44 protein-coding genes (2 of these 44 only partly in view) are annotated in these 57671 nt (G+C 56.2%); 24 read left to right on the top strand and 20 right to left on the bottom strand.

Features of this window, described 5'->3' with window-relative positions:
- The 5 genes from OSO_RS0113555 to OSO_RS0113530 form a co-directional block, all read left to right on the top strand.
- Positions 1–1868 carry the 3' portion of a M56 family metallopeptidase gene (locus OSO_RS0113555; RefSeq protein WP_010583823.1) on the top strand. 805 nt of this gene lie to the left of the window's left edge, so only the last 1868 of its 2673 coding nucleotides appear in the window; the start codon falls outside the window, past its left edge; the stop codon is at positions 1866–1868.
- Positions 1869–2160: 292 nt separating this feature from the next.
- Complete coding sequence (locus tag OSO_RS47925; protein WP_010583822.1) at positions 2161–3927, top strand: sigma-70 family RNA polymerase sigma factor; 1767 nt, start codon at positions 2161–2163, stop codon at positions 3925–3927.
- Positions 3924–5780 (top strand): trypsin-like peptidase domain-containing protein, encoded by a 1857-nt coding sequence (locus tag OSO_RS47920; RefSeq protein ID WP_010583821.1) that lies wholly within the window; start codon positions 3924–3926, stop codon positions 5778–5780. The genes OSO_RS47925 and OSO_RS47920 overlap by 4 nt, the downstream gene beginning before the upstream one ends.
- A 187-nt stretch (positions 5781–5967) precedes the next feature.
- A complete protein-coding gene (locus tag OSO_RS0113535; RefSeq protein ID WP_010583819.1) occupies positions 5968–6678 on the top strand; it encodes a tol-pal system YbgF family protein in 711 nt (236 codons plus the stop codon).
- Positions 6668–7600, top strand: a complete 933-nt coding sequence (locus OSO_RS0113530; protein WP_010583818.1) for a hypothetical protein — start codon at positions 6668–6670, stop codon at positions 7598–7600. The genes OSO_RS0113535 and OSO_RS0113530 overlap by 11 nt, the downstream gene beginning before the upstream one ends.
- Positions 7601–7655: 55 nt before the next feature.
- Here OSO_RS0113530 and OSO_RS0113525 read toward each other — a convergent pair whose 3' ends face one another.
- Together OSO_RS0113525 and OSO_RS0113520 are read right to left on the bottom strand one after the other, a co-directional pair.
- Positions 7656–9017, bottom strand: coding sequence for a carboxypeptidase-like regulatory domain-containing protein (locus OSO_RS0113525; protein WP_162130540.1), 1362 nt, complete (start codon positions 9015–9017; stop codon positions 7656–7658).
- Positions 9018–9456: 439 nt separating this feature from the next.
- Positions 9457–10209, bottom strand: a complete 753-nt coding sequence (locus OSO_RS0113520) for a flagellar hook-basal body protein (protein ID WP_010583816.1) — start codon at positions 10207–10209, stop codon at positions 9457–9459.
- Between the two features lie 444 nt (positions 10210–10653).
- Between OSO_RS0113520 and OSO_RS0113515 the strand changes: the two genes are divergently transcribed.
- The 13 genes from OSO_RS0113515 (at position 10654) to OSO_RS0113450 (ending at position 22301) form a co-directional block, all read left to right on the top strand.
- On the top strand, positions 10654–11346 hold the full coding sequence (locus OSO_RS0113515; RefSeq protein ID WP_010583815.1) for a flagellar hook-basal body protein: 693 nt from the start codon (positions 10654–10656) through the stop codon (positions 11344–11346).
- A gap of 15 nt (positions 11347–11361) precedes the next feature.
- Positions 11362–12153, top strand: coding sequence for a flagellar basal-body rod protein FlgG (flgG, locus tag OSO_RS0113510; protein WP_010583814.1), 792 nt, complete (start codon positions 11362–11364; stop codon positions 12151–12153).
- 6 nt (positions 12154–12159) lie between these two features.
- Positions 12160–13302 (top strand): flagellar basal body P-ring formation chaperone FlgA, encoded by a 1143-nt coding sequence (gene flgA / locus OSO_RS47915; protein ID WP_010583813.1) that lies wholly within the window; start codon positions 12160–12162, stop codon positions 13300–13302.
- A gap of 77 nt (positions 13303–13379) precedes the next feature.
- Positions 13380–14006, top strand: a complete 627-nt coding sequence (locus OSO_RS43390) for a flagellar basal body L-ring protein FlgH (protein WP_010583812.1) — start codon at positions 13380–13382, stop codon at positions 14004–14006.
- Between the two features lie 138 nt (positions 14007–14144).
- Entirely contained in the window at positions 14145–15320 is a 1176-nt protein-coding gene (locus OSO_RS0113495) for a flagellar basal body P-ring protein FlgI (RefSeq protein WP_010583811.1), read from the top strand.
- A gap of 23 nt (positions 15321–15343) precedes the next feature.
- Positions 15344–15730: a rod-binding protein gene (locus tag OSO_RS0113490; RefSeq protein ID WP_010583810.1), complete on the top strand. Its 387-nt coding sequence runs from the start codon at positions 15344–15346 to the stop codon at positions 15728–15730.
- Positions 15731–15854: 124 nt separating this feature from the next.
- Positions 15855–16400: a flagellar export chaperone FlgN gene (gene flgN / locus OSO_RS0113480; protein WP_010583809.1), complete on the top strand. Its 546-nt coding sequence runs from the start codon at positions 15855–15857 to the stop codon at positions 16398–16400.
- Between the two features lie 3 nt (positions 16401–16403).
- Positions 16404–18383: a flagellar hook-associated protein FlgK gene (gene flgK, locus OSO_RS0113475; protein ID WP_010583808.1), complete on the top strand. Its 1980-nt coding sequence runs from the start codon at positions 16404–16406 to the stop codon at positions 18381–18383.
- Between the two features lie 275 nt (positions 18384–18658).
- Positions 18659–20113, top strand: coding sequence for a flagellar hook-associated protein FlgL (flgL, locus tag OSO_RS0113470; protein WP_010583807.1), 1455 nt, complete (start codon positions 18659–18661; stop codon positions 20111–20113).
- Between the two features lie 251 nt (positions 20114–20364).
- Positions 20365–20724, top strand: coding sequence for a flagellar basal body rod protein FlgB (flgB, locus tag OSO_RS0113465; protein WP_010583806.1), 360 nt, complete (start codon positions 20365–20367; stop codon positions 20722–20724).
- Positions 20725–20756: 32 nt separating this feature from the next.
- Entirely contained in the window at positions 20757–21203 is a 447-nt protein-coding gene (gene flgC / locus OSO_RS0113460) for a flagellar basal body rod protein FlgC (protein ID WP_010583805.1), read from the top strand.
- A gap of 2 nt (positions 21204–21205) precedes the next feature.
- Positions 21206–21505 (top strand): flagellar hook-basal body complex protein FliE, encoded by a 300-nt coding sequence (gene fliE, locus OSO_RS0113455; RefSeq protein ID WP_010583804.1) that lies wholly within the window; start codon positions 21206–21208, stop codon positions 21503–21505.
- A 37-nt stretch (positions 21506–21542) separates the two neighbouring features.
- Entirely contained in the window at positions 21543–22301 is a 759-nt protein-coding gene (locus OSO_RS0113450; protein WP_010583803.1) for a hypothetical protein, read from the top strand.
- A 43-nt stretch (positions 22302–22344) separates the two neighbouring features.
- Here OSO_RS0113450 and OSO_RS0113445 read toward each other — a convergent pair whose 3' ends face one another.
- The 4 genes from OSO_RS0113445 to OSO_RS0113425 all read right to left on the bottom strand — a co-directional run bounded on the left by OSO_RS0113445 (position 22345) and on the right by OSO_RS0113425 (position 27061).
- Positions 22345–22764 (bottom strand): flagellar protein FliS, encoded by a 420-nt coding sequence (locus OSO_RS0113445; protein ID WP_010583802.1) that lies wholly within the window; start codon positions 22762–22764, stop codon positions 22345–22347.
- 90 nt (positions 22765–22854) lie between these two features.
- Positions 22855–25221 carry a flagellar filament capping protein FliD gene (fliD, locus tag OSO_RS0113435; protein ID WP_010583801.1) on the bottom strand — a complete coding sequence of 789 codons (2367 nt, stop codon included), beginning with the start codon at positions 25219–25221 and terminating at the stop codon, positions 22855–22857.
- A 106-nt stretch (positions 25222–25327) separates the two neighbouring features.
- On the bottom strand, positions 25328–26158 hold the full coding sequence (locus tag OSO_RS0113430; protein WP_010583800.1) for a flagellin N-terminal helical domain-containing protein: 831 nt from the start codon (positions 26156–26158) through the stop codon (positions 25328–25330).
- Positions 26159–26761: 603 nt separating this feature from the next.
- Positions 26762–27061, bottom strand: coding sequence for a flagellar biosynthesis anti-sigma factor FlgM (locus OSO_RS0113425; RefSeq protein WP_010583799.1), 300 nt, complete (start codon positions 27059–27061; stop codon positions 26762–26764).
- Between the two features lie 116 nt (positions 27062–27177).
- On the opposite strand from OSO_RS0113425, the gene OSO_RS0113420 reads away from it, so the two are divergent.
- Positions 27178–29352 (top strand): tetratricopeptide repeat protein, encoded by a 2175-nt coding sequence (locus OSO_RS0113420; RefSeq protein WP_010583798.1) that lies wholly within the window; start codon positions 27178–27180, stop codon positions 29350–29352.
- A gap of 303 nt (positions 29353–29655) precedes the next feature.
- Here the strand turns inward: OSO_RS0113420 and OSO_RS0113415 are convergent, their stop codons facing one another.
- The 7 genes from OSO_RS0113415 to OSO_RS0113365 all read right to left on the bottom strand — a co-directional run bounded on the left by OSO_RS0113415 (position 29656) and on the right by OSO_RS0113365 (position 39760).
- Positions 29656–34401, bottom strand: coding sequence for a BamB-related PQQ repeat family beta-propellar protein (locus OSO_RS0113415; RefSeq protein WP_010583797.1), 4746 nt, complete (start codon positions 34399–34401; stop codon positions 29656–29658).
- A 301-nt stretch (positions 34402–34702) separates the two neighbouring features.
- Positions 34703–35257 (bottom strand): hypothetical protein, encoded by a 555-nt coding sequence (locus tag OSO_RS0113405; RefSeq protein ID WP_157605177.1) that lies wholly within the window; start codon positions 35255–35257, stop codon positions 34703–34705.
- A 183-nt stretch (positions 35258–35440) separates the two neighbouring features.
- Positions 35441–36484 (bottom strand): DUF1559 domain-containing protein, encoded by a 1044-nt coding sequence (locus OSO_RS0113395; protein WP_010583795.1) that lies wholly within the window; start codon positions 36482–36484, stop codon positions 35441–35443.
- A 338-nt stretch (positions 36485–36822) separates the two neighbouring features.
- The gene (locus OSO_RS0113385; RefSeq protein WP_010583794.1) at positions 36823–37026 is read right to left on the bottom strand and encodes a hypothetical protein; all 204 of its coding nucleotides are present in this window, start codon (positions 37024–37026) and stop codon (positions 36823–36825) included.
- A gap of 18 nt (positions 37027–37044) precedes the next feature.
- Positions 37045–37239, bottom strand: a complete 195-nt coding sequence (locus OSO_RS0113380; RefSeq protein ID WP_010583793.1) for a hypothetical protein — start codon at positions 37237–37239, stop codon at positions 37045–37047.
- A 109-nt stretch (positions 37240–37348) separates the two neighbouring features.
- On the bottom strand, positions 37349–38167 hold the full coding sequence (locus OSO_RS0113375; protein WP_010583792.1) for an MBOAT family protein: 819 nt from the start codon (positions 38165–38167) through the stop codon (positions 37349–37351).
- 351 nt (positions 38168–38518) lie between these two features.
- The gene (locus OSO_RS0113365) at positions 38519–39760 is read right to left on the bottom strand and encodes an acyltransferase family protein (RefSeq protein ID WP_010583790.1); all 1242 of its coding nucleotides are present in this window, start codon (positions 39758–39760) and stop codon (positions 38519–38521) included.
- A 202-nt stretch (positions 39761–39962) separates the two neighbouring features.
- Between OSO_RS0113365 and OSO_RS0113360 the strand changes: the two genes are divergently transcribed.
- Both OSO_RS0113360 and OSO_RS50795 read left to right on the top strand, forming a co-directional pair.
- On the top strand, positions 39963–40400 hold the full coding sequence (locus OSO_RS0113360) for a MerR family transcriptional regulator (RefSeq protein WP_010583789.1): 438 nt from the start codon (positions 39963–39965) through the stop codon (positions 40398–40400).
- A 492-nt stretch (positions 40401–40892) separates the two neighbouring features.
- Positions 40893–41282, top strand: a complete 390-nt coding sequence (locus OSO_RS50795) for a hypothetical protein (RefSeq protein ID WP_157605176.1) — start codon at positions 40893–40895, stop codon at positions 41280–41282.
- A gap of 246 nt (positions 41283–41528) precedes the next feature.
- On the opposite strand, the gene OSO_RS47910 is transcribed toward OSO_RS50795, so the two are convergent.
- The 6 genes from OSO_RS47910 to OSO_RS47905 all read right to left on the bottom strand — a co-directional run bounded on the left by OSO_RS47910 (position 41529) and on the right by OSO_RS47905 (position 48299).
- The gene (locus tag OSO_RS47910) at positions 41529–43025 is read right to left on the bottom strand and encodes an SMP-30/gluconolactonase/LRE family protein (RefSeq protein ID WP_010583786.1); all 1497 of its coding nucleotides are present in this window, start codon (positions 43023–43025) and stop codon (positions 41529–41531) included.
- A gap of 276 nt (positions 43026–43301) precedes the next feature.
- Positions 43302–43685, bottom strand: a complete 384-nt coding sequence (locus OSO_RS0113340) for a GlsB/YeaQ/YmgE family stress response membrane protein (protein ID WP_010583785.1) — start codon at positions 43683–43685, stop codon at positions 43302–43304.
- A gap of 191 nt (positions 43686–43876) precedes the next feature.
- Positions 43877–45265 carry a (Fe-S)-binding protein gene (locus OSO_RS0113335; protein ID WP_010583784.1) on the bottom strand — a complete coding sequence of 463 codons (1389 nt, stop codon included), beginning with the start codon at positions 45263–45265 and terminating at the stop codon, positions 43877–43879.
- A gap of 222 nt (positions 45266–45487) precedes the next feature.
- Entirely contained in the window at positions 45488–46585 is a 1098-nt protein-coding gene (locus OSO_RS0113325; RefSeq protein WP_010583783.1) for a pyridoxal-phosphate dependent enzyme, read from the bottom strand.
- Positions 46582–47625 (bottom strand): type II secretion system F family protein, encoded by a 1044-nt coding sequence (locus OSO_RS0113320; RefSeq protein ID WP_010583782.1) that lies wholly within the window; start codon positions 47623–47625, stop codon positions 46582–46584. Before OSO_RS0113320 ends, OSO_RS0113325 begins: the two co-directional genes overlap by 4 nt.
- 182 nt (positions 47626–47807) lie before the next feature.
- The gene (locus OSO_RS47905) at positions 47808–48299 is read right to left on the bottom strand and encodes a TFIIB-type zinc ribbon-containing protein (RefSeq protein ID WP_010583781.1); all 492 of its coding nucleotides are present in this window, start codon (positions 48297–48299) and stop codon (positions 47808–47810) included.
- 464 nt (positions 48300–48763) lie between these two features.
- Here OSO_RS47905 and aroA point away from each other — a divergent pair, with 464 nt between their 5' ends.
- The gene (aroA, locus tag OSO_RS0113300) at positions 48764–50047 is read left to right on the top strand and encodes a 3-phosphoshikimate 1-carboxyvinyltransferase (RefSeq protein ID WP_010583780.1); all 1284 of its coding nucleotides are present in this window, start codon (positions 48764–48766) and stop codon (positions 50045–50047) included.
- A 770-nt stretch (positions 50048–50817) separates the two neighbouring features.
- Here the strand turns inward: aroA and OSO_RS0113285 are convergent.
- Positions 50818–52026: a 2,3-bisphosphoglycerate-independent phosphoglycerate mutase gene (locus OSO_RS0113285; protein ID WP_029246968.1), complete on the bottom strand. Its 1209-nt coding sequence runs from the start codon at positions 52024–52026 to the stop codon at positions 50818–50820.
- A 397-nt stretch (positions 52027–52423) separates the two neighbouring features.
- Between OSO_RS0113285 and dnaE the strand changes: the two genes are divergently transcribed.
- Both dnaE and lpxB read left to right on the top strand, forming a co-directional pair.
- Complete coding sequence (dnaE, locus tag OSO_RS0113275; RefSeq protein ID WP_050986147.1) at positions 52424–55981, top strand: DNA polymerase III subunit alpha; 3558 nt, start codon at positions 52424–52426, stop codon at positions 55979–55981.
- A gap of 632 nt (positions 55982–56613) precedes the next feature.
- Positions 56614–57671: the 5' portion of a lipid-A-disaccharide synthase gene (gene lpxB / locus OSO_RS0113255; RefSeq protein WP_237729279.1), read on the top strand. 121 nt of this gene lie beyond the right edge of the window; only the first 1058 of its 1179 coding nucleotides appear in the window; its start codon is at positions 56614–56616; its stop codon lies beyond the right edge, outside the window.

Raw genomic sequence — 57671 nt, 5'->3', positions numbered from 1 at the left:
TGACGGAAATCGTCTTGTGGTGGAATCTGTTCGTTCGAAGGCTCAACGGGCGAATCCACGTTCTGCGGGAGCAGATCTGCGATGACCATGTCGTGAAGCACTGGGGCGACGGGCGGCCGTTGGCGCATGCCATTGTGAAAGTCGCCGAGTGGTCAAGCGTCCGTGCTGTGCGTCTTCCTTTGGTGGCGCCACTCTTCGATGATTTTGACGCCATCGAACAACGGATCACACGTTTGACCGATTCCGATCGTGCGATCACGCTGCGGCTGAACGTGGCAACGGCGATGATGGTGACTGCAATCGGCATGAGCCTGGCAGGAATTCCATTCGTCCCGCTCATGCGGACTGAGCGTATTGCGGCGGCGGCCGATGACATTGTTGATGATGGGAAATCGAACTGGGAAGTACGAGTTCAGATCATTGATGAAGACGGTCAGCCCATTGCGAGTCCCCGGATTGGGATGGCTCGGACAGGAGACCTGGCGGACGCGGAATGGCATGTCGGTGACGCGGACGGCCAGTACACGCTGACGTTTCCGAATCGACATCCCAGGTATCTCTATCTGTATGCTCGCGCGCCTGGCTATGCCCCCATGCGAGCGTTCTGGGGACGCCGAGGACAGGATTCAGAAGATCCCCTGCCCGAAGAATTCACCTTTCAGATGTCAAAGAGTACATCGGTGGGTGGCGTCGTGCTTAACCCAAATGGTCAGCCACTCGAAGGAGCGACGGTACGTTTCTCGGCCGGTGATCATCGAGCAGGGTTGCTGCGTCGTGCAGAGTCGAGCTTCAACGGAGAGACGTACGTCACTGACAAAGACGGAAAATGGCGGTGTGACTTGGTTCCACCTGGAACGACAAGCACTACTTTCAGTGTGACTCATCCCGATTTCGCAACGAATGCAAATAACTACAGTGTTGACCACCAGATGGATCAGTTGCGGCAGTTCAAACATACATGGAAGTTAAGGCCTATCTTTGACATCAGCGGTCGAGTGGTTGATGAAGACGGGAAGCCGGTGGCGGGTGCGGCGCTGGTGCTCTGTGAATTGAATGGGCATCACAGTCACCCGATTCAGATCACAGATCAGGATGGCCAGTATCGATTTCGAGCGGTCTCGCAATCACAATATATTCGGGACACACAAAGTGAAATCGCACTGACGATCTCGATTGTGAAACCTGGATATCAACCCGTCTTCGAAAAAGTTCCAGGGTTCGGCCGACGGCCACTCGCGAATTCCACTGAGAAACAACGGATCGTCGACTTCACGCTAAGTCCAGGTGTCACGCTGTCATTCCGAGTCGTCGACGGAGAGGGCCGGCCAGTACAGAATGCCTGGATCAATTACAAAAGTTGGCGCAACACGGATGCTCTTTCAACGTTACAAAGTCACGGACTCCCTGAGCGAACCGACGAGAATGGGCTTTACCAGTGGACCGATGCGCCGCCAGGGGATGTCATCGAATTTGATGTCGAGGCGAAAGGATTCGCCAGGGTTATCAATCGGAAGATCAAATTCGATCTCAATGGAAACGATGAAACGATTGTCATGACGCGACCACAGGTCCTCGTTGGCTCTGTCATTGATGCAGTGACGAAACAGCCGATCGAGAATTTTGTCTTTGAAAAGGCGTTCGAAAACGTGGGTGGGTACGCGGATGGGCTTTATTGGGCTCCGTCTGAGGGCACCATCGGCAAAGCGGGAAGGTATCGAGCCACGATCACAATGACGCCAAGCCAAGGACGTTATACCTATCGAGTTCGTGCCGATGGCTATGAAGCCGCCGTAAGCAAGTCGACGCCATTTCAAGAAGGCGAAACGGAGATCAACTTTGAACTGAAGCGATCCGATGAGGCCGAGTGACCGCATGTACTTGGGGGCAACGCATTGGGCGGCATCTCTGAAATGTTGCTGTCCGATGCGTGACAGTTTTTGTCTTGGAGACCTCCCAGAACGACCTGGTGGATGTCATTTCATCGCAGAATTGTCGAGTTTCACCTCGCTTTCATTGTTGTTGAAAGAAAAACCGTGCCGTTGATCCGGGTGAACGCACTATGACTTTGTCGGCCATCGTGACACGATCAGGCTCTTGCCGGTGTGCCGACGAGATCGAGCGACAAAAAGTGCCCTTTATGCCACCTTGGTGAAACAGGATATGAGTCCGGAGAATCAAGACGTCCGAAGTGATGAGGATCTGGTTCGCACGTTCATCCATCAACGGGATCATCGCGCGATGAATGCCATCATCGTGCGACACGGTCCGATGGTGATGGGAGTCTGCCGGAGCATTCTGCGAAATCCGCACGCCGCGGACGATGCCTTTCAGGCAACGTTTCTGGTGCTGCTGAACAAGGCGCGATCGATTGGCAAGCCCGCATCGCTTGGTGCATGGCTGCATGGAATCGCCTGCCGCATCGCGAAGCGAGCCAGAGCGCAGTCACTGCGAACCTTGCGACAAGAATCGAGGCCACTCGAGATGATTTCGACCGATCCGGGAGCGACGGATCCCGCCGTCATGCTGCCCAACGAGGAAACACTGAGTCTGATTCATGACGAGATCGCACAAATGCCGGAACGGTTTCGTGTCCCGCTCATCCTGTGTGCGGTTGAAGGCGAGCTGAAAGAAGACGTGGCCCGGCGGCTTGGCTGGTCTGTTGGATCGGTCAAGGGGCGACTCGAACGTGCACGCGACATGCTGCAGCTTCGACTCAAAAAGCGGGGTGTGATCCTGCCAGCGGCTGCCCTGACGACCCTGTTGGCGCAACAGGCGACGGCGCAGGTTCCCGCCGCGCTCGCCGCCGCAACGATGACTGCCGGAATGCAGTTCGTCTCTGGAACCTTGATTTCAGGGACCGAATTGACTGCGAATGCCATTCAACTGTCCCAAGGAGCGATCCACGCCATGCTGCTTGAAAAACTGAAGATGGTGGTTGTCTTGGCGTGTACGGCAGGTTTCGTGGTGGGAGGATCGGCCGTGATGGTGCGTGCGATGTTTGCCGCCCCGCCGGCCGACACGGTGGTGGCTCAAGTCGCTCAAGCGGGGCCCAAACCGTCGGAAGCAAACTCCCGCCTGCCTCAAAAATCACCGTCGAATGCCGCGCATGACAACGCCCCCCATTGGGCGGGTCTTGACGAGGCCGAGATTGACGAAATCTCGCTACGTCATCTGCGTGCGGTCATCTTTGCCGTTCACGCGTATCTCGATGCAAAAAAGACGTTCCCGCCGGCGAGTGTTCCCAATCCGAAACTGGCTGCGGAAAAACGTCTGAGTGGACTGGTATTGCTGCTCCCGTATCTCGGAGTCCGTCCGTCATTCCTGCCCGAAGACCACCCTGCATGGCAGAAATGGCATGCCGATAACGATGCGGCGCGGAAACTGTTCAATCAGATCGATCTGGGAAAATCCTGGGATGATCCTGCAAACGCCGTGGCGGCAAAGACGCTTGTCACCGAGTTTGTCTTGCCGAGCGGAGCACCGCTTCGCAATCAAAAGGGCTACGCGATGTCTCACATTGCGTTTGTTCGGGGGACTGCCGATTCCGACAACGGCGCCTTTCCGCTGAATCCTTCGAAACCACTGAAGATTTCCGACTTCCCCGACGGGACATCGGCGACACTCGCCCTCGGGCAGATTCAAGAAAAGCTGGGGCCCTGGATCGCGGCCGGTCCGTCGACGGCCCGGTTCCTGATTCATCCTTCAGCGAACAGCAAATCTCCGACCTTTGGAAGTCAGTTTCCCGGCTGTGCCTATGTCGCCAGTTGTGATGGGTCCTGCTATTTCCTGGATCTCAAACGTACGGACAAACGAATCGTCCGCTTCATGGCCGAGCGTGCCGATGGTGAAGTCTACAATCCAAGTTCGGATGTCTTCCGGTACTCGACCGCGTCGGAATGGAAAGCCTTGGGAAAGGTCGCAAAATGACAACGCCGCGCGTCTGGCAAATCATTGTTGCGATCGTCGTCACGGCGGCCTGTGGTGGCAAACTAGTCCGTGCCGAGTCGGATGCCGTGGCTGGTGGAAACGAACCGTCCAGGCCGATCGCGAAAATGAAGGAACGTGAGTTTCGCGCCCAGCAGACCATTCAAAACGTTCTTCCGGCCATCGTGGCCGTCGATGGCCCTTATCCCAAGGCGTTCCAGATCGATCGTGGAGATCATTTTGCCGCCTGGTGTGCTTCAGGAGTGATCATCAGTGCCGATGGTTTGGTCTTGTCGCAGTGGCATGTGTCACATCAGGGGGGACTGGCCGTCTGGCGTAATCCCGGGGATGAGACCGACATCATTCTTCAAGACGGTCGTCAGCTGAAGGCTGAACTCTTGGGGGCCGACCCTGTTCGCGACCTGTCTCTGCTCCGAATCCGTGAACCGGGCGAGTATCCCCATCTAAAACTTGCTAAGCCGAACAGTGTTGCTCAAGGAGATTGGGTACTAAAGCTCGGTCACCCTTTTGGCTATCGCCCCGGTCGAGGTGCGGTGGCTCGCTTGGGACGCGTCATTTATCTCGGGGAATCGGTGGATCTCGTTGCCGATTGTCGGATCTTCGCGGGCGACTCTGGCGGTCCTTTGTTGAATCTCGATGGGGACGTGATTGGAATTGTCGAGAGTTCCGCGAATCCTCAAAACGCGAGTTGGGTTCAGCCTGCCCGGTCAGGCGGCCTCATGTGTTACACGAGTGTCTCGACAATCGAACGGCTGATGCCGACGCTGCTGAATCCCCCGCGTGGCGATAAGCCAGAGCAGGGCATCTATGTTCCCGACTTGCCAGAGTTCCGCGCATTGAATTCCCAGCGAAGGATCGAACTCTCCGGCAAGGTGGATGCGCAGATTCTGCCCGCGGCCGAGTGGTCACAGGGCGAAAAAACGCGAGGGGCGTGGAATTCTCTGACTGAGCCATCGTCAGGAATGCTCGTGGAAGTCTTGCGCGGGGAACGCCGTGTCGCGTACGGAACCGTGATTGGAACCGATGGACAGATTCTGACGAAAGCGAGCGAAATTTCCGATGATGCATGTTGCCGATTTACCAACGGCGAGGTTCTTTCCGCGCGAGTTGTGCGAGTCGATCCGGCGTGGGATCTCGCGCTGCTCAAGGTCGAGGTCTCTGGTCTGCGAGCGGTTGAGTTGAGCGACCAACCTGTGAGAACGTCGGGACGATTCGTGGCGGCTCCCGACGCGCGTGGGGGCTCGATTGGTGTTGGAATCGTGAGCGTGGCCCAACGCAATCTCGAAGGCCCATTTCCGTCGATAATCCGTAAGGCGGCGCCATATCATCCGAAGGCGGCACCCCCCGGCGTTCTTGGCGATTCTCTGGAAGGTGGTGGCTTGCGAGTGAAACGCGTCAAAGGGTTTGCCGCCAGCGCGGGAATCACATCTGGCGATCTCATTCTGACCGCGAACGATCAGCCGATTCATCAAACGCGGGATCTTCACCAGGCTGCCGAACAACTTCGACCTGGCGACACTTTGCAGATCAGGCTGGTGCGAAACGATCTTCCCGTCGAACTGGAACTGCCACTGGAAGAGGTTCCCTATGTTGAATGTCCTGGCGCGGGGGGGCGGTATCGAAATTCGAGGGCGGATGATTTCCCGTGCGTCTTTGAGCACGATATTCCACTGCTGCTCGACGAGTGTGGTGGCCCCGTGATCGATCTCGATGGCCGTGTCATCGGGATCAACATTGCCCGTGTCGGCGAGCACGGCTGTATGGCAATCCCCGCTGATTGCATCAAGTCGATCCTGTTGCGATGGAAACACGGCGACGCGGCCCCGACGAAGTAACCACCGCACAGCTTCCTGCCGGTGAAAATGGGGCTGTCTCCCTCTCGGTTCCGCGAACAGTGACGATGTTGCGTTCTGAATTCCGATTCAATCGCCGCGACGGAAGTCTGTCGACATCTCGACAAAGGAAAAAGAGACAGTATGTCGCAGATTTGTTGAAATGAGAGAAAACGCGAGGTAGTCTGATATGACCAATCAGGCCCGGTCAGAGGCAGATGGCATCATCCGTTCCATTCGCGAGTTCGATACGACAGGAGAGATCATGAAAACGATCGCCTTGCGGACCTACATCGTGTTGATTTTTGTTCTGGCTTTGGGACGTGTGTCATCTGCTGCGGATGACCAGGTCATCGAAGAATTGCGGAAGCAGATTGCGGAACTCAAAGAACGTGTCTCGCAACTTGAGAAGATCAACGCCGTCAAGACTGACGGTGATCGTGCTCAGGGACGCGTTGACGTCCAACGCGGAAAAGCGCGCGAGCGGATGAAGAAAGACGCCCAGGTCTATTCGCAAAAGCAACTCCGTGAAATTGAGAGCCTCTACCAGGTTGCCAACCAAAAATGGCAAACGGAGGAAGGGAAGAACAGTCTGAAAGAACTGATTCAGAAATACGACAAAGCGAATCGCACTGGATGTGCACTGCTCTATCTGGGGCAGATGAGCAAGGGCGCTGAAAAGGAAGAGTATCTCAATCGCGCGATCGCCGATTTTAGCGATTGCTGGTACGGCGATGGTGTTCAGGTGGGACCTTTCGCTCGATGGATGTTGGCACTGCACTATCGTGACGGTGAGCAGGCTGAAAAATCAAAATTGCTCATGGAAGAACTAAAGACACGCTATCCCGATGCCATCGATCACCAGGGGAAGCCTCTGTCGGAGGTGATCAATGTCGAGTAGAGTCGTGGTCCGTACTGATCTGACTCACGTATGCGGCATCGGACTCATGGTCGTCGCCTGTCTGCTGCAGGGAACTTTTGCCCCGTCTGCCTGTTCGTCGGAAGAAACTCCTCAATTGCGGGCCGTTGATCCCACGGGCGAGGCGCTACGGGATGTTGTGATCCGCAGCATTCGAAAAAACTACTCGCAGCTTCCCTCGCTCCGTTGCAAACAGATCACAACAAGTGTTGATCTCACGACTCCAGCCCGGTCGACAGTTGAATCAGATCTCCTCCTTGCGTCGGGTAATATGCGGATTGAGAGTTTGCACCAGGAACAGAACGAAAGATGGTCGGTTTCCATGCAGAACGATGTTTACACCGTGCTGTTTCCTGCCCTCAAGATGGCGCGGCGAACCTTTCGTGAACATCTCGGCGAAGACAACATGGACCCCCGGAATGTCGGCGTGCTAGGACAGAAGCAGAAGTTTCTGAAGGAACTGAACCTGCATCAACTTTTGCGACATGAGACGATCGAATGCGATGGATCAGAACGCCTGGTCTTCGATCTCGCGGATGAGCATGTCCATACGGGCATGATTGTGCGAACTCGCTACGAATTTGATCCGGCACGGAACTACCTTCCAACACGGATTGTGGGCGAAGATCCTGCTTGGGGGCGAGTTGCCTGGGTTCAGGACTGCGAGTATCAAGAAATCATTCCGGGAACGGCGTGGTTTCTGAAAAGCTCACGATTGAGGTACTTTAATCGTCGGCGATCCAGTCGTTCTGATACCAAAATTTGGACGAAGCAAGTGTCGACCGAGATTGTCGGCGAAGTGCGGACGAACGAGCCGATTGCCGAAAGCGAACTCGAAATCACGATCCCGGACGACGTCAAGTTCTTTGATCAAACGATAGGGCACTCAAGACCCGTGCGTTAATCCTGAGATGAAATTCTCACTCGAGCGGGCGAGGTTCGCTGAACACGTCGGGTCGTCACTTTGCTTTGAGAATGATTTCGGCGTGTTCTCCCATTTTCAATTCAATGGTGATGGGGTCTGTCCGTTGATCCGAACGACCGGGATTGGGCGTGCCTGTCACGACGTATCGATCCGCGGGGATATGCTCAAGCTTGACGACCCGATCGGCGTTGATGGCTACTGTGCCACCCCATTTGCCAACTTGTTCCCCACCTTCCGGCGCGATATGGACTAGGTAATTCGTCGGTGGTATTGCGTCCGCGAAATCGACGGTCACAAGCAGCGTAGCCGACAGGTCCATCTCCAGCTTCAAATCCGTCGTGGGGATTGTGATCTCTTGTCCCAGTCCAGCCCGAACATAGCCGGGTTTATAGACTCTGACATTCGCAGCGCTGATTGGCAAGGATTTGATCGTGAAGTGGCCACCCGCATCTGTCTTGATCGTTTCTCCCTCAAGGAGGTCATATCGACCCGTATTCTTCACGTCAAAATCATGGATATCCACGCTGACATCTGCCAAAGGATGTCCTTGATGATCGACGACCTGTCCCGACACCGCAGCAGATTTCGACAAGCCCGAGTTGTACTCAAACCAACGAGCTTGGTTGTCGACTTTTGGATATCCAATGATTCGCGTGGCATACCCGTCTGCCGCGAGCACAAGTCGACACGGTTCTTGTGGCACTTTCGTCAGTAGCCAATGTCCTTTGGCGTCCGTCGCAACCTGAATCAGGTCTGTATAGAGATATTCGCCATTCGGCCGCCGCTCGCTTTTCTTCTGAAGCTTCAGCGTGGCGACTAGCGGCGATCGTGTGGCGACATCGACCACGTTTCCCTCCAGAACGGTGCCGTCGTCCTTCGAGAATCCATGGGCCTCAAGTCGCTGGTCCAGAATATCAATTCCATCTGGGACGCTCACGTTCGCCCAGCGGATCGAGCCTCCGGTATAGATCTCCAATTGCGCCAGAATGGCTGGGTCGGTTTTTCCGATGGAGCGTAGTCTCACTGAAAGTCGCCGCTGCGCCGTGCGCGCCTCTAGGTTCCAGACCATGAACGACCAATCGATTTTCGCGTCTTTGGCGTTTCCCTGACTTCGGGTGGCGTTGAGCCAGACGCTCGTGCCTGTTCCATCACGAAGGACAACGCGCTTTAGGGGGGTGTCGATCTTGGCGAAATCTTCCAACACGCGCTGGATGGCGACGTCATCGCCTCGACAATCGGCGAAATTTTGTCCTCCCCCCAATGCGGGACCCGTCCAATGGGCAACTCGACATTCTGTGTTAAAGACGGCTGCCGCACCTTTGGGCCAACCGGGGTCGTTTATCAGATCCTTTCCCTCGCCCCCCGTGATCAACGCCCACAAAGGCGCCGCGGACATCAAGGCGATCGCAAAGTAGGACGCCAGTCGCAAACGAGATGCCCTACCGAGTATTTGCCTGCTTTCGAGAGGCATTTCGCGTCTCCTTTTGACGAGATCGTAGTTCAATCGATCGGTCCAGCGAAGGACGTTCGATTAAGACGAGCTCTCGATCGTAAAAGTTCCAGACTCGGTGAGCAATTCTGGCTTTCCTCTCGCATGGACGTCGCGCGTTTGTCAGTTGTAGGAACCCGCTGTGGCACGGTTCGGCGTTTCAAATAAACAATTGCTGACTGACTTCCCTCGTCAGAATTCAAGAGGCGAAGTGCGGCGCGAAACATAAGATGAGTGTCACCAAGACGTGATAGACGTCCCAACGACGGACATCACGTGGCAACCGTCCTACAGAAAAATTCGTCGCGGCAACTCAGTCCGGAACGGGAGATTCGCGTTGTGACGGTCACTGGATGAGCGACAACGTGGACGTGATCATCTGGCTCGAAGCATTGACGACTTTGGAGTTTGCAGAGAATGCCTGTTGGGTCGTCACCATTTTGGCGAGTTCTGTTGTCACATCGACGTTCGATTGCTCGAGCGCAAACTGCTGGATTCGCCCGAGCCCTAATGTTCCGGGGGTTCCAGTGGTTGGCGGTCCCGAGTTCGGCGTTTGGCTGTACAGGTTTCCAGGCTCGATGCGTAGGCCTTCCTGATTCGCAAACTGTGCCAATTGGATTTGGCCAATGACCTTCGGCACGCCGGCGCTGGTACTGGTAATGATGGAAACCGTTCCATCGATCGCAACCGTCGTGGACAGGGTATTCGAAGGGATCGTGATTGGAGGCTGAACAATATAGCCCTCGTTCGTCACCAGCCGCCCGGTCGCGTCGCGGTGGAACGAACCGTCCCGCGTGTACTGAATCTGCCCGTCTTGCAATTGGACTTGGAAAAAGCCGCGTCCATTGATAGCAAGGTCATTATCACGCTGGGTGGGAACCGTCTGGCCCTGTTCAAATCCTTTGGGCGAGATTTCAGCGACCGAGATCCCGTTCCCAATTTGGTTGCCGTTCGGACCAGACGAGAACAGGTCCTGAAAGTTGATACCACTGGCCTTGAACGCCGTCGTGTTGATATTCGCCAGATTGTTTGACGTGTTGTTCAACGACGTCTGATACGCATCAAGGGCAGTCGATGCGGTAAACAGGCTGGTCAGCATGGATCGTTTTCTCGAAGGGTCCGTCCACCGAGGCAAATGTGTCTACGTCTGTTAGTCGAACGTGGCGCGTACTGAACATCAAAGACGGGCGGTCGAGCGACATCTGCCTTAAATCTGCTATGACCGGATTCACGGGTCTCTCCCCTTCTCTGCGAAAACTTCGCCATGCGTCAGCACGCTCAGCGCCGGCGACCGGCAATCCATGCCGCGGAAGGAATCGTGCCGCGCCAAGGCCTGGTCCGACAATCGCCATAACCCGCAAAGCTGGCAATCTGGGTGGAGTCGGCATAGCAGGATTATTGTGAGTAATCGTTACGGTCGGAAATGTCCGATCAATAGTACGGATGCCGCGAGAGTCATTTCATTCTCGTCGGTATCGGCAGAGTCTGCCGCTGATCAATCGATCGGCGGTGACGCCATTGCCAAGAACGGTTGAGGTGAACGGTGATTCGAGGACTCTATAGCGCTGCGGGCGGAATGCAGGCCAACTCCCTGCAACAAGACGCGTCTGCGCACAATTTGAGCCACGCGATGAAGCCCGGATATCGTCGTGAGGTCATTTGTTTTGACTCCATTGGGGACCGCGAAGAGATCATCGCACCGCGCGGATCGCTGCATACCGACTTTACACAAGGGACGATGGAGCACACGGGATCGCAACTAGACGTCGCGCTGGACGGCCCTGGTTTCTTTTCGGTCGAGGGACCAAACGGCCCGCTCTACACCCGCAATGGTGTGTTCCAGATTAGTACTCGCGGACAACTTGTCACGCCCGATGGGTTACCAGTTCAAGGCATCGGCGGAGGGGTTGCGATTCCGCTTGACGTTCAGAGTCTCGAGATTCAGCCCAACGGCGCTGTTCTTGCCGACGGGAACCAGATTGGACAGCTTCGTGTGACGGGATTTATGAACCCCAGCGAGCTGCAACGTGCGGGATCGTCCTATTTCCAGGCGTCGCCTGGGCAGGAAACGACGGCCATCGCCACGGACGTACGACAAGGTTACCGCGAAATCGGTAATACCACGGTCGTGCAGGAAATGGTCCAGATGATTTCAGGATCGCGGCTTTTCGAAGCGACGCAGCGAGCGCTGCTTCAAATCAGTGAAACCATCAGTCTCAATACGCGTCCACGATAACAGGCACTCTTCATCATGATGAAATCACTGTACACGAGCGCGACTGGCATGCAGGCGCATCAGACGGTCGTCGATACGACCGCCAACAACCTGGCCAACGTCGACACGACCGGATTCAAACGCAGCCAAGTCGAATTTCAAGACTTGCTGTATCAAACCGTCCGTGCGGCCGGTACCCAGGGTGCGATCGGCTACGAAGTTCCGACCGGGATTCAAATCGGTAGCGGTGTTCGCATCGCGGGGACATCCAAGGTCTTCACACCTGGTGTGCTCGAAAATACCAACAACGATTTCGATCTCTCGATTCAAGGTCAGGGCTTCTTTCAGATTCTGATGCCCAACGGCGAATTCCGGTACACCCGCGATGGTTCGTTCCGCACGAATTCCACAGGCAATCTGGTGACGGCCGACGGCTACAGCATCAATCCACCCATTACGATTCCCGCCGATACGTTGTCGATGACCGTGGGCAGTGACGGAACGGTGTCCGTCATCACGGCAGGTGCCCCCACGACAGCAACGACCGTCGGCAACATCGCACTCACACGTTTTCCCAATCCGAGTGGTTTGTCGTCGGAAGGACGAAACCTGTTTGCAGAGACTTCAGCTTCAGGGCCTCAACTGCAAGGTATTCCCGGATCGAACGGGCTTGGTTCGTTGACTCAAGGCTTCCTGGAACGCTCGAACGTGCAGGTCGTGACGGAACTGATTCGCCTGATCACAGCGCAGCGCGCGTTCGAAGCCAGTCAGCGTTGTGTGTTAACCAGCGATCAAATGCTTCAAACCACGAACAATATGATCAGGTAGTCACACATGGGGATCTTACGAATCATCGCCGCCAGCACGCTGTCCGCGGTTGTTCTTGTCGGTTTGACACCGATGGGTTCCGTCGCGAAAGAGCCTGCGCCGAAAAGCAGCCGCCCCGTACGCCGCGAGCTGGTCCAATTGATGCTTCGTTCGAATGTTCACGTTCAAGGTCGAGTCGTACGACTGGGGGATATTGCGACCATCAGTGGCGGGGAACTCCAACTTCGCGAACACCTCAAACGCCTGGATCTCGAAGACACGCTGCTCGAAGGCGAAAGCGTGACAATTACGCCCTCGCAAATTGAGTTTCGGTTGCGGGTTGCCGGCGTCGCTTTGGACAACGTTTCGATCCGCGGAAGTGCGGTTCGCGTCACGTCCAACGGATTCGCCGCGACGAACGAAGTCCACGTGGTCAGCGACACCTCGTCCGAGCCCGGCGTTGTCAAACCGGAATCATTCGAAGCCGAAAAGTCTTCGACCACCGAAGAAGGGCCTCTCGAACACGCGCTGCTCGAGGCCGCGAAACGCTGCATCCTGCGAAAGTTACCCTGGTCGGCCGAGGATGTCGAAATCCGGCTGTCGCAACCCCTGCCGCCGGAAATTCGTCAGGTTCGCTCCGCATTGGGATACGAGTGCCAGGCCGAACTGCGAAATCCAGGAGCGGCCATCGGGCGCGTCCATCTGCGGCTTGTTGCGCAAGGTGTGGAAAAGCAAACGATCGACGTCGTCACAATATTTGACGTACGTCATTACGACACCGTTGTCCTGACGACGCGACCACTGGAACGCGGTCACAAGCTGACGGTTGCAGATCTCTATACGGATCGGCAGGACGTGACAGACCTCACGGATTACTCATCGCGGACGGCCGAACTTGTTGGGATGACAACGAAGCGGGCGATGCGGCCGCTGACTCCCCTGCGGCAGATCGACATCGAATCGACAGTGCAGGCCAATGGCGCGATTCTTGTCAAACGCCGTGATTCGGTGCGGATCGTGGGGCGTCTGGGAGCGGTGAGCGTGATTGCGACGGGTGAAGCGCTTCAGGAAGGACGTCTGGGTGAGCTGATCCGCCTGCGAAATACGGATTCCAATACGAATGTTCAAGGTCGCGTGACCGGACCGGGCGAAGTCGAAATCCTCTTCTAGCGACGGGGGGCACCCTTCGCACAACGTACGGTGCTGACGCCACGATGCCGCAAGTCTCAAGAAACAAGGTCGGTGAAATGACTCGACGAAATTGGTTGCTGGTCTGCCTTACCGCGATTGAAGTTTCAATCTGCCAGCTGAGTTTTGCGGATTCAATTTGGGAACGGCGTGCCCCTCACGCTGCCTATTTGTTTATGGACAATCGCGCCCGCCGCGTCGGCGACCTGTTGACGGTAATGGTCAACGAATCCACGGATGCGTCAAACACTGAACAGCGCAAGATGGCGAAGGATACGGCAGCATCGGGCAAGTTCAACTTTGCCGGCAAGACATCGGGGGCATCGGCCGGACAAGCTGCAGCGGCTGCGCTGAGTATTGATCAGAGCGCTGATCGGTCGTTCCAGGGAAGTGCCCAGTACCAAAGCAATCGCCAACTGCTGGACGGTTTGATGGTGACTGTCGTCGATGTCCTTCCCAACGGGAATCTGGTTGTCGAAGGCTCGCGACGGCGACGTGTATCCAACGAAACACGCTGGCTGCGAGTCACCGGTGTCGTTCGTCCGAACGACATCATGATCCCCAACATGATCAATTCTCAATCCATCGCAGACATCAACATTGTGTACGAAGGCGGTGGAACAGAATCCCGCTTCACGAACCAGGGCTGGGTTGGTCGTCTGACGAACAAACTTTGGCCGTATTAATGGGGCGGTGCACGAGGTGCCGACTGGTTCGCGAGCATCGTCCGCAGGCAGGTTGGTCTGCTCGCAACGAGTTCATCGAAGTGTCAATTTTTGTGTGAAGCTCGACGAGACACTTCGTGCAATGGGGGAAGAGGCATCATGACAAAAATGATCCAATACCTGATGCTGACGGCGGTCGTCCTGGTGACCTGTGCGGTTCCCGGTTTGGCCGACGTCCGCATCAAGGACATCACCGATGTCGATGGGGCACGGTCGAACCACTTGGTTGGACATGGTCTGGTCGTGGGCCTGAACGGCACGGGCGCTCGCTCGTTGTCGACGCAGCAGCTCGTGATTGACATGCTTCGAAAAATGGAGCTGACAACTCAACTTGCGCGACAGACGTTGCAGGACAACGTTTACAAATCATCGAATATCGCTCACGTCATGGTGACGGCAGAGTTGCCTCCGTTTGCGCGGAAAGGTAGTCAGCTTGATGTGACCGTGTCGGTGCTTGACGACTCGATGAGCCTCGAAGGCGGAACCTTGATTCTGACGCCACTCCGAGCGGTTGATGGTGAAGTTTATGCGGTCGCACAGGGGCAACTGTCGATTGGTGGGTTTCGTGTGCGTCAGAATACTCCTGGCGGGCAACTGAACCATCCTACAGTGGCACGTGGTCAGAAGGCGGGGATCGTCGAACGAGAAGAACTGGGGCAGATCGATCGGGGTGGAGTCGTCCGGCTGAACCTGCGTGCGCCGGATCATGCGACCGCTCGCTCAATCATGCTGGCGATCAACAAGCAATACCCCGCCACAGCCAAGACGATCGACGGTGGAACCGTTCAGGTTCGCGTTCCGATGCAGTGGCGAATGGACGTCTCTGATTTCGTCGGGGAACTAGGGCAGTTGACGGTGATGCCCGATACGCCAGCACGGATCGTGTTCAACGAGCGAACGGGAACGGTCATTGTCGGGGGCCAGGTCAAGATCTCGGCGGTGGCTATCGCCCATGGAAATCTGGTGATCAAGCCCAACACGACGCTGGTTCCGACGACACCCCCAGCGCCAAAACCAGACGAGCCACCTGCTGCACCGCCCGAGGAATCTGGTGATCCCGTGGAAGACGTCCTGAAGTCCTTGCGGCCACGTCCATTGCCGACTCCCGAGCCGGTCACCGGGCCGCTCATCCTGCACAACGTTGAACAGACCTACACGGTCGCGGATTTGGCGAGGGTGCTGAATGCACTGGGAGTGTCGCCTCGTGATCTGATTGCCATTTTCCAGACACTCAAAGAATCTGGGGCGCTGCACGCCGACTTGATTACGCAGTAATCCAACACAAAAGGAACCGATTCATGTCGTCCATCCAAACCGCGCTCTTGTCGAGACCATTGCCACTTTCGGAAACAAATGGAAGTTCGCCCATTAAGCTGCCAACGATGCCACAGGCGTCGGGCAAGCTTCATGGAATGCCGCAAGTTCAGAACGCCGACAAGGTCGCAAAAGACTTTGAGAGCGTTTTTACGTCGATGATGATGAAGGAAATGCGCAAGTCAATTGAATCGGGATCGTTCTTCGATAACGACAAAAGCGATGTGTACGGCGGGATGTTCGACCAGTTCCTGGGACAACATATGTCAGACAACGGAGGCATCGGAATGGCCAAGATGATTCGTGAAGCGTTGAATCGAATCACACCTGGCGATCTGCCGTCGACCGTGACGCTGAACACCGAAGCGTGATCAGACGAGAAACGTTCGCGGCGTTGCCCATCAATGCGTCAATTTCATAAGCGATTTCAACCGCGAGAGAACACACAGGATTCCGATCGAGATCGGATGTGACCGCCAATCGAAGGTGAGAAGCATGTCTCAACAAACCCACGATCAGAAACAGACCCCATCAGCCCAGATTATGGGCACCGTCGCCGATCACCTGCTTTCCCATTTGGGGGACGAACAGGCTGCGTTGGCTGCGATGTTGACGGCAGTCCGCGGTGTCCACCAGGCGTTGCGTGATCTCGATGACGAAGCGCTGCAGAAGTCGCTGGCGGACGAGGCGAACGGATTGGCGTCCAGCCTTGCTGTTCAGCAACAGCGTCAGTTGCTTCAGCAAGAATTGGCGACGGTTTTGCATGTGGACCCACGAGATGTGACCTTGAACCGACTTGCCTCGGCGACGTCGGGCACGCTCCATGACTCGATTGAAGCGATCTGGCGTTCGCTGAAAGAGATGGCGAGTGAGGTTGAGCGACTGAATCGTCAGAACGCCGCGATGATTGCGCAGTCGCTGGCGATTGCACGCGGGGTCGTCGAACGGCTGACCGGTGTTGCAGGCGTCGGTGAATCCTACGGCGCGACAGGAAATCGTGCAGAGTCCCACGTCGGACCGATTATTCAGTGGGGGGCATAACTCATGCTTGGTTTCTCAATTGGCGTTTCCGCACTCCAGGCGGCGCAACAGGGATTGGCCGTCGCGGGCAATAACATCGCGAATGCCAGCACCCCCGGTTACCACCGTCAGATTGCGAACTTCTCGACCACGAGTCCCACTCAGGTCGGCAATCTGTCGCTCGGCAACGGAGTTGCCATCACCGATATCAATCGCGCGGTCAGTGATCAACTGGACGCGGCATTGACGTCACAACTGACTCAGAATGGCTTGACCGACGCCAGTCTGTCGGCCAGCACTCAGATTCAGCAGGTCCTTTCCAGCAATCTCGATTCGCCTGCCACCAAGCTGGAAAGCATGCTCAACACGCTGCAGTCCTTGTCGTCGACCCCAACAAACGGCGCAGCACAGCAGGCCGCGGTCGCGAGCGCGGCAAACCTGGCGAACGCGTTCAATTCGGCCGCGTCGGATCTGACGCAGATCCGACAGGGGTTGGATCAATCGATTAGTGGAGTCGTCGACCAGATCAACGCGATCTCGAAACAAATCGCAACTCTCAATTCTCAGATCGGTACGATCTCGAGCCAGGGCATCAGTGCGAACAATCTGATTGATCAACGGGGACAGCTTGTCAACGACCTGGCCGGTTTTGTGGGCATCCAGGTGACGAACGGCAACAATGGATCGTTGACGATTTCCGCAAGCGGCGGGGCGCTGCTCGTCGCGGGGGGAACGGCGCAAACGCTGGTTGCCGGTTCAAACAAGAAGGGCGATGCGACGATTCAGATGAAAGGATCGGAGACGACGTTCGATATTTCAGGCGGACAACTGGGAGGAATGCTCAGCCAGCGCAATCAGACGCTCGCCGGGTATCAGAGCCGACTCGACACCATGGCGCAACAGATTGCGGCTTCCTTCAACAGCATCCAATCAACGGGGCTGGGTGGATCAGGGGGCTTCACGTCGCTGACCAGTCAGAACGGAGTCAAGGACGCGACAGCGCTGCTGAACGCCGCAGGATTGACGAATGCGCCGACGAATGGATCGCTATTCATTGGTGTGACCGACAAGGCGACAGGGGCGCGCACGATCACAGAAGTGCCGTTCAATCCCCAGACACAATCCCTGCAAGACGTTGCGAACTCGATCTCGTCGACCGTTCCGAACTTGCAGGCCTACGTCAACAATCAAACCGGCACGATGACGATCACGTCAAATTCCGGATATACGTTCGACTTCACAGGCGGTTATCAGGCCACGCCGACGACGAACCTGACGACAACAACCAGTACGCCATCGATCGGCGGCAGCTATACCGGATCGACGAACGACAACTACAACTTCACATTCATGGGAGACGGAACCGTCGGTGTCACGCCGGGTTTGCAGGCGCAAGTCACCAATCAAAAGGGTGATGTGATTGCAACCGTCGATGTGGGGCAGGGTTATCAGGCAGGGCAACCCATTTCGATCGCCAATGGCTTGACGATGTCGTTGGGGGCGGGAGACGTCACGACAGGCGACTCGTTCTCGACACCGGTCGTCGCACAACCCGACTCGGCCGGCCTGCTGACGTCGTTGGGCTTAAATACGATGTTTACGGGTTCCACTGCGGCGACGTTGAAAGTCAGTTCGGATCTGACGAGCGACCCCAGTCGCTTGGCCACGTCGCGCACCGGGCAGCCGTCGGATGTGTCCAATCTGACGCGATTTACGGCTCTTGGCGATGCGTCAGTGCTCAACGGTGGAACGCAGACGTTTTCTCAGTATGCCGGTTCGATGGTCACGGATATCGGAACGTCCGTGAAAGCATTGACCAGCCAGCAGTCGACGAACGCGACATTGACGACCAGCATTACAACTCAGCAACAAAGCGTTTCGGGTGTCGATACGAATGAAGAACTGGCGAAAGTATTGCAGTATCAACAGTTGTTCGCGGTCGCCAGCAAGTACATCAGTGCGGTGAATGACGCCCTGACTTCGCTGCTGCAAATCTCGACATAGAGAATCCGGTAGGCCGTTCACGGGTGGGGACTGACGCATTTTCTGCGTGGAAAACGCGAGACGCAGCTTAGCAGCCTGTTGAAGCAACGGGGACTGGCTCCGGCCAGATTGAAAGTCGCCATGACATCGTCAACGCCAAGGTGCCTGTCGCCCTTACCGCAACAGGCTGTTAGGGCAGTCCCAACCAGGTAACCCATTGCCTATGAAAATGCGATGTTTTCACCCTGGCCCGTGATCGGTTACAGAATCCGCACTCCACATTCTGGTGATTTATTATGCGAGTGACTTCGAACGCACAAAGCCAACTGGCGATTCTGAATATTCAGAACACGTTTGCGAAGATGTCGAAACTGCAAAATCAGATTTCGACCGGCAACGACGTGAATTCGGTTTCCGATAACCCTCTCAATGCGCTCCAGATCATTCAGAACAATGCCGCTGGTGCGCAGTTGACGACGAACCTGTCCTCGATTCAAAGCGCGTCCAATGTCCTGCAATCCAGCAGTGATGCATTGACGCAGATTCAGAACATCCTGGCGACAATCAAGAACAGTGCTTTGACGGCGAACAATCCGAATCAGACCGTCAGCAACACGGCGCTCGCCGCCCAGGTGAATTCGGCCATCAATCAGATCGTCGGCGTGGCCAATACGCAGTTGTCGGATGGAACGTATCTCTTTAGTGGCACGGCCAGTAAGACGCCGCCGTATGCGACGACGGCGTCAAGTACCAGCGGCCAGGTCTCGGCGATTACCTATCAAGGGAGCCAGCAGACAGGGCAGATGATCGTCGGGAAATCGCTGAGCGTGAATACGTTGCTCGTGGGAAGCAGTATATTTCAGCCAGTGATCGGTGGAGCGACGGTCTATTCGGGATCAACAGGTGCGCAGGCCGGCGCAGGAACTGATACACCAACCGGACATGGTGCGTTGCTGGTTCAACACACTCTGACGTCCTTTTCAGGCAGCTCGGGAATAGCGGCAGGCACGTCATCCGATGCGAGCGATACGATTCTGGGGCCGCTCGGGGCCAACAAACTGGTCATCAATGATACAAGTGGCACCGGGGCCAGCGGCACCGTTTCACTGAACGGGGGAACTCCTGTCGCATTCACGAATTCCGACGGGAATCTGAAAGTGACGGGCCCGGCGGGCGAAGTGGTTTATCTCGACACCACCGCCATTTCTGCAGGATTCAAAGGCAGCGTGGATCTGACCGCAGACGGGACGATGTCCGTTGATGGCGGGACTTCGACGACGCCGATTGATTTCAGCACGAACCAGGCCGTCACAGATTTCTCCAATGGCGCCACAACTTACGTCAATTCGTCGAATATTCGACAAGCGGGCACGGCGCAGGTGACGTATCCCGGCAAAACGGATCTGTTCCAGACCCTGATGAACCTCCGTGATACGATCGCAAACACCCAGGGGCAGAGTTCCAGTGATCGATCTGCGGCGCTGAATCAGCAAATTGCCGAATTGGACCGATTCTCAAACTCGATTGCGGTGCCGCTCAGCAATCAGGCGACGCAGTCGCAGTTTTTGACGAATCTTCAGACGCGGACCACCACGCTGCAGTTGAACCTCAAGAAGGCCACCAGTGACCTGCAGTCGACGGACATGGCGGCATCGATCGTCGCTCTACAGCAGGAACAAGTGCTTTATCAGGCCGGCATGCAGATGACCGCCACCATCAGTCAGCTCTCGCTCGTCAACTTTATTAAGTGACCGTGAGCGCGACGGCGCGCGTTTCATGTCGCGGCGACGATCGACATGCGGCATTCCCGTGTTGATGTCCGTCATTGGGGCGATCCAGCTGCTCTGATGCACTTCTCTGAAGACCGGCAGATCTTACGACCGGCAGAAACTACCGTAACCTTCCTCTGATCTTCAGGGGAAGGTTGTTTCTTTGATGCTGCTCCCCCGTCTACGTCAGCTTCGCTTCAACTCGCACGTTCGGCACAACCGATATAATCGGTATGGCTGTTACACCTTCACAATTCGATCTCCTGGCCAAAATGGTCGACGTGACACAGATGCGCCACAAAGTGCTGGCACAGAATGTCGCGAACGTCAATACGCCGGGCTACCGCAAGCTCGATGTCTCGTTTGACGAGACCCTCGCGGCGCGGCTGGACCATGATCACGACAAGCGATTGACGACGCTGCAACCGCAGGTGTATGTGGACAATTCGTCGCCCGAACGACTCGACGGCAACAACGTCGACATCGATCGCGAGATGATGCGTCTAAGTAAGAACACGCTACTGAATAATGCCTTGCTGCAGATCATCACGACCAAGACCGCGATCATGCGTCGATCGATGAATGGAACCTGACCGGAATTGAGTTGTGAAAGGGGGGAGGCAAAATGGGTTTTAACACGACATTCAACGCGTTCAATATCAGCTCGTCGGGGCTATCCGCCGAGCGATTGCGAATGGAAGTTGTGGCGAACAATATTGCGAACTCATCCGTCACGCGCACACCCGAAGGCGGGCCGTACCGACGTAAGGATGTCGTGTTCGAAACTGCTCTCAACCGTCAAGGACCTTTTCAAAACAGTTCTGGATATTCATCGGGACTGGCTGGAGTCAATGTCGTCGGGACGATCGATGATCAGTCGGAATTTCCCCGGATCTCGAATCCTGGGCATCCCGATGCGGACAAAGATGGCTTTGTCATGATGCCCAATGTCAGTTTGCCCATTGAAATGGTGAACATGATCTCGGCCACGCGAGCCTACGAAGCCAACCTGAAAGCGGCTCAGTCGTTTACCGACATGGCTCAACAGGCAATCGGAATCCTGAAAGGATAATCATGAATGTCTTACCTGCCGGTGGTGCCGCCAGTCTGCCGCTGGGACTTACCAGCGTTGGTGCCAGTTCGAACAATGCCACGGGCACGTTCGGAAAGGTGATTCAGCGATTCGTCGACGATACGAACACTCAGCAGTTGAATGCGGATATTCAGGTCGAACGCCTGGCGACCGGTCAAAGCGACAGCATTCACGAAACGATGTTGGCGCTCACCAAGGCCGATCTCAGCATGCGCGTCTTCATGGAAGTTCGCAATAAGGTCATCGACGCCTATCAAGAAGTGATGAGGATGCAGTTGTAATCGTGATGATTTTGGAACTCACGGTTGGAATGGATACATGAAGACTCTTGTGGCAGCTCTCTTTACGGCTTTGGTTGTCTTCGCGCTCGCAACGGCGTGGATGGAAGTCGTACAGCCACGCATGGAACTCATGGCCCGCGCGACGGCGGCGAAATCGGACCAGACGGAAACGAAATCCTCCAAGCGCCGAAGCTCGCGGAAATCTGCCGCACGTGCCCGATCTGACGAGGGCGATTCCGATGACGAATCGTTCGATGACGAAGGCCGCGGCAACGTTTCGTCGAAGTCGTCGCGTGGGCGGTCGTCACGTGAGTCCGACGAGAAAGCCGAACAGCGGCTGCTAACACAACTGGAGAAGGTCAAGCAGCAAGAGGCGAAACTGGTTGAGCGACAGTCGGCCCTGGAATTGATCTATCGCGACATTTACCGCGAGCTCGCGGAAGTGGAAGAGATCCGTCGACGGTCCGCCAGTGAACTGGCACTCGCGGAACAAAAGATCTCGGCGGTGGCGACGAACTCGGTCCCTGACACTGCGTCGATCGCCGTTCGAACCAACGAATCAAACCGGACCGCCGCAACGCCAAAACCTCGCGTCGCAGCCGAGACTCGCATTGCAGGCGTGATCCATGATCTTGCCAAGCAAGGTAAAGTCTCTGCCGCAGCATCGCTGTTGAGCGGGATGAAGGATCGTGATGTGGCGAAAGTTCTGATGTCACTTTCGGCACGAGATCCGGGACTGGCGCTCCAGCTTTCGGATCAGGTCCAAGCCGCGAAACAATCGACGATTCGACGCTAGTGGCGCAGCCGCCTGTCTCGACAGGTCCGTACCGCACCATTCCTCAGGCGACGATGTTTCGCAGCAGCTGTGGTTCTTCTGTGACGGGTGCTAGTTTGCCGCCACGTTCCATTTCGTTGGCGGTGGCGCGAATGTCTTGCAGACCGCTCTGAATGATCCGCAGGACTTTCAACGCTCCGGGAAGATCGAGCTTTTCACCGACGCCGATACAACCCAGCACGAAGAGATACAGCTTCTGCATATTGGCCGGAATTTCTCCGTAACGCAGGTCGATCCCCTCGTAAAGGGCCAGGACAAGTCGCTGCGCGGTGAAAAGCAGCGGCTGCGCACGCTGCATTTCACCCTGTTCAATCAGTTCTTGTGCGACTTGCAGGCGAGCAATCGTGCCATCATAGGCAGCAAGCAGCATTTCGATCCGGGTCCAATTGACTTCGGGCTGCTTGTACGAGTCGAGTCGTTGCATCAAAACCTGGTCCCCTTATTGAAGAAGCGGTCCACGCTTACGAAGACGTTGAAAGTCGTAAATCGAACAAATGAATTGGATCGTCTGTGATCAGGACGTTTTCAGATTCGAGTAGTTTGTCGAAATCGCGGCGGACGCCGTGGCAGTGCCACTACTGTTGAACGAACTTGACAGCAAGTTGCTCAGGCTCTGCAAGTTCGCCATCGTTGTCTCAAGAGCTGAGAACTGCTGTAACAACGCCGTCTGTTGCGCGCTCATTGCTGCCGTTTGCGTGTTCACGTCATTCTGGGCCGTCTGGATGCTTTTCGTGATCTGGTTTGCAATTGTCGTCAATTGACCGCTGACGGGATCAAGATAACTTTGCAGCGCAGTACTTAGTGCAGAGGCCACACCTCGCGTTACCGTCAGCGTCGAATCTGTTCCACCGGGATTGATCTGAGAGGGTGACAACGTCGACACGACGACCAGTCCCGACGTGTTCTTATTGGTGGAATCACCCGTCAGGATCTGGCCCAGCCCTGTGGCGGACTCGGTCACCCCGTTGACGACAAACGATCCCGCCACATCCTGCCCTGTCGACGTTTCGCTGCCCGAGTAACCGAGTGCGGTCAGCGCCGAGCCGGAAAGCGTATTGACCTTTGAGGCCGTACCATATCGGTCAGAAGTGATCACCAGATTATTGTTCGTCACTGAGACGGAAACCGAACCTCCGCTCGAAGTGAGATTGGTGTTGAGCTTCGATTGAACTTCAGCCGCCAGAGCCGTGGCATTATACGTCCCGGATGCCAACGTCACTTGAGTCGCCTGGCCATTGATGCTGAGCGAAAGTGTGTTGTTCGAGCTGTCAATTGTGGTGCTGGCCGCCAATGGACTGGCCGCCGTGACGCTTGCCCGCGTCGCGGCCTGAGTGATATGGACTGTATAGGGAGTCGATCCGGATGGCAGCGTCGTGGATGTTCCCGTGGCAAACTGGATGCCTGACGAACTCGACTGCCCCTGCAGGCCGAAAAGATTTTTGACATCGCTGAACGAAATGCCCGGTACGCCACCGCTTAGCGCGCTCTGCAATTGGGCCGAGTCCACCTGGAGCAGGCCATTCGAGTCTGGAGAAATCCCCAGCGCACCAAGGCGATTGGCGGTTGCAGGCAGGCCGGCCGTCACGCCAAGAACCGTTTGTGCCAGTTGATTCTTGATGTCGGTTAAGCCCCGATAGCCATTCAGGGGGCCCGTTGTACCGATGGCCGTTCCGACCCCAGGGGTGTACTTGGTTTGATCATTCAGGTACGAGACAAAGTCGTTGTAGTCGGAAACAAAATTGTTGATCTGTGTCGTTGCCGATGCGACATCGTTGCTGACATTGATCTGGACGGTTTGGTTGGGATCGGCGGATTGCAGCGACAGAGTCACGCCAGGAATGAGATTGCCAACGGTGTTCGTCGAATTCTGCACGATGACGGCGCCGGTTCCCGATCCCAACTGAATCTGCGAATTCGTCGCAGCCTGAATCGTTGGCGAGAACACGTTGACCGAGAACTGATCACCATTCTGCACGGTACCGGAACCCAGCGTGATCTGCACACCGTCGACGACGTTGATGGGATTGTTCACATCCGAGGCGTTGATCGTCAGCGTGCCCGTTTGCGTTCCCGTGCTATTTGTGTAGTTGACCTGAATTCCGTTCGTGGTTCCGACAGTTCCACCGGAAGCCACGGTGAATGTGAATGTGTCATTGGCCGCGCCGGTATAGTTACTGGGGCCGGCATTCGACGTGACGGCGGATGTGCCCGTATAGCTTGATCCTTTCACCGCCTGACCAATTTCCGACGTGCTGAAGTTCGGCAGAATCGCTCCATTCGAACTCGCCGCCAGGTTATTGGTAATCTTGATCGCGTTGTCGGTACCCGTGGCATTCGAGGAAAGCATCAGGCGGTAGGGCTGCGACGCCGAACCGGTATTGATCACCGTAGCCTTAACCCCGATGCCCGCATCGTTGATCGACTGCGCGAGGCCGCTCAGCGTGTTGTTCGTTGAATCGACGGTAATGGTCGATGACTGCGAACCCGACTGGATCTGAAACGTGCCTTGAGAAATCGCACTATTGGCATTGTCGAATCCCTGCGAGGCGATCTGACTGGCCTGGGCCAAGGCCAACACACGAAAACTTGTCACACCCGATTGAGCACCTGAACCCGCTGCGGCCGTGACGAGGCTGGAATTGCTGGAACTCACGGTTTTGCTGTCAAAAACGCTTCCTTGCGACTGTCCCAGCTGACTTGCGAGGGTCTGCAATGTCTGCAGTTTCGTCTGGACGTTTTGAAGAGCCGTCTGCTGGCTGGTCGTGGTCGAGATGGTCGACTGCAGCGCCGTAATTCGTGCTTGACTGAATCGCTGAATGTTGGAAATCAGCGCCGTTGAATCCAGGCCTGAAGCAAGTCCCGTGAAGGTTACGTTGCCCATGTGCGCAGTTCCTGTCAAATAACGAAATAGTGCACCCAATCAAGTAACAAAGGGAGCACTGCATTCGCAGGCTCCCTTTGCAGTTACACGACGGTTACTCGCGAGATTACTGACCTCGGAGCAACGAGATGATCGACTGGTTGCTTTGGTTGGCAAATCCGAGAACCGTGGAAGCGGCCTGCTGACGGATGTTTTCGCTGGTGTAGGTCGCGATTTCCGTCTGGTAGTTGGTATCGGTCAGAATCGACTGAGCTTGTTGAAGATTCGTGAGCTGTGACTGGTTGTTGTTCTGGGTCGCGGTCAACGTACCGGTAATGAAGGAACCAATGTTTCCGCGGGCCGTGGCGACTGTGCTGATTGCGGCGTCAATCGCCGTCAAAGCGGCGGTGGCACCAGCAGCCGTCGTCAGGTCGATACCGTTCACACCGAGTGTCGTCGAATCGGCGGCGGCGATCGTCAGCGATGACGTCTGGCCCGAGAATGCACCCGTCTGAAACTGTTGAGCCGAGAACGTACCGTCGAGCAGGGCGACTGTACCGAACTTGGTGGTCGTGCTGATGTTATCGATCGAGGATAACAAAGCAGTCGCACTGGCCTGGTTTGCGGCGAGTGACGCGGTGCTTTGGGTCGCGGTGTTAGCTGAGTTCGCAGCCAGCGTTCGGACCTGAACGAGCAGGTTGTTGATGTTGGCCAGCGACGAGTCGGCAGTCTGGGCCAACGCGGTACCGGTCTGAATGTTCTGAATCGAAGTTTGCAAACCGGAGATTTGTGAGGCTTGCAGCGACGAGGTCACAAGGCCAGCAGGATCATCGCCGGCGCTGTTGATTTTCAAACCGGTCGACAAGCGTTGCAGCGATGTCGTCAAGCGGCTCTGGCTCGCTTGCAGGTTGTTTTGAGCGGTGAGGGAGGCGTAGTTCGTGTTGACGGAGAGGGCCATTCGCTGATTCCTTGTTGTGAGGGTCTCGTGAGAAAGCTGTTCTAATTTCCCGGGAGAAGAGGCTCGATTGGCGGCGTCTGAATCGTCCCCCGTCCGTGAAAGATGTATCGAGTCGCGACGAATCGGCTTGCCCAAAAACTAAAAAAAAGCTGTCGAATCAATTGATTTAGGGTGAAGCCCAGAACGACTCACGTCACAGCCCCGCCTTAGCAACAGGACTTTCGTGGTGCGAATGGGAATTTTCGTGGGCCACGGACTAAGAGCCAGTTGAAAGTACAGGGGCTGGCTCCGCACAGATTCAAAAATGCTGTGACACTTCTAAGAGCACCATGACATCAAGAACGCCAAGCTGCCTTTCCCCGTGATTTCAACTGCGGGCGATCATCAGGGCCGTCTTGGACCCGGAGATGATTTTGGGATCAAGACGCAGCCCGACCGATGACGGTCATGGTGCCGCACCCGAGTCTCTGTTCGTGAGGTGGCTCAAGCCTTGAGAGGTCCGCCACTGGTCGGGCGGGGGGCCGACAAAAGTAAAATGCCGAGATTTGCAGGTTCTCACCAATGACTTGAACGTCTGGCGGAATTGCAATCAGAGAAATCGGACTATTGACCGATGAAACTAGCAAGATCCGCAAGGATGGCAGCAGCAGTTCGTTCGGCGGCATCGCGGGTCAAATGCTCACCCCGACGCAGTCGCTCGCGAACTTCTTCGACAACATCCATTCGGACTTCGGGCAATTCTTCTAAACCACTGGCAAACGGGGACGCTTCGGCAGAAACGACGGATTCGGATGACCGTTCAGTTGATGACGCCGACGATGACGAGGCAGGGCGAGACGTCGCGCGTCCCGGTTTACGTCCCGAAGCAGGGGGGACGTTCGAATTTCCGGGCTCGATTCTCACGGTAACTTCCTCGCACAATCTTAAGATTCGCAGATCCCACGTGTCTTAATCGTTTGCTCTTACGGAAACGTGCGGCATATTTGCTGGTTCGACTTCTTTGGTCAAGGTCAGTTCCGATGACAACTGCGAACCAGCATCCCGTCGCGTCGACGCCAACCGGACAAGCGTCTGCCTCCGTTGCGGACGCATCAAAAACAGGCAAGGAAATGACTGCGGAAGTGGCGCCAGCTAAGCGAAATGTGACGTTTCCATTGATCTTGACGATTCTGGCGATCTTTCCGATCGCGGTCGGTGTGGGCGTGGCCCGTGTCAAAGCATCTGCTGCGGCGACGGCTCGCGCACACGCTGCCGAACATCACGAAGATCCGACAACCAAAGTCGATCCCCATTTGCAGCGGGCTGATCGACGGATTGGTGACCGCGAATTCCTGGCGCGCCGTTACGAAGTCGCACTTCGCTATTTCCAGAAATTGGGAAGTGATGATCCTGTTCGCCAGCTACCGGAATTGCAGTACCGAATCGCGCTCTGTCAGGAAGGGCTGGGGCTTTGGGACGACGCCTTGTCCAACTTGCAGATCGTCAGTGGGAATACCTCAGATCCCACGCTGAAGGCTGCGGCCATTTATGGGCAAGCGCGCCTGTTCATTCGCAAAAACGATCCGAAAAGCGCCGAGGGGTTGTTGCGTTCGCTCGAGTTTCAAACTAACGGACAAGGTCGGCTGCCCCGAACAATGCAACACGAAATCGATTACCTGCTGCCAATCACCCTCGCACACCGCTCGGTTGAGGGCGGTGTGCCCGGATTTGAGGATGCCGTTCCTCCTTTGGGCGAACTGCTGGTCTGGTCGCTTGAGGCGGCCATCGAGTGGGCTGACGGACAGACGGGATCAGACGATCCGTCACTCGACGCTAGCAGACCTGCCAATGCACTCCGATGCCAGGTCAAAAAGACGCCCATGAGAGTCGGCGACGTTCCTTTGATCATCGCCGGAATGGTTGAAGTGGACTGCCGAAATCAGTCCATCAAGTCGATTCTGGAAGGCTTGGCCGCCGAATGTGGATGGAAGGTTGACTGGTCTGACGTGGCACATGATCCGCTGCTGGCGCGTCCGGTCAGCATGGAATCCGAGAATCGCCCAATCAGCTTGACGCTGACGATTCTCGCTTCCGAATTGCGGGCGACCTGGACACTGGAAGGCGATCAGTTGACGGTGTCTCGCACAGACCCCGATGGTGTTCGTGCTCGTCGAATGATGGACCTGACCATGACCAGTCTGCAGGCCTGGATTCCCATTCATCGTCTGTGTGAAGCGGCAACCTTTCTGCGCGCACTGATCGCACACTGCGAAGGGGTGCAGCCCAAGGCGACGCAATACTATTTGTCTCTTGTCGGACGCGAATCCACCCCGGTGGCCATTCGTTCGGCTTACAATCTCGCTTCGATCTATGTTCGCGACGGCGAGTACGAGCGAGCTGGATTTCAGTTGCATTATGTCGTCGATGGCGCACCAGGGCACAGCCTGCACACCGCATCGCTGTTGCAATTGGGACGATTGCTTATGGATATGGGTGAGGCACAAGATGCCTCATTTCAGTTTCGCCGCGCGACGGAAACGGTTAATCACCCCCACGAACAAGCCCGCGGCGCCGTCCTGCTCGGAATGGCTTACCTCAAGCAAGAAAAGTACCAGCAAGCCGCGGAGGCGATGTTGACGTTCAAGCCCTTGTTCGACGAACCTGACGTACGAATGGCTGCTGCATTCGTCACAAGCTACGCCCGCTGGTTTTCGATCTCTGAAGACTTGCGCGAACGCGAAGCGGTCTTTCTTTACCGTTCGTTGATTGCACTGCAGCCCCGCTCGGAATGGTTAGGGCAGACCGGCCAACTGCTGATCGGGCGGGCTTTTATGCAACTCGGATTCGATGATCAGACATCGACTGTCTATCTGCAGACGCTGAAAGGTCGAGTGACTGACGCGATTCGGTCTGAGATGACATACTTACTTGCGGATCTGGACGGCGAGAACGGACGAGCCGAGTCGGCGAAAGAGCGATGGAAGACGTTGATCGATGGGACGTCTGTTGAGTGGAGCAATCGGGCACGTCTGCGTCTGGCTGAAATCGCTCTCAACGAGGCGAATCCCGAAGAGTGTCTGGAACAGTGCCAGGCCATCGTGAATCACGATGGGATTTCCGTTCGCGATCTGCATCGAGCCATGGGGCGTGCCTACGAAGCGCTGGGCAACGATGCAATGGCGGCTCGATGTTATGCCGGCCAGTCACCGAAGTAGCGGTATTTAACGCTGCCATGGGGCGAACGATCGCGGTGCCGGATCAAAGCCGACGGGGCCACTGGGGGTGAAATAGGAGCCGTTTACCGGCTGGGGACTGGCTCATCGTCCCGCGAAAAAGGGTAGGATTGCTCGGTCGATGCACTCAAGGTTCCAATGACTTGGGACAACGCGTCTGTCCCCCGCACCACGGATTGTGAACGCTACGGCGAACCGAAATCCGCGGACAAATTGCGTGACGTGACGTCCGGCCTTGTGTGGCATGTCTTCAGGCTCTGTGGGGCCTTTGACAGAGATCCTGCGTCACTCGTTCTTTTGAGGATCGCCCGCATCCATCGTGGGCAACAGTCTGATCCTGGCGTTGTACGACCGCAACTCAATCGACGGATCGTCGACGTGGATGGCGAGCGCATGAAATCCACTGTGGCCTGAAGGGAACTTTGAATCGATCAGAAGTTCGCCCGACTGCTTGTGGATCGCCGTCACATTCAAGTAGCCAACGTCCAATCGTTGTCGAGGCTTCCATTTCCGCGACAGGAACAGAAATACGGGCATGGATGCGAAACGATCGACGACCAGATTGTGATGTGCGACGCTTCGCTGCCACAAGAATCGGTTGTCGTGACGGCTCCATGCCGACACCGTGCCATGCACGCGGATTGATTCGATGCTCTCTTCAGAGGAATCGATAATGCTTTCGGCGGAATTGGCAATCAGATAGATGCGATCGTTGTCCGCCAGCAGATATTTGTCCGTTGCTGGTCCTCGCTTCGCTGATTTCTCGATGTCGTCTGGAACTCCTTCCAATGCAGTCACGGTGCCGGTCGCCACTTCAATCCGTTGGACTCGACCGTCTGGCCGTGCAACAACGACTTCTTCGTCATCAAGCGGACTGATGCGACTTCCCCCAGGCAGGTCGTCAATTTGCCAGATGGTTTTGTCTTTGACGGGATCATGAAGCTGAAGCGAAATCTGTGGGCCGCCTGAAAGCCGGATTCCTAAGGCACTGAGGGCCGAGGGCTTTCCGGCTTTGATCAACAGCAATGACGAACCGTGCGTCAGCAATGTCTGGCTGAGCAGTTTTTGCAAATTGGGAACCAGCAGCGGCTTGCCATCCAGGGCGCGATAGGCCAGCACATCGTTCTTTCCCGGAATCATCGTAAACAAGACTTCGCTTGTTCCGACGACCTGCGAATTCATGGGTAGTCCATCCAGTTTCCAGACCTCGCGTCCTGTTTGGGGATCGAGCACGGAAAGCGATCGACGGCCCTGAATACACAGATAGTGCGGCTGAACAACCGCCAAAGGGCCGGTGGAGTAGGCCCGCTGCAACAGCATCATCTGTGACATTTCGTCGCGACCGGGCGCGATCATCGGTGTGATCGATGGGCGGCCGTCGTTCCGGAATGGCGAACTTCCATCGACGTGACCGTCCAGAGTCTTGGTCCACAAGACCTGTTTGTCGAGTGGGGACACGGCGTGCAGCACACCACGACTCACGAAGAACATCTGGTGGCCGATCAGTCGCGTCGTCAGATTTCCATCATCGGCGGCTCGGACGGCACTGCGAAGGGGAATCATCCAGTCCAATCGTCCCGTTGCCAGCGACTCTAAAGCCAGCCGCTGGTCGCTTTGAAACGATTCAAGGGATAAACGCTGGAAATAGGGCAACCGGGAATCCAGCGCCACATCGTGCGAAGGCTGGCTATACATCATGACCGACTGTTCCAGCTTCAAACGATTCGACGTCCAGGCAACGCCGGTTGGTCTCGGTTCAAAATCTGCCGAATGATCCGCACGTGCGCGAGCCGCTAGTTCGGCCCCCGTCAGTCCGTCGCGGACTACCACGTTTTCAAATTTCGATTCCAGACGCCGAAAATAAAAGGCCGCATCGGCGGCTTGATGGCACTGCATCATCAACCTTGCCAGCCGATCGGTGGCCTGCGCTGCAATGTTCGCATCCGGATGTTCAATCAGTTGCTGCAGGACAATGCGGGCCTGCCCTGATTTGTTCGCCAGAATCAGTGACTCGACAGACGCCTCGATCGCTCGAACCGCGGCAGGGTGAAACGCGAACAGTTTTCCGATGCGGTCGCAGGTGTCGCCGCCGGCTTGTATGGCAGTTTCCACTTCCGTGGTCACGAGTTGATCCAGTGTTGCCCGGTCGGCCTTTGACGCCATCGTCCAGATTTCGGAAAGTCGGCCGCTAAGCCACGCCCGTCGGCGCACGGAAACGCTTCGATCGTCGCCCCGAGTCATGGAATCGTCATCGCCGTCTTTAGCGAGACGAACGAACATTTCGAAGGCCGGAATCGGCTGCTGATCCTTCAGGAGCTTTTTTGCAGTCAGCTCATGGAACAAAAGCTGATCGTCCGCCGACGAGGCCAGATGCCCAAGCTCATCCAATTCTGACGTTCGGCTCGACACGTTTTCTTGAATGAGTGTCGAGAGGCATTCGATTAATGCCGCTTGATACCGTTCCTGTTCAGGCGGTGAGAGTCGTTCCTTCGGAATTTTGCGCAGCAGTGGTAACGCATCGGCATAGTGACGATTGAGCAACTGAATTTCGCTCGATCGCAACAGCGCCCAGGGATCGTCCTGATCGCGAGTCAGCCGCTGATTGATTTCAGCCAGAACGGCATCCCGTTGAGCGAACGCGGACAGGCCGTGCGGGCTAAGCGACAACAGCTTTCCGTGGTGCATGACCAGATTGCCGAGCGCCGACTGCTGAGACCCGACGAACGACTGCGTCGCGACTTTTCCCGAGTTCAAGTCGATCGATTGCAACGCCCCGCTGCTAAGCGGCAAGTAGTATCGGTCATCGACTGCGATACCACGTCCCGAAGGTCGAATTCCCTCATCAATTTGCAAGACCCAGACTGTCCGTCCATCGTCGATGTGATATGCGGTCACGTTCGATTCGCCGACTACAAGCACCAATTCCTGGAAGACACCGGCCAGATAGACGCCACGCTCTTTGGGTTTGCTCCAGATCAATCGTCCGTCCGTGACATTCAGGCAAAAGATCTGGGGTTCGTCCTGCGGCGTGAACAGGATGTGATTGCCGCTAATGATCGGTGCCGAGGGGCTCCACGTTCCGCTCAGGTCGCGTTGTGGCAACAATGCCGTTCCTGACTCGCGGTCCACGGGACTGCCGTTCGTTCGCGGTGCATAGCGATACGCCCACATGACCGATTGTCGCAGACGATCGATGGCCACCAGCCACCCCACGGTCGTCGGACAGACGATCACACCATTGCCAACGGCCACTTGCGATGCGATCCAGCGTCGCGTGAGATCCTGATCGATCTTTGTGTCGGAATAACCAATTAATTGCGACCAGAGGGGAGTTCCCGTGGCGCGATCGAGCGCCCAGAGTCGGACTTCGTCGGCCTTGCCAACGACCGCGAACATCTCGTTGCCATCGATGGCAGGCGTTCCATAGAAATAGGATCCGGCCAGTGGCAGATCAAACGACTCGTGCGATTCGCTGCCTCCAAGGCTCCATAGCGCCTTTCCCGTACGCAAGTCGTACGAGACGAGCCGGTTCGTTTTCCAGGGAACTCCGAATGGGTCTTGCGGTTCGTTGTTTCCGTCCCAGCCCCACTGTTGACCCGGATGCCGGGCCGACAGAATTCCGTGGTCTTCGATGACGAACAACTGGTGTCCATCACTACTGAGCAGGCCATAAGTGCCATCGCGAAAAAGGAGACTCGTCAGGGGGCTGAATTCGGCGGACGCTCCCTGGTATTCATTCGAATTCTGAAACGGATTTGCCTGCCCGCGCCAGACTTCCTGAGGATCAATCTGCTGTGAAGGAAACCCACCCAGAATTCGTTCGGCGGACACACCCTCAACACCTTCCCACAAGGTGTGTCCCGTATTAATGTCGATGCAACGGATTCCTCGCAAGTCGCGGTACAGCACCTTTCCGTCGACGGCCAACGGCTGTCCGGCCAGGATCAAAGCTCGCTGCTGATCCTGCAAATCATGAAGCAACCATTTCAGCAGTCCGCGTACAGCATGGCTGGATGTCAGTGGCAAGGTCCAGTTGGGTGACAACAGGGCATCACCACCGACGGCCTTACCGAGTCGCGAAGCGGTCCCGTAAATGTGGGTCCAATCTTCGATCGAGCCCGGGGATCGTGGCGGTTCAGAATCCAGCCGGCTGATCCAATCGGACGCTTTGATGTTGCCCGAACCAAGAGAGACCATGGTGGATGTGCCCTGTGACATCCGTTCGAGCAAGGCCATGGCCCCGTTTCGGTCGCCCGCGCGGGCCAGAGCGGATGCGGCGTTCAGCAGCCAGGGGTCTTGACGCGTCATGGCTGTCGGCGATGCCGCCAGTTGAGTAAACCAGATTGCCGCTAGTTCGTATTCCGATCGGTCAAAGTGCTGACAGGCCAGGTACTGCGCGGCTTCGTAACCTGCTTGAGTATGAAAGAAGCGGGTCGCGACACTGACGAAGTCTGCCGTTCGGCCGCTTCGCCGGGCGGCCATCAATTGCTGATTGGCCAATCCTCCGAATTGCGCGCGATATTCTGCCAGAGTCGCTTCGGGCAGGCTTCGAAATCGATCATTGACGGTTTGGCGGACAGACTGCCACTTTCCTTCGCTCGAGCGATGCAGCGAATCTTCGGGCAGGTCCAGCAATCGCTGATACGCATCGACCGCCGACTTCCAGTTCTTCTGCTGAATCGCCTGATCCGCGACCGTCAACAGTTGTTCCACTTTGACATCGCGCGGCGCACGGTTATCGATTGGGTCGCGCATGCCGCGCGGGTTTCTGGATTCTTGTTCGTTCGGCTGTCTTGTGGGCCGTAATCGACCACCTGGATTGCGACCACCAAATAGATCACGAATGATCTTTTGCAGGGCTTTGGGATCGGCATTTTCAGGCGGAACGGGCGCCGTTTCTTCGGGTTCGGCCGCCAGACAGAAAGATCGGATCGTGAAATCGGGCGAAAATGCGGCCAGCAGGATCAGCAGCCACCACCCGTTCCGCGAGCGAGACTCAATTCGAGACGGACGAGTTCGCGGATGACTCATGCGTGATTTCCTCGTAGGACGGCCCCTGCTCGCGAACGCAGACCTTCCCATCCAAGGAGACGGTCAACGCGTCCAGAGGCTCATCGAAGTATACCTCTCAAAGAAGAGAAGTATAGGTGATCGGCGATTCCCGGATGTTGCGAAACAATCCAGGCGGGGTCGGCGATCAATGGAAACCGGCTGTCATCGAACGGCCTTCGATTTTCGCAAGGGCAACAATGGTGGGTGGCCGGGGCAGAATTCCATCAGGAAATGCGATCGCCAAGGAAGATGACGCATGTCCTCGAAGGGGCCACAAGAGCTATCGCTTGGCGGCCTTCCCGTCGATTGGTCCGACTTTTTTACTTCCTTTGTTGTCGCTCATCCCAGTGCGTCCGGCGATCTTCAGTTCATACGTGAGATCGGTGATCGGCGCGTCTTTGACTTCGATTGTGAATTCCGACTTTACAGGATCACCGTAGAGACCCTTCAACTGGTCAGGACCACTCCAGCGATTTCCCAAATCGTTATGCTTCAGCCACTGCATCGTGACTTTATACGTTCCTTTCGGCGCCCCGTCGTGTCCAAGGTATGTCCCGATGTCAAAATGGCCATCTTCCAGGCACTGTGCTTTCGAGCTTGTCGTTCCAGCGCTCCCCGCTGCGTCTGCGGGATTGAGATAGACGAACAGATCTTTCACGGGCTTGCCGTCAACCAGCACTTTTCCAGAAACGCGCGTTGTCTGCTGTGCATTGGGGATCAGTTTTTTCAACCTGTCCGCATCCGACATTCTTCCGCAGCCCGCACACAGGGCGCTGATGAGCAAGAGTCGCGAAGTGATGGACGCCCACCGAATGCTGTACCGCGGTTCTCGCATAACGGCTCACTTTAAATTGTCGGTTGAAATCACGGGGACTGGCTTCATTCCGATTCAAAAACGCCATGATATGGTGAAGGCCAAGCGACCTGACGCCCCGTCGCTCAATCGATCGCGAGCGATCTTCTGGTATCGCCATCAATGACAACTACAGCCAGTCGAAGACAAATTGGTGTGGCCCGCTCAGAATGCCCCGACGATTCCGCCGTCTTGAAAGGCACCCAGTCGGAACAGAGTCACCGAATTGATGTTCTCCGAGACGAATCGAACCGAACCGTCCGCCATCAGCATCGTGACACCTCCAGTATGGAAGCTGTACATGCCCCGTCCGCTCTCATTGGTGCAGTTCACGACGCAGGGGCCCTCGGTACCTGTTCCGTCGAGCAAACTTCCGGCTAGCCAGTTTTCGAAATTCGAAAGGTCGGCCCAGCCGCCGCCTTGGGTTCCATTGATCGTGACGAGCTTGTTCTTACGAAACAGGTCATTGCGGCCAGCAAGTTCGAACAGGATCAACGTGTTGGACGTGCCGTCCGTTATGTCGCCGACTCGAACGGTAGGATTGCCATCCGACAGGATGCCTGTGCGGGGAACACTGCCGGTTGTTGGCTGGACGTAAGTGTTCCAGTAGGCACCCAGCGCGCCGCCGAACGGACTGTAGTCCATCGCGCCGGTAACCCAGGTCAATGGGGGACCTAATGCGGTTGTCGTGATCGTAATCGGATTCTCCGTTCGAGCCGTTGAAGGGCAGACGAAGGCGGGGATCACGGACTTGATCGCGGCCTGATTGTTCGCGGTGTAGTTCGGTAATCCCGCAAAGCTGAGATTGACTGGGGACGAGTAGGGGGCCGAAAAGTTGATCGCGTTATAGACATTAGTCTGATCCAGGTAGGGAAGAATGAACTCGGTGTAACCATGGATGTTCAGATCGTCATACGGGGCGACGATTCCGCTGCCCATGCTGCTTAGAATGGGACCGATCAGCAACACATAGGCGGGTGGAAACTGGCGGACCGTATTTTCATAGTTGTGAAACGCCAGGCCGATCTGCTTGAGATTGTTACGACACTGAGTTCGACGTGCGGCTTCGCGGGCTTGTTGCACGGCTGGCAACAATAACGCAATCAGCACCGCAATGATGGCGATGACGACGAGAAGTTCAATCAGAGTAAATGCCAGTCGCGTTTTGGGGCGTCGAACAATGGCGTTGAGGCGAGTTGCGGTTGCCATGAAATTCAGTCTCCTCACGCGGTAGAGGTGCAGGACGACGGACACAAAAGCGTGCGAATCGTCCGTTGAAATCGACGACAGAGACAGTCAGACCATTGCGCTGTTAGACGAACTTGTTGTCTTCTGAGGCGAGATTCTGAACTCAATCAACGCGAAAGAATGGATTTTTTATCCGTTGACCGAGATGTGAATGATGTTTCGAGCAATCAACCGCTTAATGAACTTGTGATCACATCGACCCTTATTGAAGTGTGTCTGAAGGTGAAATTCAATTGACTTATGATTGTGCGGTGACGGATTTTGGATATTCCAGCGCGATTCCAGCGCTCGTCACGCCGTCAAATGGACAGGCGAATCAATGCCCAGGCATAAACCGCCACGAAGGATAGGAAGAGGAGTGTCAGGAAGTGGTATCCCCCATAGAGCCACCAAGTGGTCAAAAAGGGCTTGGCCGCGAGAATTGGCTGAAGTGCCAGGCGGATTCCCCAGAACACAACTCCGTAAATGCAGATTGCGCGAGCCAGCGGACTGGATTGAGCCAACTCGTCAGCGTTCGATATTCAAATGAGTCCGAGGCTGACAATGGAAAGCACGACATAGCCGCCGGAAACCCAGAACAACTGCCGCATTAATGGAGGCAGGCTTGCGAGCGATTGTTTCCAGTCGAGTCGAAGCGGGACCAGGGCGGATGCGAACAGGACGCCGAATTGTCCAATCCCGATCAAGTAGATTGCATTCGACAGCTCAATCTTCATCGGATGATCCTCTTATTTTGCAAGCAAATGATTCCATCGAGTGGGGATGTCTCTCGACGAAGGCGAGTTCATCTCGTTTCTGTTCGAGGCAGAGCCAGTTTGTCGTTTTTCAGCGGCAGGTGAGAAACGGAATAATCACTCGGCTGATGAACGCCGGATGAAACAAGTATCCACTAGGCAAGAGGACGGTCGCTGCGCAAAACAGGCGTCCTCTGACGCCTCGGCCAAGTCCGATCGCTCGCCCAAATGAACTCTTTTCAAACCCAATTCCCAGCCCTTGCAGTACGAAGTAGCAGGTTGGGCCGCCGTACCCATCCTGGGCAGGAACCGAAATCACGAAGTCATGCACCAATCCGCTGGCCAGAAATCCCACCATCAGTGAGAGCCTCGTTCCGATTCGACGAGACAACGGCCGATAGATGAATTGATAGGTCAAATCGCGAAATGCCAAGTTCCATCGTCGTCCCCAGAAATCACTGAGACTCACCGCACAAATCGGCCAGTTCATGATCGCAGTCGCACAGATTCCACAGGATCTCCAGATGCACGACAACAGGTGAAACAAGCCAAAGTGCAGTGACAGAGCAATTCCGATCATCCCAATCCAACCGAGCAAATTGTCATTGAATGTCACCGCTTTGGGGACCGCCCCCAGTAGCATGGCAAGTCCGATGAAAAGCTTCGCGACGGCGAACAGGAACTCGATGGCAGTCGGACGTTGATCCAAGCCGCACGTTTCGACCATAAACGAATTGGAATCCATTCCAGGCCATGCGAACAGAAATGCCGCCTGTCGCCAAACGGGGATGTCTTGCCGGTCAGCGATGCAAAAGACAAGCCCTTTGAGGATGGAATAGATCGCGATTGCCAGCACCCACATGACGGCCCACGGCGGAGCGATTAACGCGATGTGTGGCGACGTATCCACTGGCAGCTCCTTGAACGCTCAAGATTCCGTTGAGTCTTCTTGAGGCAGAAACCGCAAGTGGCGGAAATGATTAACCCGTGCGTTGTCTGGATTCAAAATCTGGGTCGGAAGCCAGGGCCTGGACGAGCGAATCGCTGCAAGGCCCGAAGTTTTGGCAATGCCCTTCAGCCACCCGAAGATTCCGGTATGACAAGACGCAAGCAGGATCAGGAATCGGCCGCGAGCGCATCTAAAAGGACCGCACCGACGTGTCGGCTGATTGGTTTCACGATCCGATATGCATCGATTCGACACGTCGCCGAAGATTTGTCGACGCCGTGACCTGGGTTTGAGATTCACACGTGTGATGCCTCAAACACGCAAGAAAATCTTCCGGCGATACATCCACAACAGAATGAGCCACTCCACGGTGAGAACCGCTGCGCCGAGTAGGAGTGGTTGATAGGCGGCTCCCGCAATCTGGAAGAGTGATTCACCCAGATGGGTCTTGAGAGCGCGTGCGATGAAGTCGTCCCACAGGTGTGAAATCAAGTAGGCTGCGATCGAGTTCATTCCCACGACGACAAAGACGAACGCCCAACTCTGCCACTTTGCGACATCCACCACCGCATACCATGCGGCCAGAATCAAAAAGCACCAGCCGCCGCTAAACAGCACCCAACTGGGGGTCCAGATTTTCTTCACGATTGGGCAAAGTCCCGCCGCGTCCAAGATCAGACCGCTCGCCAGCCCAATCAGCCCCGCGCTGACCAACCAGATCAATTTGAATCTCGTTGAACGGTCACTCACGATGACACCACCGGCCAGAAGCCCCAGGATCATCGTGGCCAGTGTCGGAATGAAATTCAGCGTTGAATAGCCGCCACCGTTGTGCGTAAAAGGGGCCTGTCGGGGGAACAAATTCAGGAACCACGTGTCGAATGCCCAGGCTGGATTCGTATTCAAATTCCAGTGCGCCGCAAATCCACTCAAGTGTGACGGGGAATTGGGGTCTCCCTTAATCTTGGCCCAGTCAAAATCCGCTCCCGGTAGCGGATAGAGCGCGAAGAACAACCAGTATCCAACGAGAATGGAAATCAGGGCCGCCCACTGGGCGCGCCTGGAGCAGAGCGACAACAGATAAAGAAACAGATACCCCAAGCCAATCTGCGAGAGCGTGTCTTCGAACGTCCATCGGGTTTGCGTCGAATGGGTTGAACGCAGAAAAACTCCAAGCAGAATCAGGACCAGGGAACGCCAGGCCGCGTGAGCGGTGCGTTGCCAAAGTGGTTGGCCCGAAAGGGATCGCCGCCTTAGCGACAACGGAAGTGCGACGCCGACCAGAAACGAAAACGACGGCTGAATCATGTCGTGTAACACACATCCGACCCACGTCACGTGTGACTGCTGCTGTGCGAGAAAGGCCCAGAGACGACTTTCGGGAAGCGCTTTCGCGACGTCCCTCAGCCTGAGAACTTCGGCCATCATCAACAGCATCACCCAGCCACGATAGGCGTCAACAGAAACCAGGCGAGATGGCGCCGCGCCGCCTGCGGGAAGCTCGAGCGTCGCCGGTCCTTCGATTTCGGATTTGTTTGGAATGGTCACGATCACCTGATGATGCTGGGCTGGTTAGGACGGAACTCACGCAAACTCTTTCGGAACTGTTCTTAACGCGCTGTTGTCCATCAGGGCAACCGTTCGACGGTGGGAATTGCACCACGGGATGCACCCGGTGACGAATTCACGGCGTTTCCAGAATTTGGCCCTTCTCGGATTTTTACCGTTGACTCCGTAGTATAGTACGGAGCGCATAATGACCCGCGGAGACAACTTGATGATGACGCTCAGTATTGGAGAACTCGCCAAGCGTGGCGGTGTCGGAGTTGAGACGGTTCGGTTTTACGAGCGGCAGGGGTTGCTGGAGGAACCGGAACGCAAAAGTTCAGGATATCGGCAATATGACGCTCAGACAGTTCAGGTCTTGCGTTTTATTCGCCGCGCCAAAGAGCTTGGTTTTACGCTGAAGGAAATCAAAAGCCTGCTGGAAATACGGACGGATGTTTCGACGCCAAGAACAGAAGTCCGACAGCAGGCCCGGAAGAAAGTCGCGGAGATCGACGAAAAAATCGCCGATCTCCAGCGCATGCGTGAAGGACTGCAGTCGCTGATCAACCAATGCCATGGTGATGGTTCGATCGTCGGTTGCCCGATCTTGAATGCCTTACAAGGTAGCGACTCAACGCAAACGTAACATGATGTGGAACTTTCGAACTTTCTTGACTCTGCTGTGCATGTTCGCGATCGCCGTCAATCCGGTGCTGGCGAATGCGACGTCGTGCTGTTGCACGAAGCCTGCTGAGGTCAAACCGAACTGTTGCCACGCGAGAATCGTCAAGCCCTCGGCACGCACTGCGAAATCGAAGACTTGTTGTGCCCAACGATCCGCGAACAAGAATCTTGTGAAACCGCCGTGTTCGTGTTGTGTGAAGGCGGCGCCTCAACCAATTCCGTCGAAAGCAGACGGCCCGCCGACATCGCTCGATCTTGGATGGGCACTTTGGTTGCCCTTTGAGACCATCGTGCGGGGTGGCGATGAACGTCCGTGCGATGCGACCGTACGAGTCGCGCGTCCCTCAGGACCGCCTCTGCTGGCGCTTCTCTGTCAATGGCGAGAATGAGCCGATCGAACATTCCTCGATTCGATCTCGTTTCATTCTCAATGTTTTCAGTTTGGAGTTTAGCCATGAAGAATTTTGTTGTTTCTGCGGCGTTTCTGATTCTTGCCTTGGGCCTGACATTCACCTTCGCGTTCGCCGGTGCGGACAATAGCCCTGCGAAATCCAAGGCGGCCTGCGGATGCGTCGACTGCAAGTGTCCTGACTGCAGCGGAGGCGTCTGTTCGTGCGACACCTGTGAATGCGGAAGCTGTGGCTGCTCGGCGGCAACCGTTTCTGCGGCATCAGTTCCGTCCTACACCGTTTCACTTGCCAAAGGCACTCTCGCCTGCTGTGCTCCCGCTGCGGCGAGTGTCGCTGCACCAAGCAATGCGGGCGCCTGCGAATGCGCCACTTGTGATGCGAATGGTTGCTCGTGCACTGCCTGCGAATGTCCCGTCTGTGCCTGCGGTAGCTAGTGCCACAACGACTCTGTTCTAACAGAGTTGCGAATCGCGCGAGCTGGCTCACGGGCCTGCTCGCAGTGAGTTGATCGAGGCGTCATCTCAGGCTGAAAAGCCTCGAGTTGGCCGCGCAAGATCTGGGGTGAGGACATCATCGGATGCCCTCACCCCTTTTCGAGTTTCCAGACTGTGTCAGTGGCAACGCTTCACGTGCCGAAGGTGGTATGTCCGTTCACCCCGTGCCGACACGTGAAGGTTCTGCTACTTCAGAACGTATTCGGTTTCCTTAGCGGCATCGGCTCCGAATGATTTTCGGAAAGCTTCAGCGCACGCCGTGATCGTCTTTTCCGGACCTGTGAAACGCAGAAAGTAGGCGCCTTCATCTGGAACCAGCAGCACGACGCTCAGCGAACGATATTCGGGCATCGGCGTTTTTTTTCCACCGGCAAACGGGCCGCCGCTCGATTGCAGATAGGTGCCGCTGATATCACTTAATGTGTACTTTCCTTGCGGGCAATCGCCGGTTGTCAGCTTGATCTTCCGACCTTCGCTCGTAAATTGGTCATTCCACCGTTTTAGGTTTTGATCGACACCACCGCCGTCACCGCCAAATGACGAAACCACTAGCTCTGCCGTGGGTTTGTCTCCGTCGGCTGCGGGTGGCTTGTACTGGGCCAGCCGCAGATTGTTAGAGGGCTTTTCTGGTTTCCAGTTCGCGGGAATCAACAGCTTGATACCTTTGATTTCCACTTCCTTGGCGTCGTCGCCGGCGTTTTTGTCTTGCGTCAGATGCATCGCACCTCGGAACGACTGGCGGCGACTGACTTGTGGGGCCGGGCTGGGGCCTCGTTCAGCGAGTGGCGCTCCCGCGACCTTCATGGGCAGGGAGTACAGGCTTGTACGGGCCGTGATATACAGCGTCTTGCCATCCGCACCGCCGAATGTGCAGTTTGCCGGATGTTCCGGTACGTCAATGCGCCCGATCAGTTCACCTGCAGGGCTCAAAACGACGATGCCGTTGTACGTCGTATAAATATTACCGTGCTGATCGAGACACATCCCATCAGGGCCGCCGCCATCCTTGGTGGCATCGCCGGTAAAGATGATCTTGCCCGCGCTCAGTTTCCCAGGGGCGGTGATTTGATATTGCCAGAGCTGACGTTCGTTGGGTTCGGCGACGTAAAGGGACTTGCCGTCGATCGAGACGAGAATCCCATTGGGCCGCTTCAGGGAATCGATGACGCGTGTGGTCTTGCCGGACGCGTCGACATAGTAAACGCCCATACAGGACTGATCGATCTTCATGTCCGCCCCGTACCGAGGATCGGTGAAGTACAATCCACCTTTTCCGTCAAGTGCCAGGTCATTCGGACTGTTGAGCGGTTGGCCGTCGAAACGATCCGCGAGGGCTTCAATCTTGCCATCTTGGATGGCGATCTTGACCACGCGTCGTGATCCACCCTGGCAGGCATAAAGGTGCCCGGCGGCGTCGAAGACCAGCCCATTGGCTTTACCCGAGGGACTCAGAAATTCGCTGGTCGAACCATCGGCGTCGAGCCTTACGATGCGCGAATTGGGAATGTCGCTGAACAGCAGAAAGCCCTTGGGGCTGAATGCGGGACCTTCGGTAAATTTGCAGTCGCCAACCACCTTTGTCGGTGTTGATCCAACGGTGGTCAGGTCATTGAGGTCCGCCGCCGACAGGGGCAATACGGTTCCGGCCAGAACGATCAGTGCCGTCCATTTCCAATCGATCATAGAGTTTCCTTTAGCGGTACAGTCGCGAGGTAACGCCATGAACGGTTCATCCATCAGTCTGACAAAAACAGCCGTTCACGAGCTTCCCGACAGTATGCCGTTCCCCACTTGCGGACGCCACGGCTAGGAGATTCTTGTCACGAGATCCGATGGCATGATTGGACCGTCGACAAATCGTCAACGAACAAGGGTCGAGCGACTTTTAAAAGTCGTTCGACCCTGCTGTTGGACGTCGAGTTGCGATTGCGGGTTACGCCGGAGTTACGAAACCGTTCATCAAGCGGCACGACGCCGTCTGCGATAGTACGTCGTCACAGCAGTACCAGGCCTGCCGTTGATTTGTCCATCGACGGGTTCCGCGATGTACGAATTCGACAGCAGCCGGAAGAAGAACAGCAGGACGAACGCGCCCGATGTTCCCGCGAGAAAGCCGAGTGGACTGATCGGAGTAATCTTAAAGCTGGTGTCAATCAGCAACAACATGCTGCAGCCGATCAAGCTGCCCACCACACCCATCAATGTCGTTCCAATGGCACCGCCTGGATCGCGCCCCGGCATCAATGCTTTGGCTGCCAAGCCAACGAGAGTTCCGAATCCAATCCACATCAACACTTCGTGTGCGATGTAATCGATCATCTGCATGATGTTCTGATCTGGCATTTTGAGGGCTCACTTCCTGATCCGAATTCCGTTTCGGAAACCACGAATGGCTTCACGCACAATTGACTTCGGAATTCATCGGCCAGGAACGAACGGCACTCCGCTTACAATCGCTTTACGCGGTATTGTCGCAGTCAGGTTCGCTAAACTGCCAAGACCACCCAGCATTCAAGCAAACGCCAATATACTCGTCAGCTTTTCACTGGCGCTTGAGCATGCCAGTCTTGCCCGGAATAGCTCAAATCGAGGATTTCCATGGGGTGCGCAACCCAAATCAGGCTTTCAGCTTTTCGCAGCGCGGCCTGAATCTGGAGCGAGCATCCGGCGTTGCCCATAATGACCGTTTCAGCCCCTGTCGCGAGAATATTTTTGAGCTTCCGGTCGGCCAGACGGTCGGCCATCTCACCTTCGGTCAAGTTATAGCTGCCCGCCGCCCCGCAGCAGATTTCTGATTCGGCCAGCGGCACAAGTTCCAGGCCGGGAACGAGTGCCAACAGATCGCGGGGTTGTTCGCGAATCTTCTGAGCGTGGCACAAATGGCAAGCGTCGTGATACGTCGCCTTCATTCGGACTTCGCCTTTCGGGGCGATCGGGCCGAGTGCCGCCAGAAACTCCGAGATGTCTTTGATCTTTCCGGCAAATTTTTCGAGCAGCGGAACCGTGTGCGGATCGTTCGAGGGAACTTCGTCGGCGAGGTGCCCATAGTCCTTGAGCATCGATCCGCAGCCCGCGACATTGACGATCACGGCATCGAGATCCTCGGCACCGAAGGCGTTGGCATTCTGTCGTGCCAGATCGAGTGCGGGTTGACCGGCACCACTGTGGTAGTGGATTGCTCCGCAACAGGCCTGCGTCCGTGGAATCACCACGTCGCAGCCGTTGGCCTGTAATACACGGGCCGTTGCCCAGTTCACGTGATGGAACATCGCTTCGGCAACGCACCCCGTGAATAGCGCGACACGCGCACGTCGTGGGCCGATTGCCGGGAGGAATTCTGGCAGTCGCCGTTCGCGACGTTTGAGCGGTGGCAACAGGCGTTGCATCCGCTGCAGCCGTTCCGGCAAGAGTTTCGTCAACCCGATCCGTTCCGCCAGCTTGTCCAGCTTCAGAACCTGCATGATCTTCGCGGGGGCCAGTGCCCAGCGCAGACGGCCAGGATAGGGGAACAGGCCATACAGGATCCATTGCTGGAACCAGTCGTACGACCCGCCCGACTTCGAAAGTTTGGCGGCCCGCTGCTGCATTTCGACCCGGAACGGCTCAATCAAGCGGCCGTACTGAACGCCCGACGGACAAGCGGTCTCGCAACTGCGGCAATCAAGACACAGATCGAGATGCTCTTTCACGTTGTGCGTCAGCTCAAGCCGTCCGTCCGTCACGGCGCGCATCAGGTAAATGCGTCCACGTGGACTGTCGTTCTCGTTACCCGTTTCCAAGTAGGTTGGGCACGAGGCCGTACAGAGCCCGCAATGGACGCAGTCGAGAAATCGCTCGTAGTTGATTCCACTACCCACACGAGGGAGCAGATCGGTCGACGACGGATTGGATGGTGGGACAGCCGAAGCGGTGGTATCAGACATACTGGACGTAATTCCAGGGCAACTCGAAACTGACGGATTCACAACGAACATTTCGCCGCGGATGAAAATCGTAGCGACAGGTTCCGCAGTGCGGAGCCCGCCATCGCAATCAAAGGATCTGGCAGACCAGTTTCCGTGATTTCCACAAGCGGCAAACGAACGCTACGAGAATCATAACATGGACGCCGCGAATTCGCAGGGGATCGTCCGATTCGGCGGGGCTTACTTGTGATCCGCGACGCGTTGTTCCAGTTCCGCCAGTTCGATTGTGGGACAACTGGCGTGTCGCGTCATCGCTTCCAGTGAACTGGGATCTTTGAATCCGGAACCGCTGATGACACACACAATGTTCGCGTGGGGATCAATTAATCCCTGACGTGCCGCCTGCAAGACGCCGGCCACGGCGGTCGAGCCCGCGGGTTCGGAAAAGAGTCCCTCTTCCAGTGCCAGGCGAGACTGGGCTTCGAAGATCGATTCATCGGAAACCACATGTCCGGTGCCACCGCCCAACCGACATGCGGCAATGACCTCGTTTCCGTCGATGATTTGCGGGACCTGAAGGCCACTAATTCGGGTGGTGCATTCGACTGTCTGGCAAACGTTCAGTCCCGATTTCAGCGGTCCGGCGATGGTGTTGTTTCCGGCCGGCTGGACACATTCCACTTTAGGGCGTCGAGAGATCTGTCCCGTTGAAAGCAGTTGCTCAAACCCGCGTGCGATCGCCAAGACGAACCCGCCACCGCCCGCCATGCAGAACACGTGATCGATCGGATCGGTGATCTGTTCCACCAGTTCGTGTGAAATACTGTACACACCGCTCATCCCGATCGGGCTATAGGCGAATGCGCTGATCTGCATCTGCGCCTGCGGCCGACCGCTGAGCAGTTTGAGGCATTCGATGACGCGATCGGACGTGCGGCTGTCGACCCCGAATCCGCGAACCCGATAGAGCTTGGCTCCGTACGCCAGCATCTGTCGCAACTTGCCTTCAGGGGCTTTCTCGACGATTGCGATTTCGCATGTGATACCTGCGACCGCACAGTACGCGGCGAGTGCCGCGCCGGTGTTGCCGCTGGAGGTTGCGATGCATTCGGTTTTGCCGTTAGCGACCATGTCCGAGATCGCCGCACAGGCAAATCGATCTTTGTACGACCCGGTGGGATTGGTGAACTCAAGTTTGAAGTAAAGGTTCTTCAGCCCGACGCTGGGGCCGATTCGGCGCGAGCGAACAAGAGGTGTTCCACCTTCGCCGAGCGAGACACGTGCCGATTCGGGAATCGGGTCAATCCATTTCGCAAACCGCCACAATCCCTGGTTCATTCCTGCGCCAACCCCTCATAAAGCTCACGAAGCGGAATGACAAACGCCAATCCGTAAGCCAGTCCGATGGTTCCAGTGAAGCAGATTGTGATCAGCACGGGAAGCCACACTTTCACGATTGCAGCTCGCCGCAGGGAACGCCGACGATAAGTCTCGCCGAGTGATCGCAGTGTCTGGGCAAAGCTGCCCTGTTTTTCGCCAGTTGCGAGCATCCAGCGAATCAACGGCGGCAATGATGTCGCGGCGTCGAGTGCCTGTTTCAGTGGTACGCCGTTTGTAAGCTGTTCACTGACTTGGCGGGCTTCGCGTTGCCAGCGTGCGTCATCGACCGAGTCGGCTGCCAGCACGAATGCACGTGGCAGTGCCGTTTGGTGCTCGATCTGCAGCGCCAAAAGTTCCGTAAATTGGGCCCAGGTCAGGCTTCGTCCCACGATCCAACGGCAGGAGAGCAACCAGTTCCACAATCCGCGCGTCAGTCCGTTCCTTAACAAGACGATGATTACCACCAGGGCAAATACGGTGCATGGAATCACCATCGTAAAATACCGCTGATGTTCGTACAGCGGTTGCAGCAGACGGAGAACACCCCGCGCCGGTATCAAGTCGCCGCTCTTCAGCAGCATGGGGATCATCCAGGTGATGAATCCACAGAACAACCCGTACACGACACACAGGCAAATCAGAGGGTAGATGGATGCGGTGATCACGGCGCGACGTGTTTCCTGAATCATCTGGCCCGACTCTGCGAGCGATTCCAGAGCTTCAGGCAGTCGCCCGGATGCGAGTCCTGCCTCGATCACGGCCGTGTAGATGGGCGAGACGGCCGGTCCTTCTTGTGCGACGGCATCCGACAACCCCATGCCATCCGTCAACCGCTGAGACAGCCGCCCCGACAGGCGCGTCAACCGGCTGTCGGTATCGGAAGAACTTCTCAGCCCAATCTCTAAAGGCACGCCGGCCCTGACGAGTGCGGCAATCTCGTAGTTGAGTGCAATCAATTCATCCAACGTCGGCGAAGGCCGCGATCCCGACAGATTCATGAATCGTCCATTCCGATCGACTGGCAAGTGTTCAAAGTGGTCGCGGCGAGCATACCATGAAGACGGAATGTCGTGCTACGCCGCCATGTCAGCTTGTGGTCGGACGATGATTGGGACCGACTGAATGAAGTCGTTGGGTGAATCTGCAAGAATATTCTGGGGACATGCACCCTGAAAACCGTCTACTGGCGTCGGCCGGGTGTGCGTTCGATGTTGGTCAGTTCGAGCGTGTCCAACCAGACGAGATGGCAGCGGTGGCAGGAATCAATGACGGCGCGGCCGGGGCCGTAGTGGGGGTGGACTTCCATCTGCTGATCGCACTTCGGGCAATCGATGACCTGCTTCAAGGCTTCTGGATCGATGAGTTGCGGGACGATCTCGGGGCCGCGATAGGCGACCCGGCGGCTCCAGGAAACCTGGGCAAAGACCGGGGCGTCGATCAGGATGCCACGGCAGTCCGGGCAATGATTCACGCTTCGGCCATCAATGGCCGCGTCGACCAATTCAACGTCGCAACGCGGACAGTCGATTCCGCTGGGTGTGTCGAGTGACACGACGCGGTCCAGGTCATCGCTGGGGGCGTTCAAGCGTCGAGTCGAACGGCAATAGTCGCATGTCAGGACGGTACGACTTTCGGCCAACTCCATCGGAGCGCCGCAATTCAGACAATTCATGGTTTCTTCGCCTCGGCCGCTAACAGGAGCGGCTTTTTCAAACGTGAGTCACCGTTCACAGTCCGAAGAGAGGGGGACAGGCTCCTTCGCATTGACGATGTCATGGCGTTTCTTAAGCGGGTCGGAGCCAGTCCCCGTTACTTCAACAGACTGCTACGGTAGGCTTTCCCTTTACTGCGGGAAAATGAGCCAGTTCCCGGTCTGCAATCGGTTTCAAACGTGAATGCCGTTCCATCTCTGCTTTCAGTGTAGCTCAACATTTTTCGGTCGAAGGCCCGATTCATGCCGAACTTCAGGTCGATCGGGGATGTCCAGCCCTTGCGAACCGCATCAAAAGTGCGAGCAATCTGGAAATTGCTGGCTGTGACCGATACCGTGCGGATCTCGACGGTCTGTCCGTAACAACTGTTAAACTCGGCACCGGCGTGATTGTGAACTTTTCACTTGCTGGATCTGGCTACGAAATGACTGCTTTTCGCGAAATTCTACCTGTCAGTCGACCCGTCAACGGATCGATCCGGCCCCCTGGTTCGAAAAGTCTGACCAATCGGGCGCTCGTCGTTGCGGGATTGGCTCAGGGAGAATCGACGCTGACCGGGGTGCTCGACAGTCGAGACACGCAGGTCATGATCGACAGTTTGCGAAAACTCGGTCTGGCCGTTGATCAGTCCACGGCGGACTGCACCGTTCTGATCACCGGCTGTCATGGCCGCCCCCCCGCGTCTGCAGCCGATCTCTGGCTGGAAAATAGCGGGACGAGTATCCGCTTCCTGACCGCACTTTGTGCCTTGGGGCAGGGGCGTTTTCGGCTCGACGGTAATCGACGAATGCGGGAACGGCCGATTGGCGATTTGATCGATTCGCTGCGACAGTTCGGGATCGTCGTGGAATGCGAACTGGGCAACGATTGCCCACCCGTCGTTTTGAACGGCAATGGGCTGTCTGGTGGTACGACGACGATTAATGCCAATGTTTCGAGCCAGTTTCTGAGTGCCGTGCTGATGGCCGCCCCCTGTGCGAGCAGCCCCGTCACGATTCGTCTGGCCGGGGAAATGGTCTCTGAACCGTACATCGATATGACGATCGGAGTCATGTCGGACTTTGGAGTCACGGTGGATCGCAGCGAACGTGGCACTTTCAAGATTGCCCCTCAGACCTATCGAGCGACGCACTACGATATTGAACCTGACGCGTCTGCAGCGAGTTACTTTTTTGGACTGGCGGCGGTCACGGGTGGCAAGGTCACGGTCAACGGCTTGAATGCCAAGGCGCTGCAAGGCGACGTGCATTTTGTTAAGGCCCTCGAACAGATGGGTTGTCGCGTCGATTGGAACGCGGACAGCGTGACCGTCACGGGCGGAACGCTGCAGGGAATTGATGTCGATATGAACGCGATCAGCGACACGGCACAGACGCTGGCGTGCGTGGCTCCGTTTGCCAGCGGCCCCACGCGGATCCGTAACGTCGCTCACATGCGCCTGAAAGAGACCGATCGTGTGACGGCTGTCGTCAACGAACTGCGCGGGCTTGGCCTGCAGGTCGAAGAGCATGAGGATGGAATGACAATCCATCCCGGCACGCTGCATGGTGGTACCGTGGCGACCTACGACGATCACCGGATGGCGATGAGTTTTTCACTGATCGGACTTCGCGTTCCCGGCGTGAAGATCGCCGATCCCGAATGCACGTCGAAGACGTACCCCCAGTACTTTGACGACCTGGACCGTCTGTGTGCGAGTTCTCGCTAAGCGAACTTGCCGCACAGGTCGCCCCTCAATCAGGAACAAACGAACGAATTCCACCCTGCTGCATCAAGGGGAATTCGCGCTGGAACCGCGTTCAAAGTGGCTTTTTTTTCGGATTGTCAAATAGCGAAAACACTCAAAAATTTTTTTTGATCATCTTGGTCTTCATGATCGCTATGTTTGTGAAAGGTGTGTTGGGCATAGACTTAAGTGTGCTCATCCAATGTCCTGTGTGTTGATCGCCTTGAGCACTTTGATCGCCTTGACCGAGGTCCTTCTTTGGATCGCTCGTCGAAGTGCCTGATTTCCATTTTAAGTCTGATCGGATCGTCAGTGGGGGCAGAGCGAGCGAGGCACGCGCTGGTTGATCCCACATTGATTTTGTTCGCGGTGATCATGGGCATTTGAAAGCTCCTGACAAAGTGCCACTTCCACGGAGTCCGAGTTTCCAACAGATCCCGCGGTCAGATGTCTGCATTGAAGAGGGCCGCGGCTCGTGAATGTTCCTCGTGGAGTGAACACCGATTGATCTTACGATCCGTATCGATTGTGTCAGGATCAATTTGGTCCAATGTTCCAATCGTTTGGAAGATTGGTTCGCGGGGGCCGCGATTGAAAGGCCTTGAGGTGTTCGCCATCCCGTTGGACGCGTTCCATTAACGGGCGTCGTCTTGACGTCGTGAGAAAGCGGGGATCGATCTTCACGACTCAAAAAAAGAAAACCTCCCGATGGATCGAGAGGTTTCTTGGAGGGAATCGGTGTTTCACACCGTTTATGCGCCGAACTTTTCCAGACGGCCAGCGTGTGCCATCGCCTGCAGCATCAGGTACTTGGCTTCGAACTGGCCAAGTCCGCCACGCAGACATTGGGATTCGCCGAACTTGGTCGAACCGTCAAAGCGACAATTGTTTGCTGACAGCAGGACGGGAACGGGGTGCCAGCTATGTGACTTCATCTTGCTGGGTGTACTGTGATCACCGGTGACGACGATGACGTCGGGGTTCAACTTCGTGACGCGAGGGATCGCGGCGTCCAATTCTTCTGTGCGCTGGACTTTGAGTGCAAAGTTACCGTCTTCGCCGGACGAATCGGTGTACTTCCAGTGAATGAAGAAGAAGTCGTAGTCATTCCAGGCCGCTTCGAGGCGATTCATCTGGTCGTCGATGGTGTGTCCAGCGTCCAGAATGTCCATTCCGACCAGTCGTGCCAGGCCGCGGTACATCGGATAAACGGCGATCGCCCCGGCGCGCATGCCATAGACGTCTTTGAACGCGGGGATCGCGGGCATCTTGTCGATACCGCGGAGCGTCAGGAAGTTGGCCGGAGCATCGTTCTTCAGGACTTCTTTCGCCTGTCGGAGAAACTCTTTGGCAACCTGAGCCGTCTTCGCACTTCCGGCGGAGCGGGCGGTTGGTTCCAGTGCGGGTACGCCCGTCTTTTGCGGATCGGTATCGGCGACATCGCCGCCCAGGCCTTCACCGCGGAAGATCAGTACCGTGCGATACCCTTCCCCAGCCCGCACGAACACTTCGACGCCCGGAACCTTGATCTGATTCAGCTTCTCGCTCAGTTTGCTGCCGACTTCGGTCGGGATGCGACCGGCGCGTCTGTCGGTGATGTTGCCTGCCGCGTCGATGGTGCAGAAGTTGCCGCGGATCGCCACGTCGTTGGGACCCAGTTCGAAATCGATCCCCAACGCTTCGAGCACGCCGCGGCCGATCTGATACTTCGCAGGGTCGTAGCCGAACAGTCCGAGGTGTCCCGGGCCGCTACCGGGGGCAATCCCGGGCAGGACGGGGGTGCTGAGTCCCAACGTTCCGCGCTGGGCGAGTGCGTCGAGGTTCGGCGTCTTGGCCGTTTCCAGTTCCGTTTTCCCACCCGGTTCCAGCGGCAAGCCACCCAAGCCGTCTCCCACGACGAGGACGATTTTTGATCCATTGTCTTTTTGCAGTTTTCGGGTGAAATCGTGTGGATCGGTCATGAAAAAACGTTCACTTTCAGAAAAACGGACGTCGATTCGACGAGTGATCGCAACGGATGCGATCGATGAATCGGTGAACACGAATTGTTGATCAGACCGCGAATGCATGCAAGTGACTGACGTCGTCGAAGTGGCCCTGGCGTACGGTTCCCGCTGGCTGACAAAACAGTCATCTTCGATCAGTCGACACGTGGAATATGGTCGTGAATTTCTTCGGATGGGGGAAAGCCTGACGGCCATGAGGTTAACGCCAAGCGGGGCGAACCGCGTCGGCTGGGGATCGACCTGAACCGCGGGAACGTTGATTGAGAGTTCAGTTGGCCGCGATACAATCACGCCCGGCTCGCTGACCCGCGAGCGTCTCTTGTCGATTGCCGCGATGTGGAAGGATGCCGAGATGTCTGATGCTGCCCTGGATTCCGCGTCGTCGGGGGCTGCTCGCCCGTTTGTGCACCTGCACTGTCACACGCATTACAGCCTGCTGGATGGAGCGAACCGCGTCGATCAAGTCGTGAAAAAGGTGAAAGGCGCGGGCATGAATGCGCTCGCCATCACCGACCACGGCAATCTGTATGGGGCGCTCGAGTTCTACAACGAATGCCGCGGCGCGTCGATCAATCCCGTTCTCGGGCTTGAGGCGTACATCGCGCCCGGTTCCCGATTCGATAAATCCGGTGCGTCGCGGGTGAAAGATGCCTGCTATCACCTGACGCTGCTGGCGATGAATCGCGTTGGATTTCAGAACCTGGTGAAATTGTCGTCCGCGGCGTATCTCGAAGGGTTCTACCATCGTCCGCGAATCGACAAGGAATTGCTCGAAGCGCACAACGAGGGATTGATCCTGCTGTCGGGTTGTGCCGCGGGCGAGTTGTCTCAGTTGTTGCTCGGAGGACGTGATCAGGAAGCCGAAAAGCTGACCGCCTGGTATTCCAAAGTGTTCGGCGACCGGCTGTACATGGAAATCCAGAACGCCGGATTCGACATTCAAAAGCAGTGCATGGATATGACGGTCGACCTGGCGAACCGCATGGGTTTGCCACTGGTCGCGACCAACGACGCGCACTATTTGAATCAGTCCGACGCGGCGATGCACGACGTGCTGCTGTGTGTGAATACGAAGGTCGAACGGTCTGACATCAACCGGATGAAGATGGATACGGACCAGTTGTTCGTCCGTAGTCCGGAAGAGATGTATGACGCGTTTCCCGGTTTTGAAGACGCCGTGCAGCGTTCGCAGGAAATCGCGAATCGCGTCGATATCGATCTCGATTTGAAATCCCGACACTATCCGGTCTTCCAGCCCCCGGCCGGCAAACGCGATATCGATTATCTGCGTGACCTGTGTTTCGAGGGGATGGTGTTTCGCTATGGCGAAGAGGGAATTACGGACGCCCATCGCGAGCGCATGAACTTCGAATTGTCCGTCATCGAAAAGATGGGCTATGCCAGTTACTTCCTGATTGTGTGGGATTTCGTTCGCTTCGCGGTGGAACAGGGGATTCCGTGCAGTGCGAGAGGTTCGGCTTGCGGTGCTCTCGTCGCGTATGTGCTGCGGCTGAGTCACGTCTGCCCGCTCGAATACGATTTGCTGTTCGAACGATTCCTTGATCCCAGTCGAACCGAACCGCCCGATATCGATATCGACTTCTGTCGCGACCGTCGGCAGGCGGTCATCGACTACACGAAACAGAAATACGGTTCGTCGAACGTTTCGCAGATCGGTACGTTCGGAACCTTGAAGGCCAAAGCCGCGATCCGTGACGTGGCGCGCGTGTTGTCGGTTCCGCCCAAAGACGTCGACGTCATTGCAAAGATGGTGCCCGAGACGCTGAACATCACCCTGGATGAAGCGATCAAGGAAAGCGCGGAACTGCAGGATCTGTATAACCGCGATCCGAAGATTCGCGAGGTGTTGGATCTGGCCAAGCAGATCGAAGGCCTTGCACGCAGTGCTGGAACGCATGCCGCCGGTGTCGTGGTCTCGGACAGGCCGATCTCGGAATATATTCCCCTGCAGACGATTTCGGGTAAGACCGACATTATCACGCAGTGGGAAGGTCCGACGGTCGAAAAGGCCGGTCTGCTGAAGATGGACTTTTTGGGTCTGCGTAACCTGACGATTCTCGACAAGGCCGTGAAGAACGTCAAAAAGCATCGCGGCGTCGACATCGACCCGGTTAAACTGCCGCTCGACGACAAGCCGACGTTCGCCCTGCTGCAACGCGGCGAAACCAAGGGGATTTTTCAGCTTGAGTCCGGCGGGATGCGTGACTTGCTGACCAAGATGAAGCCGGACAAATTTGCCGACATCATCGCGACCTCTGCCTTGTATCGTCCCGGTCCGCTGGAAGGCGGGATGGTGATGACCTATGTCGACGTGAAACACGGTCGACTGCCGCTGCCACGATTGCATCCAATCATCGATGGGGTTCTGGACGAAACCTATGGTGTGATGGTGTATCAGGAACAGGTCATGCGGATCCTGAATCGGCTGGGGGGTATCGAGTTGCCTCAGTCGTATCAGTGTATTAAGGCGATCAGCAAGAAGAAGCTGGAAACGATCGCCAAATATCGTGAGCAATTCCTGAAGGGGGCCGTTCAGAACAACCTCCCTGAAGAAAAAGCGATCGAGCTGTTCGGCATGATCGAAAAGTTCGCAGGCTACGGCTTCAACAAGAGCCATAGTACGGCCTACGGTGCGGTGGCGTACCAGACGGCCTATTTGAAAGCCCACTATCCCCAGGAGTTCATGGCAGCCTTGCTATCGTGCGAACTGGGCGAAACGGAAAAGCTGGTCGAACACGTCGACGATTGCCGCCGCATGGGGATCGCGATCCTGCCGCCGGATATCAATGTCGGTGATGTCGAATTCTCGGTGCTGGGTGACAAGCTGACATTCGGCCTGGGGGCGATCAAAGGTGTTGGTGAAGCCGCGATTGGCGCGATCATCGCGGAACGCGACAAGAATGGACCGTTCAAAGACTTGTTCGCGATCTCCGAACGCTGTGACCCCAAGCATGTCACCAAAGGCGTGCTGGAACTGCTGGTGAAAGCCGGCGCGTGTGACAGTCTGGGTGGCCGGCGGGCACAACAGTTCGCGGTGATCGAACGCGCGGTGCAGGGCGCGGCGGCGATTCAGCGGGACAAACAGCGGGGGCAAAAGAATCTGTTCGGAGGGGACGAAGAAGAAGCTCCCGCCGCGAACAGCCCCGACACCAGTGCGTCGATGATGCCGGACATGCCGGAATGGAACAAACGCGAGATGCTGGCCTTCGAGAAAGAAGCCTTGGGTTTCTTTTTGACGTCACATCCGTTGTCTGAGATGTCCGCCACCATCAAGCAGTTCTCGACGCACGAAGCCAAGCAGCTTGTCGATGTCGCGGACACGGAAACCGTCGTGCTGGGCGGCATGGTTTCGGCGATCAAAAAGGCCCAGACGAAGAAGCCCAGCCGAAATGGCCATCAGAAATATGTGAACTTCGACTTTGAAGATCCGTCGGGCGTGGTGCGCTGCATCATGTGGCCTGAAGAATTTGCCCGATTGGGCGAAAAAGTGGAAATGGAACAGGTCCGATTCGTTCGCGGCAAAGTCGACAAACGCAATCGTGAACCGAACGTGATCATCGACGCGATGTGGACCCTGGAAGAAGTCGAGAAAGAGTTCACGCATCAGGTCTTGATCAAGTTCCAAAAAGGTCTGCACGACATTCGCGTGATTGAACGTGTCCGCGACATTTTGCTCAAGACGCCCGGCAAGGCCGAGGTTGTGCTCGTCGTTGACATCGCCAGTTCCGAGAAACGCACACGCTATATCTCGATGAAGCCTTTGGAGCAAAAGATCGCCGTGAATCGCGATATGCGCCGCGAACTGACGGAAACGGTCGGCGAAGACAACATCAAGTTCGTCGCCGATTTGAAGAAGAAAGCGGCCGCGGGGCAAAGCGTCGGGCGTTAGGTTTCCGTAACGACGTCCACAGGAATTGTCGGCCCTGCAGGTCACGGTGTGAATGATTCGTTTCTTGGTTTTTGTGTGGTACCGGTTGTGCCAGTCTCAGTCGATGCAGGAACAAGGAACATCGTTGGTTGGGAATCGAACGGCAATCGTCTTTCAGGACAATCCCTTGTGAAAGGTCTCTCGACAACCTTCATTGTCCTGCTACGGATTAATGCTGATCGAGCACTGGCACAGCCAGTGGCAAATAAAAACTGCCGAATAGAATCGTCCATGACATCGCCTGACTATGCCACTGCGATTTCAAAGACTCAAAGCAGCCTGTTGAAGTAAGGGGGACAGGCACCTTGGCGTTCACGATGTCATGGTGTTTTTTCATCTGGTCGGTGCCAGTCCCCGTTACTTCAATAGGCTACTGGTCAGTGGCACAACGCGCTTTCTTCCTCGCGCCCCTCGAAGAGTTCGCGCCCCAACGCGTGGCGGCACTCCAAATCTGTCTGTTCAGGTACTCATCGCGGTTGTGACGTCTGCTGGAATTCGCAATTCCTCATTTCGGGCTTGACCTCATTGGCGATTTCTGGGAACGGTGCGCCCTTGGCGACGCGATCAGCCTTTGTTTCGAGCATGAGTACTGAATGATGCACATCTTTTTTTCTGTCGGTGAACCGAGTGGCGACCAGCACGCGGCACATTTGATTCGAGAATTGAACCGACGTCGGTCGGATTTGCGGATCTCGGGGTTTGGTGGTTCGTCCATGGAACAGGCCGGCTGTCACCTGTTGTTTCCACTGACGACCATGGCCGTGATGGGGGTGTTTGCGGTCCTTCCTCTCATCTGGAAGTTCTACAAACTGGTCAAGCGGGCCGAGGCGTACTTCGATCAGCACAAGCCTGATCTGGTGGTCCTGGTCGACTTTCCAGGCTTTAACTGGTGGATTGCGCGCAAGGCGAAAGCTCGCGGAATTCCCGTCGTCTATTACATGCCGCCTCAGTTGTGGGCGTGGGGTTCGTGGCGGATCAAGCGTGTCCGGAAGTATGTCGATCTCGTTCTATCCGGTTTGAATTTTGAAACCGAATGGTATGCCGAACGGGGAATTCCCGTGATGTACGTCGGTCATCCGTTCTTCGACGAAGTGGCCGATCACAAGCTCGATGACTCGTTCTGTCGAGAATGGGGCAATGGCGATTTGAAAACGGTGGCCATTCTGCCCGGGTCACGAAAGCAGGAATTGAATCGCTGCTGGCCCGTCATGCTGAGTGCCATCCAACGGTTGCACGAACGATTTCCTGACGTAAATTTCCTGGTGGCCAATTACAAGGAAACCCAGCGGCAGTTCTGCATCCAGGAATATGAAAAGTTGCAGCAGGTTCTGCCTGTGTCGTTCTTTGTCGGCAAGACTCCCGAAATCATTCAGATCGCAGACTGTGCCGTGAATGTTTCGGGATCGGTCAGTCTTGAGATGCTGGCGCGAGGAACTCCTTATGTCACGATCTATCGATCCAGTTGGGCGACGTATTTGATTGGGCAGATGGTGATTGTCTGCAAGTATTTCTCGCTGCCCAACCTGATTGCCGGTCGGATGATGATGCCCGAGCATTTCAATGTGGGGAATCCTCAACCGATGATCAATGCGATCGTGTCGGACATCAGCAAATGGCTCGAGAATCCAGCCGCTTTGGCGAAAGCCACGAC

It is taken from the genome of Schlesneria paludicola DSM 18645 (genome assembly GCF_000255655.1).
GTDB classification, from domain to species: Bacteria; Planctomycetota; Planctomycetia; order Planctomycetales; family Planctomycetaceae; genus Schlesneria; species Schlesneria paludicola.
This window is presented reverse-complemented; position numbering and strand designations above follow the sequence as displayed.

Coding starts and splice junctions, on each gene's coding strand:
- OSO_RS47925 (WP_010583822.1), top strand. CDS start 2,161: ATGAGTCCGGAGAATCAAGACGTCCGAAGTGATGAGGATCTGGTTCGC.
- OSO_RS47920 (WP_010583821.1), top strand. CDS start 3,924: ATGACAACGCCGCGCGTCTGGCAAATCATTGTTGCGATCGTCGTCACG.
- OSO_RS0113535 (WP_010583819.1), top strand. CDS start 5,968: ATGACCAATCAGGCCCGGTCAGAGGCAGATGGCATCATCCGTTCCATT.
- OSO_RS0113530 (WP_010583818.1), top strand. CDS start 6,668: ATGTCGAGTAGAGTCGTGGTCCGTACTGATCTGACTCACGTATGCGGC.
- OSO_RS0113525 (WP_162130540.1), bottom strand. CDS start 9,017: ATGTCCGCGGCGCCTTTGTGGGCGTTGATCACGGGGGGCGAGGGAAAG.
- OSO_RS0113520 (WP_010583816.1), bottom strand. CDS start 10,209: ATGCTGACCAGCCTGTTTACCGCATCGACTGCCCTTGATGCGTATCAG.
- flgG (WP_010583814.1), top strand. CDS start 11,362: ATGATGAAATCACTGTACACGAGCGCGACTGGCATGCAGGCGCATCAG.
- flgA (WP_010583813.1), top strand. CDS start 12,160: ATGGGGATCTTACGAATCATCGCCGCCAGCACGCTGTCCGCGGTTGTT.
- OSO_RS43390 (WP_010583812.1), top strand. CDS start 13,380: ATGACTCGACGAAATTGGTTGCTGGTCTGCCTTACCGCGATTGAAGTT.
- OSO_RS0113495 (WP_010583811.1), top strand. CDS start 14,145: ATGACAAAAATGATCCAATACCTGATGCTGACGGCGGTCGTCCTGGTG.
- OSO_RS0113490 (WP_010583810.1), top strand. CDS start 15,344: ATGTCGTCCATCCAAACCGCGCTCTTGTCGAGACCATTGCCACTTTCG.
- flgN (WP_010583809.1), top strand. CDS start 15,855: ATGTCTCAACAAACCCACGATCAGAAACAGACCCCATCAGCCCAGATT.
- flgK (WP_010583808.1), top strand. CDS start 16,404: ATGCTTGGTTTCTCAATTGGCGTTTCCGCACTCCAGGCGGCGCAACAG.
- flgL (WP_010583807.1), top strand. CDS start 18,659: ATGCGAGTGACTTCGAACGCACAAAGCCAACTGGCGATTCTGAATATT.
- flgB (WP_010583806.1), top strand. CDS start 20,365: ATGGCTGTTACACCTTCACAATTCGATCTCCTGGCCAAAATGGTCGAC.
- flgC (WP_010583805.1), top strand. CDS start 20,757: ATGGGTTTTAACACGACATTCAACGCGTTCAATATCAGCTCGTCGGGG.
- fliE (WP_010583804.1), top strand. CDS start 21,206: ATGAATGTCTTACCTGCCGGTGGTGCCGCCAGTCTGCCGCTGGGACTT.
- OSO_RS0113450 (WP_010583803.1), top strand. CDS start 21,543: ATGAAGACTCTTGTGGCAGCTCTCTTTACGGCTTTGGTTGTCTTCGCG.
- OSO_RS0113445 (WP_010583802.1), bottom strand. CDS start 22,764: ATGCAACGACTCGACTCGTACAAGCAGCCCGAAGTCAATTGGACCCGG.
- fliD (WP_010583801.1), bottom strand. CDS start 25,221: ATGGGCAACGTAACCTTCACGGGACTTGCTTCAGGCCTGGATTCAACG.
- OSO_RS0113430 (WP_010583800.1), bottom strand. CDS start 26,158: ATGGCCCTCTCCGTCAACACGAACTACGCCTCCCTCACCGCTCAAAAC.
- OSO_RS0113420 (WP_010583798.1), top strand. CDS start 27,178: ATGACAACTGCGAACCAGCATCCCGTCGCGTCGACGCCAACCGGACAA.
- OSO_RS0113415 (WP_010583797.1), bottom strand. CDS start 34,401: ATGAGTCATCCGCGAACTCGTCCGTCTCGAATTGAGTCTCGCTCGCGG.
- OSO_RS0113405 (WP_157605177.1), bottom strand. CDS start 35,257: ATGCGAGAACCGCGGTACAGCATTCGGTGGGCGTCCATCACTTCGCGA.
- OSO_RS0113395 (WP_010583795.1), bottom strand. CDS start 36,484: ATGGCAACCGCAACTCGCCTCAACGCCATTGTTCGACGCCCCAAAACG.
- OSO_RS0113380 (WP_010583793.1), bottom strand. CDS start 37,239: ATGAAGATTGAGCTGTCGAATGCAATCTACTTGATCGGGATTGGACAA.
- OSO_RS0113360 (WP_010583789.1), top strand. CDS start 39,963: ATGACCCGCGGAGACAACTTGATGATGACGCTCAGTATTGGAGAACTC.
- OSO_RS50795 (WP_157605176.1), top strand. CDS start 40,893: ATGAAGAATTTTGTTGTTTCTGCGGCGTTTCTGATTCTTGCCTTGGGC.
- OSO_RS47910 (WP_010583786.1), bottom strand. CDS start 43,025: ATGATCGATTGGAAATGGACGGCACTGATCGTTCTGGCCGGAACCGTA.
- OSO_RS0113340 (WP_010583785.1), bottom strand. CDS start 43,685: ATGCCAGATCAGAACATCATGCAGATGATCGATTACATCGCACACGAA.
- OSO_RS0113335 (WP_010583784.1), bottom strand. CDS start 45,265: ATGTCTGATACCACCGCTTCGGCTGTCCCACCATCCAATCCGTCGTCG.
- OSO_RS0113325 (WP_010583783.1), bottom strand. CDS start 46,585: ATGAACCAGGGATTGTGGCGGTTTGCGAAATGGATTGACCCGATTCCC.
- OSO_RS0113320 (WP_010583782.1), bottom strand. CDS start 47,625: ATGAATCTGTCGGGATCGCGGCCTTCGCCGACGTTGGATGAATTGATT.
- OSO_RS47905 (WP_010583781.1), bottom strand. CDS start 48,299: ATGAATTGTCTGAATTGCGGCGCTCCGATGGAGTTGGCCGAAAGTCGT.
- aroA (WP_010583780.1), top strand. CDS start 48,764: ATGACTGCTTTTCGCGAAATTCTACCTGTCAGTCGACCCGTCAACGGA.
- OSO_RS0113285 (WP_029246968.1), bottom strand. CDS start 52,026: ATGACCGATCCACACGATTTCACCCGAAAACTGCAAAAAGACAATGGA.
- dnaE (WP_050986147.1), top strand. CDS start 52,424: ATGTCTGATGCTGCCCTGGATTCCGCGTCGTCGGGGGCTGCTCGCCCG.